This window comes from Streptomyces sp. NPDC087300, assembly GCF_044744425.1.
Taxonomy (GTDB): Bacteria; Actinomycetota; Actinomycetes; order Streptomycetales; family Streptomycetaceae; genus Streptomyces.
Genome location: NZ_JBIUYI010000006.1, coordinates 33,521 through 91,191, shown reverse-complemented (window position 1 = coordinate 91,191; position 57,671 = coordinate 33,521). Strand labels below are relative to the sequence as shown.

The 57,671-nt window shown below is 70.8% G+C and carries 47 protein-coding genes and 1 tRNA gene (1 of these 48 cut by a window edge); 26 read left to right on the top strand and 22 right to left on the bottom strand.

All coding sequences use genetic code 11. The features are described from left to right. From tmk to ACIO9J_RS25325, 5 genes are all read left to right on the top strand, one after another. A protein-coding gene (gene tmk, locus ACIO9J_RS25345; protein ID WP_402003879.1) for a dTMP kinase crosses the window boundary here: on the top strand, nt 1-2,696 show its 3' portion. 577 nt of this gene lie to the left of the window's left edge; 2,696 of the gene's 3,273 nt are visible here — the last part of the coding sequence; its start codon lies off the left edge, out of view; the stop codon is at nt 2,694-2,696. A 195-nt stretch (nt 2,697-2,891) separates the two neighbouring features. Then, a complete protein-coding gene (locus ACIO9J_RS25340; RefSeq protein WP_402003876.1) occupies nt 2,892-4,097 on the top strand; it encodes a DNA polymerase III subunit delta' in 1,206 nt (401 codons plus the stop codon). 178 nt (nt 4,098-4,275) lie between these two features. Next, on the top strand, nt 4,276-5,847 hold the full coding sequence (locus tag ACIO9J_RS25335) for an alpha/beta hydrolase (RefSeq protein WP_402003873.1): 1,572 nt from the start codon (nt 4,276-4,278) through the stop codon (nt 5,845-5,847). A gap of 84 nt (nt 5,848-5,931) precedes the next feature. Continuing rightward, a tRNA-Thr gene (locus tag ACIO9J_RS25330) sits at nt 5,932-6,005 on the top strand. A 269-nt stretch (nt 6,006-6,274) separates the two neighbouring features. Then, a complete protein-coding gene (locus ACIO9J_RS25325; protein WP_402003870.1) occupies nt 6,275-7,630 on the top strand; it encodes a hypothetical protein in 1,356 nt (451 codons plus the stop codon). 79 nt (nt 7,631-7,709) lie between these two features. Here ACIO9J_RS25325 and ACIO9J_RS25320 read toward each other — a convergent pair whose 3' ends face one another. Next, nucleotides 7,710-9,014, bottom strand: a complete 1,305-nt coding sequence (locus ACIO9J_RS25320) for a tyrosine-type recombinase/integrase (protein WP_402003868.1) — start codon at nt 9,012-9,014, stop codon at nt 7,710-7,712. A gap of 277 nt (nt 9,015-9,291) precedes the next feature. Between ACIO9J_RS25320 and ACIO9J_RS25315 the strand changes: the two genes are divergently transcribed. Then, nucleotides 9,292-10,158 (top strand): hypothetical protein, encoded by an 867-nt coding sequence (locus ACIO9J_RS25315; RefSeq protein ID WP_402003865.1) that lies wholly within the window; start codon nt 9,292-9,294, stop codon nt 10,156-10,158. 234 nt (nt 10,159-10,392) lie between these two features. Here the strand turns inward: ACIO9J_RS25315 and ACIO9J_RS25310 are convergent, their stop codons facing one another. The 7 genes from ACIO9J_RS25310 to ACIO9J_RS25280 form a co-directional block, all read right to left on the bottom strand. Beyond that, nucleotides 10,393-11,256 carry a hypothetical protein gene (locus tag ACIO9J_RS25310; RefSeq protein ID WP_402003862.1) on the bottom strand — a complete coding sequence of 288 codons (864 nt, stop codon included), beginning with the start codon at nt 11,254-11,256 and terminating at the stop codon, nt 10,393-10,395. 173 nt (nt 11,257-11,429) lie between these two features. Next, nucleotides 11,430-12,452, bottom strand: a complete 1,023-nt coding sequence (locus tag ACIO9J_RS25305; protein WP_402003859.1) for a glycosyltransferase — start codon at nt 12,450-12,452, stop codon at nt 11,430-11,432. Further along, nucleotides 12,453-13,745 (bottom strand): serine--tRNA ligase, encoded by a 1,293-nt coding sequence (gene serS / locus ACIO9J_RS25300; protein WP_402003856.1) that lies wholly within the window; start codon nt 13,743-13,745, stop codon nt 12,453-12,455. It lies immediately after the preceding gene. Beyond that, nucleotides 13,738-14,454 (bottom strand): histidine phosphatase family protein, encoded by a 717-nt coding sequence (locus ACIO9J_RS25295; protein ID WP_402003854.1) that lies wholly within the window; start codon nt 14,452-14,454, stop codon nt 13,738-13,740. The genes serS and ACIO9J_RS25295 overlap by 8 nt, the downstream gene beginning before the upstream one ends. Further along, nucleotides 14,451-15,383, bottom strand: a complete 933-nt coding sequence (locus tag ACIO9J_RS25290) for an aminoglycoside phosphotransferase family protein (RefSeq protein WP_402003851.1) — start codon at nt 15,381-15,383, stop codon at nt 14,451-14,453. Before ACIO9J_RS25290 ends, ACIO9J_RS25295 begins: the two co-directional genes overlap by 4 nt. Then, nucleotides 15,383-16,633 (bottom strand): methionine adenosyltransferase, encoded by a 1,251-nt coding sequence (locus tag ACIO9J_RS25285; protein WP_402003848.1) that lies wholly within the window; start codon nt 16,631-16,633, stop codon nt 15,383-15,385. The genes ACIO9J_RS25290 and ACIO9J_RS25285 overlap by 1 nt, the downstream gene beginning before the upstream one ends. A 79-nt stretch (nt 16,634-16,712) precedes the next feature. Further along, nucleotides 16,713-17,603, bottom strand: a complete 891-nt coding sequence (locus ACIO9J_RS25280; RefSeq protein ID WP_402003845.1) for a phosphotransferase — start codon at nt 17,601-17,603, stop codon at nt 16,713-16,715. A 191-nt stretch (nt 17,604-17,794) separates the two neighbouring features. Here ACIO9J_RS25280 and ACIO9J_RS25275 point away from each other — a divergent pair, with 191 nt between their 5' ends. The 3 genes from ACIO9J_RS25275 (at nt 17,795) to ACIO9J_RS25265 (ending at nt 20,113) form a co-directional block, all read left to right on the top strand. Then, nucleotides 17,795-19,015, top strand: a complete 1,221-nt coding sequence (locus tag ACIO9J_RS25275) for a helix-turn-helix domain-containing protein (protein WP_402003844.1) — start codon at nt 17,795-17,797, stop codon at nt 19,013-19,015. Between the two features lie 10 nt (nt 19,016-19,025). After that, nucleotides 19,026-19,505 (top strand): NUDIX domain-containing protein, encoded by a 480-nt coding sequence (locus tag ACIO9J_RS25270; RefSeq protein ID WP_402003842.1) that lies wholly within the window; start codon nt 19,026-19,028, stop codon nt 19,503-19,505. A 71-nt stretch (nt 19,506-19,576) separates the two neighbouring features. After that, nucleotides 19,577-20,113, top strand: a complete 537-nt coding sequence (locus tag ACIO9J_RS25265) for a transposase (protein ID WP_402003840.1) — start codon at nt 19,577-19,579, stop codon at nt 20,111-20,113. Between the two features lie 75 nt (nt 20,114-20,188). Here the strand turns inward: ACIO9J_RS25265 and ACIO9J_RS25260 are convergent, their stop codons facing one another. Both ACIO9J_RS25260 and ACIO9J_RS25255 read right to left on the bottom strand, forming a co-directional pair. After that, nucleotides 20,189-20,569: a very short patch repair endonuclease gene (locus ACIO9J_RS25260; protein ID WP_402003838.1), complete on the bottom strand. Its 381-nt coding sequence runs from the start codon at nt 20,567-20,569 to the stop codon at nt 20,189-20,191. Between the two features lie 395 nt (nt 20,570-20,964). Then, nucleotides 20,965-22,260: a DNA cytosine methyltransferase gene (locus ACIO9J_RS25255; protein ID WP_402003835.1), complete on the bottom strand. Its 1,296-nt coding sequence runs from the start codon at nt 22,258-22,260 to the stop codon at nt 20,965-20,967. Between the two features lie 113 nt (nt 22,261-22,373). On the opposite strand from ACIO9J_RS25255, the gene ACIO9J_RS25250 reads away from it, so the two are divergent. From ACIO9J_RS25250 to ACIO9J_RS25230, 5 genes are all read left to right on the top strand, one after another. Continuing rightward, nucleotides 22,374-23,162: a GIY-YIG nuclease family protein gene (locus ACIO9J_RS25250; protein ID WP_402003832.1), complete on the top strand. Its 789-nt coding sequence runs from the start codon at nt 22,374-22,376 to the stop codon at nt 23,160-23,162. 321 nt (nt 23,163-23,483) lie between these two features. Then, nucleotides 23,484-25,892 (top strand): ATP-binding protein, encoded by a 2,409-nt coding sequence (locus ACIO9J_RS25245; protein WP_402003829.1) that lies wholly within the window; start codon nt 23,484-23,486, stop codon nt 25,890-25,892. 3 nt (nt 25,893-25,895) lie between these two features. Next, complete coding sequence (locus tag ACIO9J_RS25240) at nt 25,896-27,569, top strand: DEAD/DEAH box helicase family protein (RefSeq protein WP_402003826.1); 1,674 nt, start codon at nt 25,896-25,898, stop codon at nt 27,567-27,569. A 7-nt stretch (nt 27,570-27,576) separates the two neighbouring features. Continuing rightward, entirely contained in the window at nt 27,577-28,167 is a 591-nt protein-coding gene (locus tag ACIO9J_RS25235) for a hypothetical protein (protein ID WP_402003823.1), read from the top strand. A 664-nt stretch (nt 28,168-28,831) separates the two neighbouring features. Next, nucleotides 28,832-29,479, top strand: a complete 648-nt coding sequence (locus ACIO9J_RS25230) for an STAS domain-containing protein (RefSeq protein WP_402003820.1) — start codon at nt 28,832-28,834, stop codon at nt 29,477-29,479. A gap of 514 nt (nt 29,480-29,993) precedes the next feature. Here ACIO9J_RS25230 and ACIO9J_RS25225 read toward each other — a convergent pair. Beyond that, a complete protein-coding gene (locus ACIO9J_RS25225; protein WP_402003817.1) occupies nt 29,994-30,164 on the bottom strand; it encodes a hypothetical protein in 171 nt (56 codons plus the stop codon). Nucleotides 30,165-30,293: 129 nt separating this feature from the next. Between ACIO9J_RS25225 and ACIO9J_RS25220 the strand changes: the two genes are divergently transcribed. Continuing rightward, a complete protein-coding gene (locus tag ACIO9J_RS25220) occupies nt 30,294-31,052 on the top strand; it encodes a GAF and ANTAR domain-containing protein (protein ID WP_402003814.1) in 759 nt (252 codons plus the stop codon). Nucleotides 31,053-31,058: 6 nt separating this feature from the next. Beyond that, on the top strand, nt 31,059-31,808 hold the full coding sequence (locus tag ACIO9J_RS25215) for a GAF and ANTAR domain-containing protein (protein ID WP_402003811.1): 750 nt from the start codon (nt 31,059-31,061) through the stop codon (nt 31,806-31,808). Nucleotides 31,809-31,817: 9 nt separating this feature from the next. Here ACIO9J_RS25215 and ACIO9J_RS25210 read toward each other — a convergent pair whose 3' ends face one another. The 6 genes from ACIO9J_RS25210 to ACIO9J_RS25185 all read right to left on the bottom strand — a co-directional run bounded on the left by ACIO9J_RS25210 (nt 31,818) and on the right by ACIO9J_RS25185 (nt 38,503). Then, nucleotides 31,818-32,474 carry a fasciclin domain-containing protein gene (locus ACIO9J_RS25210; RefSeq protein ID WP_402003808.1) on the bottom strand — a complete coding sequence of 219 codons (657 nt, stop codon included), beginning with the start codon at nt 32,472-32,474 and terminating at the stop codon, nt 31,818-31,820. A gap of 74 nt (nt 32,475-32,548) precedes the next feature. Beyond that, nucleotides 32,549-34,285 carry a molybdopterin-dependent oxidoreductase gene (locus ACIO9J_RS25205; protein ID WP_402005383.1) on the bottom strand — a complete coding sequence of 579 codons (1,737 nt, stop codon included), beginning with the start codon at nt 34,283-34,285 and terminating at the stop codon, nt 32,549-32,551. 82 nt (nt 34,286-34,367) lie between these two features. Further along, nucleotides 34,368-35,732, bottom strand: coding sequence for a cryptochrome/photolyase family protein (locus ACIO9J_RS25200; protein WP_402003806.1), 1,365 nt, complete (start codon nt 35,730-35,732; stop codon nt 34,368-34,370). Between the two features lie 93 nt (nt 35,733-35,825). Further along, nucleotides 35,826-36,569: an anti-sigma factor domain-containing protein gene (locus ACIO9J_RS25195; RefSeq protein ID WP_402003803.1), complete on the bottom strand. Its 744-nt coding sequence runs from the start codon at nt 36,567-36,569 to the stop codon at nt 35,826-35,828. After that, nucleotides 36,566-37,087, bottom strand: coding sequence for a sigma-70 family RNA polymerase sigma factor (locus ACIO9J_RS25190; protein WP_402005380.1), 522 nt, complete (start codon nt 37,085-37,087; stop codon nt 36,566-36,568). The genes ACIO9J_RS25195 and ACIO9J_RS25190 overlap by 4 nt, the downstream gene beginning before the upstream one ends. Before the next feature lie 159 nt (nt 37,088-37,246). Beyond that, entirely contained in the window at nt 37,247-38,503 is a 1,257-nt protein-coding gene (locus ACIO9J_RS25185; RefSeq protein WP_402003800.1) for a sensor histidine kinase, read from the bottom strand. Between the two features lie 170 nt (nt 38,504-38,673). Here ACIO9J_RS25185 and ACIO9J_RS25180 point away from each other — a divergent pair, with 170 nt between their 5' ends. Next, nucleotides 38,674-39,405, top strand: a complete 732-nt coding sequence (locus ACIO9J_RS25180; protein ID WP_402003797.1) for a response regulator — start codon at nt 38,674-38,676, stop codon at nt 39,403-39,405. A gap of 127 nt (nt 39,406-39,532) precedes the next feature. Further along, nucleotides 39,533-40,243 carry an RNA polymerase sigma factor gene (locus ACIO9J_RS25175; protein ID WP_402003794.1) on the top strand — a complete coding sequence of 237 codons (711 nt, stop codon included), beginning with the start codon at nt 39,533-39,535 and terminating at the stop codon, nt 40,241-40,243. Nucleotides 40,244-40,403: 160 nt separating this feature from the next. On the opposite strand, the gene ACIO9J_RS25170 is transcribed toward ACIO9J_RS25175, so the two are convergent. Continuing rightward, the gene (locus ACIO9J_RS25170; protein ID WP_402003791.1) at nt 40,404-41,660 is read right to left on the bottom strand and encodes a peptidoglycan-binding protein; all 1,257 of its coding nucleotides are present in this window, start codon (nt 41,658-41,660) and stop codon (nt 40,404-40,406) included. A 117-nt stretch (nt 41,661-41,777) separates the two neighbouring features. On the opposite strand from ACIO9J_RS25170, the gene ACIO9J_RS25165 reads away from it, so the two are divergent. Beyond that, nucleotides 41,778-42,320, top strand: coding sequence for a cupin domain-containing protein (locus ACIO9J_RS25165; protein ID WP_402003788.1), 543 nt, complete (start codon nt 41,778-41,780; stop codon nt 42,318-42,320). Next, entirely contained in the window at nt 42,313-43,293 is a 981-nt protein-coding gene (locus tag ACIO9J_RS25160) for an SDR family NAD(P)-dependent oxidoreductase (protein WP_402003785.1), read from the top strand. Before ACIO9J_RS25165 ends, ACIO9J_RS25160 begins: the two co-directional genes overlap by 8 nt. An 87-nt stretch (nt 43,294-43,380) precedes the next feature. Here ACIO9J_RS25160 and ACIO9J_RS25155 read toward each other — a convergent pair whose 3' ends face one another. Next, entirely contained in the window at nt 43,381-44,190 is an 810-nt protein-coding gene (locus ACIO9J_RS25155) for an alpha/beta fold hydrolase (RefSeq protein ID WP_402003782.1), read from the bottom strand. Nucleotides 44,191-44,280: 90 nt separating this feature from the next. On the opposite strand from ACIO9J_RS25155, the gene ACIO9J_RS25150 reads away from it, so the two are divergent. Beyond that, a complete protein-coding gene (locus ACIO9J_RS25150) occupies nt 44,281-45,696 on the top strand; it encodes a PLP-dependent aminotransferase family protein (protein WP_402003779.1) in 1,416 nt (471 codons plus the stop codon). Here the strand turns inward: ACIO9J_RS25150 and ACIO9J_RS25145 are convergent. Further along, nucleotides 45,693-46,604, bottom strand: a complete 912-nt coding sequence (locus ACIO9J_RS25145) for an alpha/beta fold hydrolase (protein WP_402003776.1) — start codon at nt 46,602-46,604, stop codon at nt 45,693-45,695. The genes ACIO9J_RS25150 and ACIO9J_RS25145 overlap by 4 nt on opposite strands. Before the next feature lie 80 nt (nt 46,605-46,684). On the opposite strand from ACIO9J_RS25145, the gene ACIO9J_RS25140 reads away from it, so the two are divergent. Beyond that, the gene (locus ACIO9J_RS25140; RefSeq protein WP_402003773.1) at nt 46,685-50,089 is read left to right on the top strand and encodes a BTAD domain-containing putative transcriptional regulator; all 3,405 of its coding nucleotides are present in this window, start codon (nt 46,685-46,687) and stop codon (nt 50,087-50,089) included. Nucleotides 50,090-50,159: 70 nt separating this feature from the next. Here the strand turns inward: ACIO9J_RS25140 and ACIO9J_RS25135 are convergent, their stop codons facing one another. Beyond that, nucleotides 50,160-50,891 carry a response regulator gene (locus tag ACIO9J_RS25135; protein ID WP_402003770.1) on the bottom strand — a complete coding sequence of 244 codons (732 nt, stop codon included), beginning with the start codon at nt 50,889-50,891 and terminating at the stop codon, nt 50,160-50,162. Between the two features lie 8 nt (nt 50,892-50,899). Beyond that, entirely contained in the window at nt 50,900-52,564 is a 1,665-nt protein-coding gene (locus ACIO9J_RS25130; RefSeq protein ID WP_402003767.1) for a sensor histidine kinase, read from the bottom strand. A 142-nt stretch (nt 52,565-52,706) separates the two neighbouring features. Here ACIO9J_RS25130 and ACIO9J_RS25125 point away from each other — a divergent pair, with 142 nt between their 5' ends. The 4 genes from ACIO9J_RS25125 to ACIO9J_RS25110 form a co-directional block, all read left to right on the top strand. After that, nucleotides 52,707-53,207 carry a hypothetical protein gene (locus ACIO9J_RS25125; protein WP_402003765.1) on the top strand — a complete coding sequence of 167 codons (501 nt, stop codon included), beginning with the start codon at nt 52,707-52,709 and terminating at the stop codon, nt 53,205-53,207. Nucleotides 53,208-53,352: 145 nt separating this feature from the next. Continuing rightward, complete coding sequence (locus ACIO9J_RS25120) at nt 53,353-54,126, top strand: response regulator transcription factor (protein WP_402003762.1); 774 nt, start codon at nt 53,353-53,355, stop codon at nt 54,124-54,126. Next, entirely contained in the window at nt 54,116-56,266 is a 2,151-nt protein-coding gene (locus ACIO9J_RS25115) for an ATP-binding protein (RefSeq protein ID WP_402003759.1), read from the top strand. The genes ACIO9J_RS25120 and ACIO9J_RS25115 overlap by 11 nt, the downstream gene beginning before the upstream one ends. A gap of 258 nt (nt 56,267-56,524) precedes the next feature. Continuing rightward, a partial coding sequence (locus ACIO9J_RS25110) for a BTAD domain-containing putative transcriptional regulator (protein ID WP_402003756.1) occupies nt 56,525-57,671 on the top strand: 1,147 nt, incomplete at its 3' end.

Sequence of the window (57,671 nt, the reverse complement as noted above, 5' to 3'; positions counted from 1 at the left end):
ACGCGCTGCGGCGCCTCTCGCTGCGTACGGGATTCGTGGCGCTGCCCCTCGCGGCCGCCGCGCTCGTCGCCATCACGCTCGTCGGCAACCTCCTCGGTGCCGGACTCGACTGGTTCGAGCTGCACCAGGCGGGCCTCGCCTCGTTCGTCGCGGCCGGCCTCTTCGCCGCGTCCCTGTCGATCGTCTACTTCCTCGAACTTCCCGGTACGCACACGCCACGCGCGCGTAGCCCGCTCGAAGGACTGCGCAGGCCGCGCACCGGAAGCGGCACCGACAAGGGGCGCACGGGCGCGATCCCGCTGTTCGTCGCCGCCTGCGCCGCGGTCGCCACGGCCGTCGCCGCCGCCGTAGCCGTCGCCGTACTGCACGCCAAGGACCTCGGCGGCGGGCCCGTCACGTACGGCCTGATCGTGCTCGCCCTCACCGGCGGCACCGTCATCGGCATCCGCACCGCGCCCGCCCTGCTGCCCTCGCTCTCGCGCCGCAGGCTGCTCGCGCTCGCCATCGCCCTCACCGGCATCGCGCTGCTCGCCGCGGGCCTGGTGCCCGACGTGACGACCGTGCTGCTGCTCCTCGGCCTCGCCGGGATCTGCGCGGGCGTGGCCGCGAACACCGGGCACGCGCTCCTCGACCAGGAGGTCGAGGACTACCGCAGGGCCCGTACGACCGAGCACCTCCAGGCGGTCGTACGCCTCTGTGTCGCGCTCGGCGCGCTGGTGGCCCCGGTGGTCGCCGCGGGCATCGGGCCGCACCGGATGGTCAACGGAAAGTTCGTCTTCGACCACGGCGGCGCCTCCTTCACGCTGATGCTGGTCGGCGCGCTGCTGCTGCCGGTCGCCGCGCTCGTCCTCGCCAAGGCCGACGACCGCCAGGGCGTGCCGCTCAGGCACGACCTGCGGGACGCGCTGCGCGGCGGCGACGACCCGGTGCAGCTGCCCGCGGCCACCGGCTTCTTCATCGCCCTGGAGGGCGGCGACGGAGCGGGCAAGTCCACGCAGGCCGAGGCGCTCGCCGAGTGGATCCGCGCCAAGGGGCACGAGGTCGTCGTCACGCGCGAGCCGGGTGCCACCCCGGTCGGCAAGCGGCTGCGGTCGATCCTGCTCGACGTGTCGTCGGCCGGGCTCTCGCACCGCGCGGAGGCCCTGCTGTACGCGGCGGACCGCGCCGAGCACGTGGACACCGTCGTACGGCCCGCCCTGGAGCGCGGTGCCGTCGTCATCTCCGACCGGTACATCGACTCGTCCGTCGCCTACCAGGGCGCCGGCCGTGACCTGTCGCCCACCGAGGTCGCCCGCATCAACCGCTGGGCCACCGGCGGTCTCGTACCGCACCTGACGTGCCTGCTCGACGTGGCGCCCGAGGCGGCCCGCGAGCGGTTCACGGAGGCACCGGACCGTCTCGAGTCCGAGCCCGCCGAGTTCCACGCGCGTGTGCGGTCCGGTTTCCTCACCCTCGCCGCCGCCGACCCCGGCCGCTATCTGGTCGTCGACGCCGCCCAGGAGCCGGAGGCGGTCACCACCGTGATCCGGCACCGGCTCGACCTGGTCCTGCCCCTCTCCGAAGCCGAGATCAAGGCACAGGAAGAGGCCCGCAAGGCCGCCGAGGAGGAGGCGCGGCGCAAGGCCGAGGAAGAGGCCGCGCGCAAGGCCGAGGAGGAGCGCCTGGAGCGTGAGCGCCAGGAGCAGCTCGCCAAGCTCCGTGCCGAGGAGGAGGAGCGCAAGCGGCGCGAGCTGGAGGAGGCCCAGCGCCGCGAGGCCGAGCGGCAGGCCGAGGAGGCCAGGAAGCGCGCCGAGGAAGCGCGCCGCAAGGCCGAGGAGGAGAAGGCCAGGCTCCTCGCCGAGGAGAAGGTCAGGGCGGCCGAGGAGGAGCGACGCCGCCTGGAGGCCGAGGAGGAGGCCCGGCTGCGGGCCGAGGCCGAGGAGCGCAGGCTGGAGAAGCAGCGCAAGGCGGAGGAGGCGCTGCTGCGGGCCGAGGAGGCGCGCAGGCTGGCCGCGGCGCAGGCCGCGGCGGCTGCTCAGGCCGCTCAGGCCGCGGCTTCGGCGGCGGCGCAGGCGTCCGGTGGCGGTTCTGGTTCTGGTGGCTCTGGCTCCGGTGGTTCCGGTTCTCGGGATTCCGGTTCCGGTACGGGGTCGGTCTCGCGCTCGGACTCGGGAAGCGGGTCGCGGACGGATTCCGGCTCGCGTACGGATTCCGGCTCGCGTACGGGTTCCGGCTCGCTGTCGAAGAAGGCCGAGGCGCCCGCCGCGCGCGAGACGCCCGCCGCGCCCGCTTCCGCTCCCGACAACGAGACCACCGTGGCCACGCCGATCGTGACGCCGCCCTCCGGGGCCGCCGACGAGACCGCCGTGCTGCCGCAGGTCCGGGCCGACGGGCCCGGCGCCGAGGAGACCGCGGTGCTGCCGCAGCCGCCCGTGCCGGGGGCCGCGGACGAGACCGCGGTGCTGCCGCAGGTCCAGGAGGACAAGGTGCCGCCCGGCTACTTCCGGGACGAGCGCCCCTCGCCGGACGGGTCGGACGACCGTACGCGCGAGCTGCCGCAGGTCGACGAGCAGGGCGAGCCCCGGCAGCGGCCCCGGTCGGACTGGGCGGAGCAGACCCCGCTGGACGACCTGCCGTCGCTCGCGGACGAACTGCTCGGTTCGCACGAGGAAGAGGACGAGGGGCGCGGCGGACGCCGGCGCGGCCGTCGCGGCTGACCTCACGCAGGACCGTGCCCCGCGGCGCCGACGGCGTCGCGGGGCACCGTGCTGTCGCGGGGCACCGTGCTTTCGTCGTTGTCGGCGATGTCAGTGCCATGTCCCACAATGAACTCGACGGATTCGGATGCGGTGGACTCGACGGCGTGGCCGTGACGCGGCACGTGTGGAACGCAAGGCGGAGGCGGTGACCCCATGAGCGTGTGGGACGACCTGGTGGGTCAGGAGCGGGTGAGCGAGCAGCTCGGGGCCGCGGCCCGGGATGCCGACGCGCTCGTGACCGCGGTCGCCGCGGCCGCTCCGCAGCCCGAGTCGTCGAAGATGACGCACGCCTGGCTGTTCACGGGCCCGCCCGGCTCGGGACGGGCCACGGCCGCGCGCGCGTTCGCCGCCGCGTTGCAGTGCACGAGCCCGGACCGTGCGCTGGGCGGCGCCCCCGGCTGCGGCTTCTGCGACGGCTGCCACACGAGCCTGGTCGGCACGCACGCGGACGTGGAGGTCGTCCGCACCGATCTGCTGTCCATCGGCGTCAAGGAGACCCGCGACCTGGTCAGGCGCGCCCAGCTCTCGCCCGCGGGCGGCCGCTGGCAGGTCATCGTCCTCGAAGACGCCGACCGGCTCACCGAGGGTGCGGGGAACGTGCTCCTGAAGGCCGTCGAGGAGCCCGCTCCCCGCACCGTGTGGCTCCTGTGCGCGCCTTCGCTGGAGGACGTGCTGCCGACCATCCGCTCCCGCTGCCGCCATCTGACGCTGCGTACGCCTCCGGTGGCGGCCGTCGCCGACGTGCTCATCCGCAGGGACGGCATCGAGCCGGAGGTCGCGGCGGCCGCCGCGCGGGCCACGCAGGGGCACATCGGCAGGGCCCGGCGCCTGGCCACCGACCCGCGGGCGCGCGAGCGCAGGGCCGCCGTGCTCAAGCTGCCGCAGCGCGTCCAGGACATCGGCGGCTGTCTCAAGGCGGCGCAGGAGCTGATCGACACGGCGTCCGACGACGCCAAGCAGGTCGCCGAGGAGGTCGACACCAAGGAGACCGAGGAGCTGAAGGCGGCGCTCGGCGCGGCGCAGGGCGGTCGGATGCCGCGCGGCACCGCGGGCGTCATGAAGGACCTGGAGGACAAGCAGAAGCGCCGCAGGACCCGTACGCAGCGCGACAGCCTCGACCTCGCGCTCATCGACCTGACCGGGCTCTACCGCGACGTCCTCGCCCTCCAGCTGGGCTCCGCCGTGGCCATCGCCAACACCGAGGTGCAGGACATGCTGCAACGGATGGCGCTGGCCACCTCGCCCGAGTCGACGCTGCGCCGCATCGATGCCATCGGCGCCTGCCGTACGGCGCTCGACCGCAATGTGGCCCCGCTGCTCGCGGTCGAGGCGATGACGGTGGCGCTGCGGGCGGGGTGAGGCGGATGGGGTGAGGCGGGCGGGGTGAAGCGGCGCGGCTCCTGGGCCGGCCGGGGCGCGTGCCGCGCGGGGCGCTTGCGGGCCCGGGGCGCGTGCCGCGCACGGTCCGAGGCGTGACGAGGTCACCCGTACGAGTACGGCGAGTGATCGAGCGGCTTCGGAGAGTTAGTCTCGCGTGATGGACATCAGCCGTCGCGGCCGACACAGCCGTCCCCTCTCCTTCCGTACGTGCGGCACCCTGCTCATGACCGCAGGGCTGCTCATCTCCGGCTGTTCGTCGGGGAGTTCGACGGCGGACGCGTCCATGGCGGCGCTGCCGCGCTCGACACCGGCGGCGCTCGCGCCGTACTACGCGCAGCAGCTGAGCTGGCGCGAGTGCGGTGTCCCCGGGTTCGAGTGCGCCTCCATGAAGGCCCCGCTCGACTACGCGAAGCCGGGCAAGGGCGACATCAAGCTGGCGGTGGCCCGCAAGAAGGCCACGGGCAAGAGCGGGCGGCTCGGCTCGCTCCTGGTCAATCCGGGCGGCCCCGGCGGCTCGGCGATCGGCTACCTCCAGTCGTACGCGGCGCTCGGCTACCCCGAGAAGGTCAGGGCGAGCTACGACATGGTGGCCGTCGACCCGCGCGGCGTGGCCCGCAGCGAGCCCGTCACCTGCCTGAACGGCAAGGACATGGACGCGTACACGCAGACGGACGTCACCCCCGACGACCAGCGCGAGACCGGTGAACTCCGCACCGCCTTCAAGACGTTCGCGGACGGCTGCGAGAAGCGTTCGGCGACGGTCCTGCCGCACGTCTCCACGGTCGAGGCGGCCCGTGACATGGACGTCCTGCGCGCGGCGCTCGGCGACGAGAAGCTGTCGTACGTCGGCGCCTCGTACGGCACCTTCCTCGGCGCGACGTACGCGGGCCTCTACCCGGAGCGGGTGGGCCGCCTGGTCCTGGACGGCGCGATGGACCCCGCGCTGCCCGCGCGGCGGATGAACCGCGATCAGACGGCCGGCTTCGAGACGGCGTTCCAGTCCTTCGCGAAGGACTGCGTGGCGCGCGCCGCCGAGTGCCCGCTCGGCTCGGGCACCCCCGCGGCGGCGGGCACGCGCCTGAAGTCCTTCTTCGACCAGCTCGACCGGGCACCGCTGCCCGCGGGCGACGGCGACGGCCGCAAGCTCGGCGAGGCGCTCGCCACGACGGGCGTGATCGCGGCGATGTACGACGAGGGGGCCTGGCCCCAGCTGCGTGACGCGCTCACCTCGGCGATCAAGCAGAAGGACGGCGCGGGCCTGCTCGCCCTCTCCGACAGCTACTACGAGCGGGACGGCGACGGCTCGTACGCGAACCTGATGTTCGCCAACGCCGCCGTGAACTGCCTGGACCTGCCGCCGGCCTTCGCCAATCCGGAGGAGGTCCGCGCCTCCCTGCCCGACTTCGAGAAGGCGTCCCCGGTCTTCGGCGAGGGCCTCGCCTGGGCCTCGCTGAACTGCGCGTCCTGGCCGGTCGCGGCCACCGGCGGGCCGCACCGCATCGAGGCGAAGGGCGCGGCCCCGATCGTGGTGGTCGGCACGACCCGCGACCCGGCCACCCCCTACCGCTGGGCCCGCTCCCTCGCCGCACAGCTCGACTCGGGCCGCCTCCTCACCTACGAGGGCGACGGCCACACGGCGTACGGCCGGGGCAGCGAGTGCATCGACTCCACGATCAACGCCTACCTCCTGAAGGGCACCGCCCCGACGGACGGAAAGCGCTGCTCATAGCCGTGGACCGGGGGTGTGCGGAGCACCCCCGGAAACTGTGTAGACTTGGGCGCGTTGCTGATCGCACCATGGTGTGGACGGCGCGCCGCCTTAGCTCAGATGGCCAGAGCAACGCACTCGTAATGCGTAGGTCTCGGGTTCGAATCCCGAAGGCGGCTCGGATTAACCCCAGGACTCACTCGCCGTGACCTGGGGTTTTTTCATGTCTGGGGCGTGCCGAGCCGTACGGCGGGGATGTCGTGGAAGTGCTTGCGTGAGCGGAGCGGTCCGGTGTCGCGGGACGACCACACATCCTTGAGTGACCGGACCAGCAAGTTGCGAGGTGGCAGCAGCTCGGTGAGGAGCACGCCGACGGACAGGTCGCTGGCGGCTACTGGTGCTCAAATTTCCCTCGCCGCTTCGACGCTCATGTCTCTAGCGTGGGTCCATGAGCGAGCGCGAAACGGTACTGGGTGTCCTCAAAGCGTGGCTGGATGATCTCCATCAGCGGCCACCCCAGGAGTGGTCCGCCGTAGATCTGAGCAGACGTCCGGCTTGGGGTCAGGTCCGGGCCGTGGTGGCCGGCCTCGCACCGTACTCCCGGCGTCCGGACTTGTACGGCAAGGACGGTTCGGCGCTTGACGATCGGGTCCTGATCACCCTGAGTGGCCTGGGGCAAGTGGCCGAGGCGGCAGCGACAGGGACGCCGGTGAGCCTTGAGGACCTAGCGGCGGACTTCACGGCCTTCTGTAGGGCGGCGGCACCCGAGGCGCAATCCTGGATCCTGCTGGACATCGACCTCCCATCGGGGACAGACCTGACGCTGGGGGAATACCGACTGCAGGCGGCCAGTGCCACGAGTCTGGCCGAGCTGATGCCCCTACCGTCCATGCGCCGCTTCATTCGCAGCCCGGACCTCGACCCTGACACCCTGGGCGGATCGACCTTCTTGCAGCAGCGTCTTCCGGGCCAAGCTCTCGCGCGTGGCCGCTCCTGGCTACCAAATCTTGATCAAAGACCCGAGCGTCGGCATCTTGATCCTTTGCTGGTCCTGCAGTTGTGGAACGTCGAAGAGAGCGTGCATCCCGAGGCGTACTTCCACGTCGAGCCCGGACGCCACAGCGAGATCCGCTCTGGCTCACCGCACATCGAGCCGTCCTTCGACCACGCAGGCGAAGAAGTAGGTGAGATGCATCGCGCGTTTGGATACCGCGTCCCACCGTCCGAGCTGCCCACCTTTGCTGCATTTCTGCAGGAAGTCCAAGACATGATCAGCAGTGTGCGGTCCCGTACCACCAAGAACGGTCGGCCTGCTACGACCGCCAGAGCCCTGGCTAGCGCAGCCAACCGTCTGGTGCGGGCCGCGCAGCGCACCATGGGAGGCACCTACGTCGACGAATCTGAAGCAGATGACGTGTTGCTGGACTACGTGATCGCCATGGAGGCCGTCATGGCCGCCGACGGCCGAGGCGATAGTCGCCGCCGGACAGCCCAGCGCTCGGCTGCGATGTGGACTCAGGACGAGGACCGCCTAGCCGTGTACCAAACGGTCAAGAACGCCTACACGCGACGTTCTCAATACGCCCACGGAGAAGACCAGCAGCCCATCAGCGACGATGAGCTGTTCATCGTTAGACGCACGGCCTTCGGGGTGTTTCTTCGCTGGCTCGTTCTCACATCTGATCTGAACGAGGCAGTACTGCAACGCCTCGACGAGTCGCTGGTCTCGCACCGAGAGCGCTGCCGCATCACGCAAACATTGGACACCTTCTTCACAGCAACCCCGGCAGCACCAGAGGTATGACTGAGGGGCCGTCTCCGATGGCAGGCGGGCGAAGTCGGCAGTGGGATCGGAGGCATCCACTGTGCGGGGCGCGTTCTGCCTACTCTTTGGGCTTCCGATGCTTAGCGTCCTTTTCGGCCTTGGCTTGCGCTTTCGTGTTGCCTTTCGGCTTGGCGCCTCCCTTGCCAGACTTCTTGGGCCTTACTTTCTTCGCCGCCTTGCGGGCATCCTTCTCCGCCGCGGCCTTGCGCTGGAGCGGGACCAGCTTCGCGGTCGCCTCGGCGGCGCTCTTGCCGACCTGGGGCAGGACGCTCTGGTAGATGTCCCGCGTGATCCGGGTGTCACTGTGCCCAAGCGTGTCCGACACGATCTTGATGTCGATGTCGGCAGCCAGCATGAGAGTGGCCGCTCCATGACGCAGGTCGTGCAGCCGGATCGGCGGGAGACCGGAGGCTGCGACGAGGCGTTCGAAGAGATCGGTCACCCTGCCGGGGTGGAGCCAGGAGCCGTCCTCCTGGACGAAGACGTGGCCAGTCTCGACCCAGGCCGAGCCCCATTCCTTGCGGTCCGCTTCCTGCCGTTCCCGGTGCCGCTTCAGGACGTTGACCGTGTCGTCGTCGAGCGCGACCACGCGGTAGCCGCTGTCCGTCTTGGGATCGGACGCCTCGACCTCCCAGCCGTCCTGCACGAGCTGGGCGGAGACGGTGAGGGAGTGGGTGTCGAGGTTCGTCTCCGACCACGGCTGCCCGCACGCCTCGCCACGGCGCAGGCCGCGGAAGGCGATGAGGTGCCACATCGCGTACAGCCGGTCCTCGGCGACGAAGTCGAGGAAGGCGCCGGTCTGTTGGGGCGTCCAGACCATCACGGGCGACGGCTTCTCGCCTGTCTGCTCCCACTTGGCGACCCGCTCGTCCGTCCACACCAGCGCCTTCGGCTTGCGCACGGGGTCGATCTCGACATGGGCAGCAGGGTTGAACGTGATGATCTGCTGCCCGATGGCGTCGTTCAGGGCCGCGCGGAGGGTGGCCTTCACGTGTTGGCGCGTGGCGGGGCCGGTGACCCGGCGGAACGGCGGCATCTCGTCGATCGCGGCTTTCATGGCCTTGCGGCGGGCGCGGTTGTCGACGCCTTTCCATGGCACGGTGGCCAACTCATCGATCGCCGCTCGCCGTTGAGCGTTCTGTTCCAAGATCTGGGCGTTGGCGTCCCGGATGTCCGTGAACATCTCGCTGAGGTGGCTGACGCGAAGCCGGTCTAGGCGCCGCTGGCCGATGCGCGGCTTGAGGTGCACGCGGATGTCGGTCTCGTAGCGGCTCAGGCCGGACTTGCGTATGCGCTTGCCCGCCAGCCACCGATCGAGCCATTCGCTCACGGTCAGGCTGCCGATCAGGTGATGCGAGACCAACTTCCAGCAGGGTGTTGAACGTTGACATGCTGTGACTCGGTGATCCAGTCATTCCGAGCTCTTTCCCGTCTGCCATAGGCAAACTGTCCTTTGCCATTCAAACGAGACGTTTGACAACGAATCCAGTCGCTTCGGATTCCTTGCCAGCGAGCCTGGCCGTACAGGCAGCGGGTTGCAGTTGCTGATCGTCGGCTCAGATGCTCGGGACCAGTAAGCCATCCGGCCGGTTCGGCGGATCGCGACAAGCTCGATGAGACGGGTCCGTTACCGTTCAACGGTGGCCAGGTATGCCGAGTTGACAATCAAGCTGCTGTTCGGGAGCGCATCAACGTGCGCATACCCCGGCTGCGCCGCAGAGCTGTTGTTCCGAGACCGGGGCAAGCTGACAGTGGTCGTGCAGATCGCGCATATCCGATCGGAGAAGAAGAAGGGTCCTCGGCACGACCCGTCCTACCCCAAGGAGTCGCTGCACAGCTTTGAAAACCTGCTCCTGCTCTGCGGTCAGCATCACCCTCCAGTTGACCAGCATGAATCGGTCTACACCGTCGAGGAGCTAGAGGAGTGGAAGGCGTTGCAGGTCGCTCAGACCGGCACCCAACTGTCCAGCTTCGAATCTCGGCAGGTCATCGACCAGATCCTTCAGAGGTTGGTCGAGTTGACGGAGGTTAAGGTCGCGGTCGAGTTGCGTGGCGGGCGTGGGGTGCCGAGCGGCGTGATCACCGGGCCGCTCGACTCGCTGATGGAGATGCGGTCCGATGATTTCAACGGACAGACATACATCGTCGTCCAGGTGAGCAACGTCGGCTACGTTCCGGTGACAGTGTCTACCGCCGGAGTCGAATACTCCTACCAGGCCGGAGAGAGCATCGGGCTGGAGCATCGTTTCGACATGCGTCTTGACACGGCGGGGAGCCTCGCGGCAGGGGCCTCCGGTCGGCTGCCCAATCACTCGGAATCAAACTGGTGCTGCCGTTCTGAGGCAGTGTTCAACGGGCTTCGGGAGGCGTACGGGACGTACGGCACCCTTCCCAGCTACGTCCGCCCCTTTGCTGAGCTCGGCCCTCTCGGTCGAATTCCGCCGACTAAGTGGCTGCCACTGACCGCTCTGCAGCCATACCTGCTCCCTCGCGAGAACTCTGCCTAATAGCGGTGGCTGAGGGGCAATTTGCTGCTGCCCAGGGTCCATACGTTCGTGCACGTCCTCCAGCGGCCTGCCTCCTGGTAGCCATTGATCGCGGTGGCGAGCACCATGACAGTCAAACTAGACGCCGCAGGTCAGAGGCGCGCCTGCGACTGGCTTCGTTGTCAATGGACACGAACTGGGAAATCGGCGGAGGGGCCGCCCTGGTAGACGAGGCACGGTGGTTCGCGACCCAGGTCAGAGATGTTGCGCAGAGCCAGCTTCCCTCGGCGTCGGCTGCCCTGATTGCCGCTCCATCTCCGTCTCGACAGCGCGAGCGACCTCTGGCCATGGGGCGCTCAGAGGGCTGAACAGGGACCAGTAGTCGTGCGCATCTCGAACGATGGCACTGACACCGAGGCGCACAGCATCCGGGGCGATCGTGCCCACGACGCGCCGGGTGACCCCGCCGGCGCCCCGGGATGCAGGGCTGATTCCGGAGCCCAGGAGAAGCGTGGCGGTGCGGATGGCGTCCAGCGTCGCCGGTGGTGCCGCGTGGGCGAAGCGACCGTAGATCAGGTCACCCCAGCGAGCCTGAGTGCGGGCCCAGGCCAGACGCTCCAGGCCCGTTCCGAGATCCACCGCCAAGCGATCCGGGTGGTCGGTGTGCCACAGGAGGACGATGTCCCCGAGGGTGAGGTTCAGGTGGTCGAAACGGAGCGTGATGCCTTCGACCTGTCGCCGACGCCACGGTCGCAACGCCCCGTATATCCGCAAGTGGCGTGCGTGAAAGCCGAGTTGGGAGAGCGTGGTGAGCCATCCGTCCAGGACGTCACCGCACTCGTCCAGGTTGTTCACGGGCTGGACGCGGGAGATGTTGACGAAGGAGGTGAGAAACCCGTCCTTCAGGAAGCCCGAGACATCGCGCTGGCCTGTGAAGCGGATGACCGGCTGGGCGAGTAAGCCGCGTCGGTAGGTGTGGGGCCTGCCGTCCTTGAGGAGCGGATCGAGGGCTTGTACCGCGGAGATGGTCAGCTCCGTCTCCCTGCCCCAGCGGAGGGGGAGACAGGTGTCGCGAGCGGCTCCGTCACTCGCGAAGGAGGTCTCCAGGCTGTCGAGCAACTCCCTCCATGAAGGGCTTCTACGTGGTGGTCTGTAGGGAGTGCCTCGGCGTGGGTGCTGAATCTCGATGCGGTCGGCGGCGGTCGTGAACTCCCAGTGCGGACCTAACTTCGCGCGGAGCACGGCCGGTATCTGTCGGGCCAGCGTGTCCCCGGCCGAGCTGGGCGATCGGGTCAGCACTGCTGCGCCGCCATCGCGGTGAAGTGCCGTGCCGGGTCGAAGCGTTGGAGGCCGACCTCCTGCACCTGCCGGTGATCCAGGCTCTCCGCCTGCTCGATGGCGTGTGCCAGTCGGTGGGCTGCCGTCTCGTCGTCCACCTCGGGGTCGGCCCCGGCGATCGTGCCAGTCGCATGGCACAGGGCGGCTTCGGCGCAGGTGCCCGTGCGCCAGGTGAGTGCGGCCATGGGGGTGCCGGCGCGGACGGATTCTCCGAAGACAGCGGCGCCGGCCTCCACGTAGGTGCGGGCGTACGTGTAGACGAAGACGGAGGCGTCGCGGATGGCGGCGGTCTTGGCGGGGCCGCCGAGTTCGCCGACCCACTCGACGTGGTCCGCGTTGAGGAGTCGGGCGTGGCGGCGTACGTACTGCTCGTCGAAGACGGGGCCGACGATCCGTATTCGGCGGCCGAGTAACTGGGCGGCGCGGGCTGCCAGATGGGGCGCCTTCTCCGCGTCGACGCGGCCGAGCCATACGAGGTCGCGTCCGGCGACGGCGGGTGGTTCGTTTTCGTCGAGGCCGAGGTGTACGGCCAGTTCCGGGATGGGCTCGCAGCTGGCGTACCGCTCGATCATCTCGGGCGAGTAGCAGTAGAGGCGGGACCGCTTGCCGTCGAAGGCGGCGTCGGTGTGCTGGAAGACCGGGGAGTGCTGGAACGTGGCGACGTCGCAGTCCAGCTCGCTCCACGTGCGGGTCCACGCAGGCAGCGAGGGGTATTCGTGGCCGACGACCAGGAGGTCGTAGTCGTTGGCGCGGAGCTCGCGCTCGGCGAGCGATCCGGTAGTGAGGTCCTCCAGTCGGACCGGCTTACGGACCCAGTCGTGCTCCAGGTCCGTGAGCCAGCTCGGCCCGAGGAGGTGTACGTCGGCGCCTGCGGTTCGGGCGCCTACGGCGACCGCCCACAGCCATCGTTCGATCCCGCCGTAACCGGCGGGTGGAAAGGCGTAGCTACCGGGGAAGTCGCAGACGCCGACGAGCACTTATGCCTCCGGTGTTCCGTCCGCCGAGATCCGGCGGAAGCCGAGGTGCGGGAAGAGAGATTCGGGAAGGACGAGCGATCCATCCTGCTGCTGGCACTGTTCGAGAAGCGCGGCCAGGGTGCGGCCGACGGGCAGGCCGGAGCCGTTGAGCGTGGCGACGAGCTTGGGCTTGCCGTCCTCACCGCGGGTGCGGATGTTGGCGCGGCGGGCCTGGAAGGTGCCGAAGTTGGAGATCGAGGAGATCTCCCGGTAGGTGTTCTGGCTCGGGATCCAGACCTCGATGTCGTACGTGAGCTGGGCGGAGAAGCCGGTGTCGCCGGCTGCCAGCTTGACCACGCGGTAGGCGAGGCCGAGCTCCTTCAGGCATGCCTCGGCGTGGCCGACCATCGTCTCCAGCTCGGCGTCCGCGGTCTCCGGGTCGACGATCTTGACCATCTCGACCTTGGAGAACTGGTGCTGGCGGATCAGGCCGCGGGTGTCGCGCCCGTATGAGCCCGCCTCGGAGCGGAAGCACGGGGTGTGCGCCGTGAGGGCCAGGGGCAGCTCGGCGGGCGGGATGATCTCGTCGGAGTAGAGATTGGTCAGCGGGACCTCGGCCGTCGGGATGAGGAACAGGTCGCGATCGGCGGCGCCGGTCTTGAACAGGTCCTCCTCGAACTTGGGCAGCTGACCGGTGCCGGTCATCGTCTTGCGGGTCACCAGGTACGGGACACCGTGCTCGACGTAGCCGTGGCGGCGCGTGTGGATGTCGAGGAAGAGCGTGGCCAGCGCGCGCTCCAGGGCGGCGCCGGCGCCGCGGGAGACCGCGAAGCGCGAGCCGGACAGCTTCGTGGCGCGGGCGAAGTCGAGGATGCCGGTGGCCTCGCCCAGGTCGACGTGGTCCTTCGGCTCGAACGAGAACGCCGGTGGGTTGCCGACGCGCCGGATCTCGACCGCGAACTCCTCGGAGTCGCCGTCCGGGGCCTCGTCGTCCGGGAGGTTCGGGATGGTCAGCAGGAGCTCAGTGAGCTCTTCCTGGACCTTCTCCTGCGCGGCCTCGATGTCGCGGATCTGGTCCTTCAGCTCGCGGGCGCGCTCCTTCAGCTTTGAGATGTCCCCACCCTGCTTGGCCGTCTGCTGGACCTCGCTCGCCACTCGCTTGGACTCCGCCCGCAGCTCGTCGGCCGAGCGGATGCTCTGGTTGCGCCGGGACTGGAGGTCTTCCAGCCGGGACAGATCCAGGGAGTAACCGCGACGAGCGAGCCGACGTACCGCTTCGGCACCCATTTCAATCAGGGCGCGGGCATCATGCATGAGGAAGATCCTTCTTATCCGGCGAGTGGGATGGGGATACCGCATCGACGGTAGCAACCGCCGACCCCTCACCGATCCGCAATATCGACGCGTCACCATCGGCGGTGATCTCGCGCAGAGTGGCCGATTCAAGATCATCCAAGAGCTCCGTGACCAAGAGGGAAAGATCGTCGTCGCCGATGGCGAGCGGCTCGATGTAGGGAGCCTCGGGGAAGAACAGCGGCATGGCCTCGCCGGCCGCGCGATCTCCATGCCAGTGGAGGACGGAAACCAGCAGGCCGTGCCCGACCAGGACGCGGGGCGCTGGGTGCTCCAGAGCAGCGAGGACGCCGGTGAGCAGCCTGCGTATGCCCTCATGCTGCGACTCCGCGGCGCCCGGTGGGCGCTGACAAGGACCGTGCTCGTCGAGCCAGGCCGCGTAGTCGAGGAAGGGCTTGCCCTCGAACTCCCCGTAGTCGAGTTCGTTCAGCCGGGCGTCTACAACCAGCTCGGGCGAGGGGACGCCCATGAGTAGCGAGGCGGTCTGCCGAGCCCGTGGAAATTCGCTGGTCAGCCAGGTGGCCATGGAATGGAGTGGGAGTACGTTCCACGCACGGCCGAGCGACTGTCGGCCCTCGTCGGTCAGAAGAATCTGCTGGGTCGGGTCGCCGTTGACGAGGTACCGCTTGCTGTAGTCGGTCTGGCCGTAGCGAAGGATGTACGTCGTCACGATCCGCTCCGAGGGGTCGTCGCTGTCGCCAGAAGGTCGCTGAGCACGGTGGCCATGTGCGTCGCGCGTGGATCGCCGGACTCCACGTAGAAGAGGAGGCCGTGGACCGCCAAGAGGCGGCACCAGGGTGCGAGCACGGGGATGGGGATCCGAGACGCACGTGAGGCGACGGCCAGCCGTACGGACGTTCCGCGACCGAGCTCGTAGTAGACGGACCAGAACGCCCAGTCGAACGCGGGGTCGCCCACCATGGGGAGCGGATCGATCAGCCGGGGGTGTCCCCGCCAGTCGAACAAGACGTTCTCCCGGTACAGGTCGGCGTGCAGCACCGTCGCTCGGCGGGAGCCCTCCTCCAGATCGGCGACGGCAGTGAACCCTGCTTCGACGAGGGGCTGCCAGCCGCCAAGGTCGAGTTCGCGCATCCGTCGCTCGATCTGCGGACGGACGTCGTGGGCGAGGTGGTCGGTGAGGAGTGGAAGCTGCTCCGACCGGAGTCTGTGGCGCCCCAAGGTGTGGAGCCCGTGGACGGCCGCCGCCACCATTTGCAGCTCCCGTCGCGGCCGATCCGCGCCGCCGGGTTGCCCGCCGATGAGTTCGAGCGCGGCCACGGCCAGGTCGTCCGCGGCCTCCATGACCTCCGCCGTCGGGCCACGGGCCCAGAGCCGTAAAGCTTCCACCTCGTGGCGAAAACGAGATGGATCAACCCATGCTTTGAGGAGCAGCGGACGCCCGTCGGGACGGGCCGCGGTCGCGATCACCGAGGCGTGGCCGGCGTCGTGGTACGCCACGAGCGTCAGCTTCCACCTCCCTGCCGCACGTGCCAGCAGCCCCGGGACGGCGTCGAGCCACGGCTTGACCGCGGGCCCGTAGTGCGCGAGCAGCCGTTGCCTGCACCCCGCGGGGAACTCTCCGAGCGTCCGCTTCGTCATCAGCTCAGCTCGATCCCGTCCGAGACGAGCTCATCGGTCAGGGCGGGGAACTCGCCCAGGACCTCGGCGACGAGGGCCTGCACTTTGTCGATCTCGGCGTCCGGGGCGGAGAGGCGGACGAGGATGCGCCAGGGTTCGTCCAGACGCTGGCCGGTGGTACTGACCAGATGCACTTCCGCGTGCCCGTCGGTGGTCTCGTGCAGGCGGTGGGCCAGGCGCTGCGCGGCGATGTTGTAGAGCTTGCCGACGTGGTAGACAGGGTTCTTGCCGTTGGCGCCCTCCAAGTTCATCGGACGTAGCGGCGTGATCAGACCGTTGACTCGGTTGCCGCGCCCGACGACGCCCTCGTCCCCCGACTCGATCGAGCTACCGGTGTAGGTCAGGTACAGCTCGTCCTTCTCCGGGACGTCGCGGGCGTTGAGCCGGAAGCGCGCCTGGGCGCCCGGCAGCCGGAGGCCGGCCAGCCGGTGGCACTCGGCGAGGACGGTGTCCTTGTTGCGGATGTACTCGGCCCGGCTGGCCACGTGCCGCGACTTCTGCGGCACGCACAGGACGATGTCAGCCTCGTCGCCGTTCCAGAAGCCCATGACCTTGACGTCGGACCCGCACCACGCGTGGGAGAGGGTGAACTCGCTCTCGCCGGAGAAGTGGTTCACCAGGTCGCGGACGAACGACTCGAAGGCGTTCTCGGGGGCCCAGCCGGTCCCCAGCGACGTGTCGTTCGAGAGCCGCAGCCGGCGCTCACGGAGGTCGTCGACGGAGCGGGGATTGAACCAGCGCGTGCGGTCGGGGGTCCCGTCGCCGGTGAGGACCGCACCTGGGCTGGAGTTGCTGGTGATGTTGAAGACGATGTCGAGGTGGTCAGACACTTCGGGTAGCCGCTCGGCGAAGAACGCGCGCACCTCGGCCTCGACGATCTCCTCGACCGGGATCGTCTCGCCCCCGCACATCGGTGCCGCGCGCCCGTTGACCAGGACACGGACAGGGGCGGTCATCTCGCCTGCCCCGTACCGGACTTCGCTGGCGCCGCCGAGGAGAGCGAGCTTGTCGAAGTTGTGGTGCAGCACGGCGCCGAAGCGCGCGACGGTGTGGTGGCTGTAGGCGCGGGACAGCCGCTCGGCGAGGTGATCGGCGAGGGTGTCCGGGTGGCCGAGGCCCTTCCGCTCGACGATGGTCGTCGCGTCTGGTCTGGCCATGGCGGTGTCGATGACGAGGTGGCTGTTGCCGATGACCGTGCTCGTACGAGGCATCACGAACTCCCGTTCAGGGGTGGGAAGAAGGGGATGAGCGCAGGCGTCAGCACGCCTGGACGAGCGGTGCGGTCGAGATTCAGCGAGGCACTCCGGCAGCGCGGAGATGCGCCAAGATCTCTGCGAGCGACCTGTACGCGGAAACGGCTTGTTCTTCAGCAGTGAGTCGGACGATGTCGTGGGTCGTGACGAGGTCGATGTCCTGAGTCCGGCGGCGATCGAGCCAGAGGAGCAGACGCCAGGCGAGCACCGGCCCGCAGAACGGCAAGCGGTCCGCGAGATCGACTGGAATGTGAGCCGGTGCTTCCTCGTACAGCAGGTCCCGTACGAGGTGGAAGACGACGTCGGTGTAGTCGAGAACGGCCGGGCCACAGGCGCTCGCCTCCGAGTCGACGACGTGCAGGTGCTCTCCGTCGACGAGGAGGTGCTCGGGCTTGAGGTCGCCATGTAGGTAAACGGTTGGGTGGGCGTCGATCGTTGAGAGGGCCTCCCGCAACGCAGCCCACCAGGGCATCCACCGGCAGCGGGCCGAGAACTGATCCAGTAGGAACTGGCTCGCGGAAACAGGGCTGCCAGCCCGTGCCGCCCAGCCGGGGCCAGGCGTAGCGCCGGCAGTGGGCCGGTGAAGCATGCCGCTCACCGCCATGACGTGACCGATGTAGTCCTCCGTCGCCTTGCGGGTGGCCACCGAGCACGGCGTCCCGTGCACCGCCCGGAACACTGTCCAGGACCCGGCCTCGCCACATCCCGTCGCCAGGACGGTCGGAACCGAGATGCCACGCAGGGCAGCACGCTGGACCGTGGTGGCCTCCCGGCGGCGACGGCCCTCGGGGTCGATGCCGACGTAGACCTTCATCACGGCACTGCCGTCTGTGGCGAACCGCGTTCTGGAGTACGGCTTGAAGACTGCCACGCCGAACGGCCCCAGCCCTTGCCCGACCCACGGCTCCGCCGACTTCGTGTTGCGCATCCTCCACACACCTCCGTCCCGTTCGAGAAGCAGAACCGATCACCAAGACCCGCTGGAGTGGCGGGAGTTACCTCCATCGCCCTGCGGCTTTCTCGGTCTGCTGCGACAGTAGGCGCGGCGCCCCGCAGCACCCCGGAAAAACCTTCCGGGGTCGATTCCGGCCACGAGGTGATGCTCAGGACATGCGAGGGATGACAGAGAACCTGACCATCGGCGAACGCGTTGCCTGGTACCGGCGCCGACGCGGACTCTCCCAAGAGGTCCTGGCCGGCCTCGTCGGCCGTACCACGGACTGGCTGAGCAAAGCGGAGAACAACCGGATCGAGCTCGACCGCCTCTCGGTGATCACCTCACTTGCCGAGGCTCTCGACGTCTCGCTCGGGGATCTCCTCGCCGAGCCGACGCTCCTGGAGTGGTCGAGTGACAGCGGCCGCCGCACGGTGCCCGCTCTGCGCGACGCGCTCATGGACTACAAGCAGCTCACGCCCTTGCTGGGGCACCCACCCGACGACGAACCGCCAACCCTGACGGGCTTGCGGGACGCAGTGAAGGAAGTCCTCGACGCCTACCAGGTGTCTCAGTACGGCTTCGCGACCCGACGGCTTCCCCTCGTCCTAGCCGACGCCCTCGCGGCCTCCCGCTCGTATTCAGGGCGGGAAGGGGAGGAGGCCCATGCCGAACTCGCCTTGGCCTATCACGGTGCGGCCATGGTGCTGGGCAAGGTCGGGGAGTCGGAACTGGCATGGATCGCCGCCGACCGCGGCTTGGCGGCAGCGCAACGGAGCGGCCAGAGCACGGTGACGGGCTCGCTCTTCCGCGCGGTCACGCACTGCCTGATGGCCACTGGCCGCTTCACCGCGGCGATCCAGCTGGTGAACGACGCGGCGGCCGTCATGCAGCCCGGCCTGGGCACCGCGAATGACGAATACCTCTCGGTCTACGGCACGCTCTTCCTCGCCGGCGCCATGGCGGCCTCCCGAGCGGAGGACCGTGGGACCACCCAGACCTTCCTCCGCGAAGCGGATGAGGTCGCACAACGACTGGGTGCCGACGCGAACCACCTCTGGACGGCCTTCGGTCCGACCAACGTAGCCATCCACTGCGTCGCCACCGCCGGAGAACTCGGCGACATCCAGATCGCCGCCGATCTCGGGCAGCGCATCGACACCAGCGGCTTGCCTGTAGAACGGCGCGTGAGGCACAGCCTGGAAGTCGCCCGAGCCCTCAGCGCCTGGAACCGGACCGACGAGGCCCTGGCCACACTGCTGGACGCCGAGCGAGCCGCACCCGAGCAGGTGCGCCACCACTACCTGAGCCGCGAACTGGTCATCGGCTGGATCCGCGGCACCCGAGGCCGCCCGTCCCAGCCGGTGGCCGACCTGGCCCGCAGGCTCGGCGTGGTCGGCGGTTAGAGTCCGTCCTGTGACCGAGAACGAGCACGAAGCGAAGATGGCCCACCCGCGCATGGCAGCCGGCGCGCTCTTCTTCGATGATGCTGACCGGGTCCTGCTCGTCGATCCCTCGTATAAGGACTATCGGGATGTCCCCGGCGGGTACGTCGAGAACGGAGAGTCTCCCCTGCAAGCCTGCGTGCGAGAGGTACAGGAGGAGCTCGGCATCAAGCCCGCGATCGGCCGCCTGCTCGTCGTGGACTGGGCGCCGAACCCGGGGGAGGGCGACAAGGTGCTCTACCTCTTTGACGGGGGGCGCCTCAACGCGGATGAGTGTCGGCACATCGAGCTTCAGGCCGACGAGCTCCGCGGTTACGCCTTCTATGACGTCGGTGAGCTGTCGGAACACACCATCCCCCGCCTCGTACGCCGTATCACCGCTGGCATCGAGGCCCGTTCCTATGATTCGACTGCCTATTTGGAGCATGGGGTGGCGCCGAGAGAACGTTAGGCCAGAGATGGCGGTGCACTTTTCCGATCCTGGGTGGCGTGTCTCAGCTACGGGATTACCGTTAGCCCGGTATGGCTGAGGAAAGTCAACCTTGGGTGATGCCGGCCGGGCTGTGGTGTCTGGCTCGCCCACTACTACCGCCCCCGAGACTTCGCTTCCAGAACGGTGTCCGGCAGAACCTTGAGCACGCGGACGTTTTCGCAGCTGTCGTTTACGTACGCGGATACGGGCGCACATGGCGCGACCTCTCACCCGCTTTCGGGGTGTCCAGATCTACGGCGCAACATCGGTTTCGCGTCTGGTCGCGATTCGGAGTGTGGGACCTGTTGCATCAAGCTGTACTGGCGAGCCCTCATACCCAGGAGTTCCAGGGCCTGACGCAGAGGCTCCTCGACGCCTCCCCCGGACACTCTGGCGTCAGCCGCGGGCAACTCGTACACGTTCCGGAACAGTGTGGCCCCTTTCAGGAAGCCTCTATCTCCCAGAGCATCAACACGGACTGCGGAGAAGTGGCACGAACAGTCGCCGAGCTGTCCGGGACAGCAAAGGACCGGCGAGGGATAACTGTGCTACACGCTCCGACCGATCCGCGTTCCTCGCAGGCATGAGGGCCAGAGAGTCCGACGACTGTCGATCATCCGATACGAAGTGCCCTGAGCCAACAGAAAATCGGTCAGGGCGTTCTACGTTGCGAGCCGGGATCTCACGATCTCGCGCACGCGTGCCGCAGCCTCCTCGGGGTCTTCATGCTCCCAGACGCGGACAACCTCCCAGCCCTCGGCGCTAAGGGCCGCGTTTGTCTCGGCGTCGCGCTTTTGATTGCCCTCGATCTTCGCGTGCCAGAACTCTTCGCGTCGTTTGGCTGGTCGGTGGTGCTCCGGGCAGCCGTGCCAGTAACAACCGTCCACGAAAACCGCGACCTTGGTCTTGGTGAAGACGACATCGGCGGTCCGCCGGAGGCCGGGCAGCGGCCGCGTGTCTACGCGGTACCGAAGCCCCATGCTGTGAAGGAGAGATCGCAGGGCGAGTTCCGGTTTGGTGTCACGCCCCTTGTTGGCCGTCATGACAGCACGGACCGAGACTGACGAGGCCGTCGACGTGGGCGGCAGGGGCTCATCGGACACAAAGCCGGCGGTGCGTGCCCTCTCCCAAGCCAGAGCCAGGTTCGCGGCGCGTGTGGCAGCAGCGACGTCGCTGACATACTTCTCGTTTGTCTGCCCAGAGTCGGACCAACGCAGGTAAGCCCGGATACGTCGGGTTTTGCGATAGAGCCGCAAGGCGATGGAGCCTCGTGCGAACCGCCCGCCGTCGAGCAGGACCGCGCGCCGGTGCAGTCCGCCAGCGGCCCGGTCTTGCTCCGCAGATCGAGCCGCCCTCGCCATACCGGCTCGGGCCTTGTAGGCCCGAGCGGGCGGCATCTCTCCGTTCCACCCCCGCTGCCGCTCGGAAGCGGCGTCGCTCACCGCTTCTTCCCAAGGTCCTTGGGAGTGTCGACGGAGCGGAGCGCGGCCCCCACCGCGTTAGCGAAGACCTCGGCGAGCCTGACAGGTACGGCGTTTCCGAGCTGGCGCATTTTCTCGCCTCGCGGCCCTGCGAGCTGCCACCTGTCGGGGAAGGTCATCACTCTCGCCGTCTCGCGAACGGTCATGTAGCGAACGCCGGTTCCGTTAAAGGTGACGTCGTCGAGCTGCATCACGGACTCGCCACCTGGCACTCCATGAACACCTGCCTTGACAGTCTTGGCTGGGCGGTCGAGGACATTAGGGGTGTGACCGGTATAAATCCGGGCTCTGGGCCATCCGAAGTGGTCGGAGATGTCGCCGACTTGCTTCTTGTGTTCCACCGCGTCGAGCGACACGTAGGGGAGGGGCACGCCCTCGTTCTCATCGATGCCAGCGATCGCGTCACGCAGTGTGCGCCACGGGGGGAGCTTGAGCTTCTTCTTGGTCTTGGGATTGTCCAGGTCGAGAGCCGGAAGGTTCGCGATGGTGCGCTTCTTCGCCTCCTCATCCACGGTCTCGTGCCGGTTCCAGTACTCCCCGCCTTCTCGCATGGAGTGGATCAAGGACTCATCGGAGAACTGTTGCTTGGGCTCGAAGTCCTCCCACTTGACGCCGAGGTCGGCACGGAAGGCAACGATGATCACACGGTGACGTACCTGAGGGACGCCGTAGTCGGCGGCGTTGACCGGATGGTGCTTCACCTCGTAGCGCTCGGAGGCGGGCACTGAGTCGTTGGCGAGCAGCTTCTCCAGGAGCTCATTGTGCTCCTCCCACGTGGCACCCGGCTCGCGCTCGACGAACGGCAACCGCATCTCGTTGAGGATGTACTGGAAGTACGGCTCGAAGGACTGGCGCAGTAGGCCCCGGACGTTCTCGCAGATGACTGCCTTCGGCCTCATCTCCTGGATGGCCCGGAACATCTGCGGGAACATGTTCCGCTCGTCCTCTGTGCCCTTGGCGACGCCGCCCAAGCTGAACGGTTGGCACGGTGGCCCGCCCGCCAGGATGTCGACCTGACCCTCCAGGGCTTTGAAGTCCTCGACGAGGTCGCGGACGTCCCCCGGCTTGAGCGGCCACTTGTCGCCGTCGGGGGTCGGGTTCGTCTGGAGCGTCTCGATCGCCCGTGTGGAGTACTCGTTTACCAGCAGCGGGCGGAAGCCCGCGTTGTGGACACCCATGGCGAGGCCACCGCCGCCGGCGAACAGCTCTACACAGGTTCCCACCTCGGGATGCTTCTTCTGCAGCTCAGACATGAGAAAAGCGTACCGCGGAGTTGTCGATCATCAAGACACTTCAAGGAAACTGAGCACCGTGTCCACGACCTTCACCAGATAGGGTGATGATGATCACTCCATGAAGGGGAGCTGTGGCTGTGTCACTGGGGAACCACGCCGAGTTCAAGCTGAGCATCACCAAGGCCCTTGGTGATCAGTTGGCCGAAGCACTGGAGAAGCTCACGCCCGCTCCCCTCACCGAGGCGAACCTTCGCCTGCTGCCGCCCCACAAGGGCGTGTACCAGCTTCGGCGCGACGAGGACTTGCTCTATGTCGGCAAGGCTGAGGTCACACTCCCCCAGCGCCTCGCGAAGCACCTGCGCAAGCTCAGCGGTCGCGAGGGGATCCATCTGGAGCAGATCACCTTCACCGCGCTTTCGGTGGACGAGGACTTCTCTGCCGTCGCACCCGAGAAGCTTCTGATCGCCAGGTACCAGGACGCTGGAGAGGCCCCTTGGAACGAAAACGGGTTCGGAATCAACGACCCCGGTGACAAGCGGGACACTACCGTCTTCTCAGATGATCACTTCGACCAGCTATACCCTGCGCGGCTTGATTGGGTCATACGCGACCTTCCTGTAGGAGCCCAGACCCTGCGCAGTGTGCTGAAGGTCGCGAAGCTCGCGCTCCCATACACCTTCCGGTACGCCTACTACAGGACGGCTAGGGAGAAGTTCTACGAACAGTTCGAGGTGACCGTCCCTCAGTCGGAAATGACGGCGGACGAGTTCTTCCTGTTCGTGAGCGTGGTCTTGCCGGACCCGTGGCAAATCATGGTCCTCCCGGGCTACGCGGTCATGTACCCGAAGGAACTGCGCAACGAGAGCGCGCGCCAGTACTACCTGGGAGGCGAGATGATCCCCGCCGACAGCATGGCCTGAGACGCGACGCCGTAACCGCGCCCGCAACGCCGACGCGAAAGCGGTGCTGAACGCCCAGCGATGGATCGGTGTGAGGCTCTGTGGGCGCCAGGTCCTCTGGATGGCGGCTGAGCGGATCGATCAAGGTGTGAGGACGCGGACGGAACGCGCCTGAACTGGTGCTTTGGTTTGGTCCAAAGGCTAAGAGTGCTGGAGGCGTTACCCGCTGCGCTCCCTTGCTTGCTGACGCGACTTCGCTCTGATGTCAGTGGCATGCGATATCTCTTGGCGCAGGCGGACGAACCGCTGTCCTCTAGCAGCCCTTCAGACGGGAGCAGTGCTTTGACAAATGATGACGCAGGAATCCCCTTCGAGGAGATCGACCTCACACCGTCGCCGCAGCTCCTGGAGGCGTTGGGAGACATCCCCTACAAGCCGTGGCAATGCTTGGCGGAGCTGATCGACAACTCCTTCGACGACTTCCTCACGGACCCGGACCGCAGTGAGGCGCAGGAGGTCTGGATCACTCTGCCGAAGCCCACTGACAATGATCCGATCGTCAGCCTCCTCGATAACGGGCGGGGCATGAGCCTCGAGACGCTGCAGAGTGCGCTGAAAGCCGGTTACAGCGGCAAACGCCGGTACGGCAGTCTCGGGCTGTTCGGCATGGGCTTCAACATCGCCACGGCCCGTCTTGGCCATCACACAGAGGTACGGACCACGCGGGCTGGCGACTCCGACTGGCTGATCGTGGAGATTGATCTGCGCCGCCTATCGCAGAACGACAGTTTCAGGACGCCTCTCCGGCGGGAGGCCAAGCAAGACGTCTCCGATCATGGCACCGAAGTGATCGTCCGTCGTCTGCGTACTGAGATTGCTGAGGACCTGAGGAAGGCCAATCGACACGCCTCTATCCGCGCTGACCTTGGTCGGGTCTACTCGTATCTGTTGCGCGGAGAGAATCCGATTCCCGGAGTTCCGGACGGCCCCATGGCGGGGCGCGGCTTCCGGCTGAAAGTGAACGGGAAGACCGTCTCGCCCAGACTGCCTTGCGTCTGGTCGGCGTCGCGCACGGTAACCAAGGAAGGACGAGAGATCGCCGCCGTCCGGTCCGTCGACATTCCGCTGGCGTCGGCGTTGGCGTGCATGAAGTGCGGCCACTGGCAGAGCCCGGACCTTGCCCTAGACCGATGTGCTGAGTGCGACGGCGAGGACATGCAGCTGCGTGAGCGCCGCATCCACGGCTGGTTCGGGGTTCAGCGCTACCTGGACGAGAGCGACTACGGGATCGACTTCCTGCGCAACGGCAGGAAGATTCGGATCGGGGACCGAACCCTGTTTTCCTGGGAGAACCCGAACGACGGGACCCAGGTCCCGGAGTACCCGGTCGACATCCCGGCCACCCAGGGGCGCATCGTGGGCGAGATACACCTCGATCACGTCCCGGTGGGTTACCAGAAGACCGACTTCAACCGGGAGAGCCGGGACTGGCGGCACGCTGTCGTTGCGCTGCGCGGCGAGGGGCCGATGCGCCCGAAGAAGGCCAAGGCGCTGGGCTATCCGCTGAACACCTCGCACCTCGGAGAGATTTTCAAGGGCTATCAGGAAAACCGTCCGGGTGCTGCTTGCCTAATCCCCGGCAACGGCAGCACAGCTATCCACGAGACAGCCCGGGAGTGGGGTGCGAAGTTCCATTCTGGCCGGCACCCGGAGTTCCTCTCAGACGAGATCTGGTATCAGGCGGTACTGGCCCATGATGAGAACCGAGGCAATGGAGGGGCACCCACAAGGCCGACCAGCAATGGTGGGGCCAGCGGGTCCTCGCTAACAGGCCGCACCGGACTGGCACCTCTGGGCGGCGCGCCAGCCGACGGCCACGACTTGGGAGGCGTGGCGCCCGCACTGGAGCCCGCCCCAGCGGCTGAGCCCGAGCCTGTTGAAACCGAGGAGCAGCGCTTCGAGCGCTATCGCGCTGACGCCCGTCAGATCTTTGATCTAACGGGCGAAGTGACTCTGCCGCGACTTGGCCGCAAAGCTGTGACGGTCTTTGAGACGCGCACGCCCTTGCTGGACGATCGCGAGCGGTCGGTGCCCACGCTGGCCCGTCTGGGAAAGGGCGTGAATCTGGAGGTGTTCGTCCATGGCGACCACCCCGTATTCCGCGAGTACGGACGTGATCCTCGCGACTACGCGTTGATGGAGGTCGCACAGACCCTGCACGCTTTCGAACCGGACGGGCAGAAGGTGACAGCGGTCGCGGCTGAGGTCACGCGACAGTTTCCCGACCAACGAGTCACTGAGTCAGCGCTACGAGACCGGGCCGACTCGCTGCTGGACCGAGTGCGCGAGCTGATGACGCCTATCGTCGTGTCGATGGCCAACGAGCTCTGGGAGGCGGTGCCAGAGGAGGTCAGGCTGCGTGCCGAGCGTGACGCCGGGCGAGCCGACGCCTCTCTGGACTGGCCCACCGTCGTAAAGGCCGGTGCTTTCGTGGCTCATTTGGACGCTGCCGGGATCGCGGCCGTCGTCCGGGTCCGTCCAGCGGCCTTCTTGGACGGGGCGGTGTTCAAGACATCTTGGAGTGGCTGGTCGGACACTACGGTCAAGGACAGGCAGGTGGCTCAGACTGTGCGCCCTCTAGAGGTTGTCAGTGAATTCCTGACTGACCCGGGTACGAAGACTCGACTGGAACTCTCCTTGGCACGGATCACCTTCGACATGCTCGACCAGAGCGTTGCCGGACCGGTGTGAGTCATGGCTACCTCGTTCATGGCGCCGGACTTCCTACGTTGGGTTGGACCGTTCGGTTTCACTCGCCAGCTGGAGCGGCTAGCGCTTCACCTGGGCTTCACCGACGTCGTCAATATTGATGGTGCGAACGACCAAGGAGGTGACATTCTCGCCACCCGTGAGGGTCGCTTGTGGGTATTCCAGGCTAAATGGAAGGCGGGAGCGGCAGTGCCGCCCAGTGCCATTGACGAGGTCTTGGAGGCTAAAGCCCACTATGGCGCCGACCATGCCGTAGTGGTCACTAACAGCCGGTTCGGGCCGCTCACGCATAAGCGCCGTGACAGTCTCGCGGCTGTCGGCATGCGAGTGGAGCTATGGGCAGGCCAGGAACTGGCTGACCTGTACTCGGACGACCGATTCACAGCTGACCGGTTGCCGTCTCGCAAGCTGCGCCCCTACCAAGGCGAGGCTTTGCGGGCGGTCATCGGCGACCTGAAGAGTGCTGACCGTGCCCTGCTGGTCCTTGCAACCGGCCTGGGTAAAACAGTGGTTGGTGGTGAGGTAATCGATCGCCATCTGCACGAGAGGCCCCAGGACAAAGTCCTGATCGTCGCCCCGGCAAAGGATCTGGTGGAGCAGCTTGAGCGAGCGTTGTGGCACCACCTGCCCAAAAGCGTGCGCACTCAGCTCCTGACGGGCGACCACCGCCCTGACGACCTGCGAGGCGTTACCTGCGCGACGACAGCGAGTGCTCTTAGCTACGCCCGTGCCGGCTACCGGCCTGGGCTGATCATGGTTGACGAAGCCCATCACGTTGCCGAGGATGGGCAACTGGCCGAGCTGCTGGACGTCCTCCACGCGAGTCAGATTTTTGGCGTCACGGCGACACCTTGGCGTGGTGATCGATTCGATATTCGCACGCGATTCGGCGAACCCAGCTACACGCTTGGTATCGAGGACGGCATGCGGCTGGGCTACCTGTCCGAAGTGCGCTACCGGCTCTACGCGGACAACATCGATTGGGATTTCGTCCGGGGCATCAGCGACCACAGCTACTCGATCAAGGATCTCAACGCACGCCTTTTCCTCCCCGAACGAGACGAAGGAGTGCGCGAGAAGCTGGTGGAGGTATGGGCGCGTACCCAGCACCCCCGCGCGGTCGTCTTCTGCCGCACCATCGAACATGCCGAACGACTGGCGGCGCTGCTGGCAGAAGTGCCCCAGTGGCGCGGAGCACTCGCTGTTCACGCGGGTCTCAGCAAGCGGGAACGCCAATCCCGACTGATGAGCTTCCGGAGCGGCGAGGTCCCGATCCTGACGGCTGTCGACATCCTCAACGAAGGTGTGGACATTCCGGACGTGAACATCCTCTGCTTCGCCCGAGTTACGCACAGCCGTCGGATCTTCGTTCAGCAGCTCGGCCGCGGCCTGCGTCTGCGTCCGGGGAAGTCGCACGTGGAGGTCCTGGACTTCGTCAGCGACATCCGCCGCATCGCGGCTATCTTGAACATCCGCCAACAGATCGCCGAAGACGAAGTCGAGACCTTGCGTCTACGAGAGCGCGGCACCAGCTTCGACTTCGCGGACAAGCGCGCGGAGAGTTTGATGCGTGAATGGATTGAGGACGCGGCCAGTCTGGAGACCTCGTTGGACAAGAGTCGCCTTCAGTTTCCCGACCCGGCTGCCTTTGGGGGGTGAATGATCGATGAGTGACATCGATGAGGAGATCCGACGCGAGGTGATCGCCGAGGTCTACCGGCAGGTCGACGAACTCGACTGGGACGGTATGGCCCCGCGTGAGCGCTCCCAGTGGTACGTGCGTTGGATTGACGACCCACTCATTGGGGGTAAGCTCACACGTTTCATCGAACGCGATCGCGTCCGCGTGTGGATCAAGGATGGGCCGATCAAAGAACTGCCCAGGGCACGCTTCGGCATCGGCTCTTACGCGCAGTTTGCGGTCAGTCGCTACCCCGGGATGGAGCAGATCGCGCACCAGGCGATTGGGCCGGATTGGCATGCCGACCCAGAGTCTGTTGACGTCAAGCCCAACCGTTGCCTGGTCCGAGGGCCTGAAACGGACGTCCTAATGATTTGGGGGCCGGCGGCCAAGCTTGCCGACCTTGTGTGGGCCGGCATCAACGCTCGTGTGGATGGCGGTGCCGAACCGCTCATCGTCGTTGCCTCCCCTCAGGGCACGCGACTTAGTGGCGGCGAGATGCATCGGCATCGGCTCCTCGCCAAGCAGGCAAGCATCGAGCTGTGCCACATCACCCTGCGGCTCACCCGCGTCTGACAGCTACACCGACTGAGGTACCGCCACGATCTCCGGGACGTGCACGACAGCGGTCGAAGCCCGGCCAACGTGCGTGAGCGATGCGTGAGCGGACGGAATAGCACCCACTGGATTTAGCGTCACGCTGTGGAGCCCGGAAAGTCTCTGACCAGGTAAAACCGGATGTCCCATGATCACGAGTCACCACCCATCATGATCGTCCAGGCCCTCGTAATGCGTAGGTCTCGGGTTCGAATCCCGAAGGCGGCTCCAAGGAAGTCCAGGTCGTGTGGTCCACGGCCTGGACTTTTTGCATGCCGGGATCCGGCGGGGGCGGAGGCGGTCGCCTCGGTGGCTGTGCGCGCGGCCCGGGGCGTGGCCGACTGGTAGGTGTCCCGAGCGATCCGGGTCTCGCTGTGCCCGAGGGGCTCGGACGCGATCTTGATGTCGACCCCGGCGAGCATGAGCGCGGCGGCGACGTGCGGCAGATCGTGCAGCCGGGTCGCGGCGGCTGCCGTCCGGCTTTCGCATATCGCGGTGGATTGCTCGCTTCGGCGGTGATGCGAACCCCTGCAAGCACTCTTTCACCACAGCCACCAAAGCCCCGATCCCTATACCCAAAGGGCGGGATGTTCGGGACCATTGCTCAAGGTCGAACCAGTCAATCGGGGGATTTGTTGACGTCATGAGCTTTTTCTCTGGTGCGCCGGTGTGGGTGTTGAGTTGCGTGATGGGCGTGTTGCTTTGCACGTACGCAACCCTATTCTTGATGGCTGCATTTCATCGCGACCCGGAACGCAGGAAGGAAGCTTACAGCTTGCTTTCTTTGCACCGGTTCTCCCGATCCGTCGCTGAAAGTGCGGCGCCGGTCAATGGAGGGGAGCGATGGGTTGACGATGCTGCGCAGTCTGGTGCGCCACCCATTGCCAGAACGGGGTGGCTGCCGGGGATCGGGCAGGGTCTCACCATGGAAGACGGGACAGTGATCAGGGCGAGTGGGAATGTTTACATTTCCCGCCGGGATGGTTGGGTCATACTCGAAGTGGCTCGTGACGTCGACCCTGAATACTTGAAGTTGCGCGATGCCGCCCTGATCACCATAGAGCGGGAGGAGCCGGAAAGGTTGATAGTTGACCTGTTGTCGGCTCCTGGCCTCAACTCGATAGTTCTGGGCGTTCTGGTGGGAATCCTTAAACGTAGTCGATCCAAAGGTATAGATTTTCGCCTGGTTGTGAGTGGCGAAGATTTCATGAAGGTGTTCCGCATCACTGGGCTCGATCGCGTATTCGCTCTGTTTGAGACCGTTGAGGAAGCAATGGCTCATACGGGATAACGGGATAACGGGATAACGGGATTCCAGGTAGTTCGTCCTCGCGGGCAATTAGGGCTTGGGCCGGCCTGGAGTCAGGGGCCCTGGCCTCGTCCAGGCCGTACTGCCGTTCGTCGAGGGCGGGCTCGCTGTGCTCGGTGGACATACGGGGTCCGTTCCGCGAACGGGGTCCGGTCCGCCCGCTGGGCAGGGGAGGGGGCGCAAGACGTGCCGAGGTGGTGGGGCGCCGCGCGCGCTGAGCCCGGCGCAAGTGCGGTCGCGCACCCCCGCGATGGCGTCGGGCCACAATGCTGTGCCGTGTCCCGTCGGCGTGGAAGGCTTCGGTGTGCTGCCGGGGTGCGGAGTGCGTGAGGGGCGGTGAGGGGGGGGCAGGCCTCGACGAACCAGGGCGTTCAGGCCCCGACGTACCAGGATCAGGGGCAGGGTCAGGATCAGGCCCGGACCGAGTGGCCCGTCCCGGGGGAACGCGGTCGTGGCTCGGGGGTGGTTCCCCGGCTCGAAGCTCGATACTGGGAGATCATGTCGTGTGTGCGGCAGCCGCCGGGTGGAGGTGACAGCGATGCGAGCCGAGCGCCAGGGCGGTGACGACCAGGAGGCTGACCCGCTGGCTGGTCGCCGGGGTGGTGAGGGCCGGGACGTGGGCCCGCTGGCTGGTCGCCAGGGTGGTGAGGGCCGGGATGTGGACCACCCGCTGGCCGGTCGCCGGGAGGGTGGTGGCGAACCGGAGGCGGGCCCGGTGGACCGTCGACGGCGGGGTGGGGATGGTCGGGAGGCGGACCCGCTTGCGGGGGACGCGGAGCGGCGACGGGTCACCGGTGTGCTCGCTCTCGCCGCGGCCGCCGTCGACGTGTGGCAGGTGCCCGCCGCGCTGTGTCGCACCTGCGTGGAGTTGCTGCCGATCGGTGGCGCGTCCGTGTCGATCACCGCGAGCAGTTCCGTACGCACCCTCTGGTACGCCAGCGACGACACCTCGGCGCGGCTCGCCGAGACCCAGTACACGTTGGGGGACGGGCCCTGTCAGAGCGCGCTCGATCTGGGGGCGCCGGTGCTCGCCGGGGATCTCACGCAGGGGCCCGACGCCCGGAAGTGGCCGGTCTTCGCCGTGCAGGCGGTCGGGCTCGGGGTACTCGCGACCTTCTCGCTGCCGCTGGGGTCCGGCGCGCTCGCCATCGGCACGCTCGACCTGTACCGGACGACCACGGGGGCGCTCTCGCCGCGCGAGCTCGGCATCGCCATGATGATCAAGGACGCGGTCACCTTCGCCGTCCTCAACCTCAGCAACGGCCACCCGGAATCCGCTGATGCCGACGGTGGCGGAGTAGCGTCGTGGGTAGAAGCCGCGGAGGCCGACCGTACCGAGGTCCATCAGGCCGTGGGTATGGTCATGATCCAGCTGGGCACCGACCCGGAGAAGGCCCTTGACTACTTGCGGGCGCGCGCGTTCGCCCAGGGGCAGACGGTCTCCGAGGTGGCTCAGGACGTCATCGACCGGAGCTTCTCATTCCAGCGGCAGGCGTCCATCGACGGCGAAGATCCGGACGGTCGGTCACGCGGCACATTCGAAGAGGAACGGTGAACGGAGATGAACCGTGAACAACAGCTCGCCGAGGCATTCGTCGGGCTGACCGACACCCTCGCCGACGACTTCGACCCGGTCGTCCTGCTCGACCGGCTCGCCGGACACGTCGTCGACATCGTCGGGGCCGACGACGTCGGCATCATGATGGCCACCGCCCGCGGCGGCCTGCGCACCATGTCCGCGTCCGACGGCGGGGCCGCCCTCGTCGAACTGCTCCAGTTGCGGACCGGCGAGGGGCCCTGCCTGGACTGCTTCCGCACCGGCCGGTCCGTCGACGCCGTCCGGCTCGCAGACGCCGCCGCCGTGGAGCGCTGGCCGCGCCTCGCGCCGCTCGCCGCGCAGGCCGGGTACCTGGCGGTCCATGCGCTGCCGCTGCGCGTGAACCACCAGGTCATCGGGGCCCTCACCGTCCTCGTCGCGGACCCGGACGGGCTGTCGGACGACGAGCTGCGGCTCGCCCAGGCGCTCGCCGACGTCGCCGCCGTGGCACTGATCCACTACCGGCCCGACCCGGCCAGGCCCTCCGACGTACTGACCCGCGTCCAGGCCGCCGTCTCCGCGCGGGCCACCGTCGACATGGCCACCGGCATGCTCGCCGAGGGCGGCCTGCTCGAACTCGCCGACGCGGGACGGGTGTTGCGCATCTACGCACGACGGCACGGCGGCCGCCTCACCGAGGTGGCCCAGGCGCTCGTACGACGCGAACTGGAGCTGGGGACCGTGCTGGCGGACGCCACGGGTGCCACGGGCTGACGCCGGGGGTCACATCTTCGGCATCAGGACCGTGTCGACGATGTAGACCGTGGCGTTGGCGGTCGGCACGTTGCCGCAGACGACCTTCGAGGCGTTGTTGACCTGGTACGACTCGCCGGAGCCCGCCGTCGTCAGCTTGCTCTTCTCCAGCGTCTCGTAGGAGCCCTTCTCCAGCTGCTTCGGCGTCAGCTTCTGGCCCACCACGTGGTACGTCAGGATCTTGGTGAGCTGCTTCTTGTCGGCGAGCACCTTGTCCAGGTCGGCCTTGGGGATCTTGGCGAAGGCGTCGTTGGTCGGCGCGAACACCGTGATGTTCTCCGCGCTGTTCAGGGTGTCGACGAGGCCCGCCTTCTTCACCGCGGTGACCAGGGTGGACAGCGCCGGGTTGTGCGAGGCGGCGGTGGCCACCGGGTCCTTGGCCATGCCGTCGAAGCTGCCCGCGCCGTCCTTGGGAACGGACGAACAGGCCGGGCCGAACGGCTGGTCGGCCGTCGACGCGTCGGCCGACGGGGTGTCCTTCTCCTTCGGCGACGACGCTGCCGCGTTGTCCTTCTTGCCGCTGTCGCTGTCCTTGTCGCTGTCGGAGCAGGCGGCCAGGGCGAGCGGCAGGACGAGCGCCGCGGTCGCCGCGACGGTGACTCGGCGCAGGCGGAGGGTGGGGTTCATGGTGAATCTCCTTGAGTGGGGAGGGAGTTGAGGGGTGGGTGGGTTCGGGTGGGTAGGGGCGTTGTTCTTGGGCTTCAGGTCACGGTGACCACCACCGAGTGCCTGCCGGAGGCGCCGTCGGGGATCGTGCGGGTGCGTTCCGCGGTCTGGGTGGTGCCGGTGCGGTCGGTGGCGCGGACGTGGAGGGTGTGCGGGCCCGAGGTGGCGGGCCACTCCCAGCTCCACTGGCGCCAGGTGTCCACGGGGCCCTCGGTGGCCAGACGGGCCTTCTGCCAGGGGCCGTCGTCGACGCGCACCTCGACGCGTGCGATGCCCTTGTGCTGCGCCCAGGCGACTCCGGCGACGGTGACGCGGCCGGCGGCGGGGCGGGCGAAGGGCTTGGGGGTGTCGATACGGGACTGCGTCTTGATCGGCGCCTCGCGGGCCCAGTCGCGCTTGACCCAGTAGGGGTCGTAGGCGTCGAACGTGGTCAGCTCGATGTCCTGGATCCACTTGCAGGCGGAGACGTAGCCGTACAGGCCGGGGACGAGCATGCGGACGGGGAAGCCGTGCTCGAAGGGCAGCGGTTCGCCGTTCATGCCGACGGCGAGCAGGGCGTCGCGGCCGTCCATGACGGTCTCCACCGGGGTGCCGATCGTCATGCCGTCGACCGAACGGGCCACGAGCTGGTCGGCGGGTCCGCCGGCGGACGGCGGGCGTACCCCGGCCTCTTCGAGGAGCTCCGCGAGGCGTACGCCGAGCCAGCGCGCGGAGCCGACGTAGGGGCCGCCGACCTCGTTCGACACGCAGGTCATGGTGATGTCCCGCTCGACGAGCCGCCTGCGGAGCAAGTCGCCGAAGTCCAGGTTCAGTTCACGTCCGACGCCCTTGCCGTGGATGCGCAGGCGCCAGCGGTCCGCGTCCAGGCGGGGCACGTGGAGGGCGGTGTCGACGCGGTAGAAGCGGTCGTTGGGCGTGGTGAAGGACGTGAGGCCCGGCAGCTTGAGATCGACGCCGCGCGGCAGGCGCGGCGCGGGCGACGCGGGCGCGGGCAGCCGGAGCGCGGCCCGGGACGCCTCGGCCTCGGCGGCCGTGGTGGCGTTGAGGCGCCGTCCGAGCAGCCAGGAACCGGTGGCGAGGGCGGCGGCGCCCGCGGTGGCGAGGAGGAAGGTGCGGCGGGCCGGGGGCGAGGACGGGGACGGGGCGGGGGACGGGGGCCCGTCCGGGGGTTCGGGGGTGGCCTCGGGGTCCTGCGGGCGGGAGGCGGTGTCGGCAGGGGGAGTGACGCGTGCGGGTGCGGGGGCGTCGGCGGGTGCGGAGGCGTCCGCAGGGGGTGGAGCTGGGACCGGGGCCGGAACCGGGGCCCCGGCCCGGTGCGGCAGGCGCCCGCCGAGGAGGTACAGCGTGGCCGCCCCCGCCACCGCCCCGCACAGGGAAGGCACCGCGTCCAGGAGCGACGTGGAGTCCGGGCGGGCCGTGGCCGCCGCCGCGCCCGCCGCGCCGAAGAGCAGGACGACCAGGGCCGCGACGCGGCGGTGGCGCAGGGCGAGCAGGCCCGCCGCCACGGCGAACAATGCGAGCGCGGCGAGGATGCCCAGTTGGAGGACCAGCTTGTCGTCCTCGCCGAAGCGGCGGATCGCCCAGTCCTTCACGGCGGGCGGCGTGCGGTCGATGACCGCGCCGCCGACCGCGGTGACGGGGCCCGCCTCCGGCCGGACCGCCACCGAGACCAGCTCCGCGACCGCGAGGGCCGCGTAGCCGGAGACCAGGCCGCCCAGTGCGGCGAGTCCGGCCCGGATCGCGGTGTCTCCTCGTGTGCTCACACCCCTGATTCGAAGCGGTGCGCCGTCCGGCTTGGTCGTTCACCCGATCGGATCAACCGCTCCTCGGGGCAGGCAGGTCACACGGGGTCCGTCAGTCCAGTTCGCGGGCCTGCTTGAACCGGGCGAGGCCGTCGGCGAGTTCCACCAGCGGGTCCGGGTAGTCGAAGCCGGCCCGCTCCAGGCCCTGGAGCTTCCACGGTTCGTGGATCGCGGGTGCGTCCAGGCCGGCGAGCTCGGGAACCCAGCGGCGTACGTAGTCGCCGTCCGGGTCGTGGCGCTTGGCCTGGAGGACGGGGTTGAGCACCCGGTTGGGCCGGGTGTCCGTGCCGGTGCCCGCCACCCACTGCCAGTTGAGCTGGTTGTTGGCGACGTCGCCGTCCACGAGCAGGTCGAGGAAGTGCCGGGCGCCGTCCCGCCAGTCCAGATAGAGGGTCTTGGTGAAGAAGCTCGCCACCAGCATCCGGGCCCGTCCTGGCAGCCAGCCCTCGTGCCGCAGCTGCCGCATCGCCGCGTCGATCACCGGATAGCCGGTGCGGCCCTCGCGCCACGCCTCGGCCTCCTTCTCGTCGTGGCGCCAACGGTCGTGCCGCGTCCGGTAGTCGGCGTGCGCGGCCTCCGGACGGGCCGCGAGCAGCTGGTGGTTGAAGTCCCGCCAGGCCAACTGCCGTACGAAGGCGTCACATCCCTCGCCCGGCGACCTGGCCGCGCGCTGGATCAGCTCGGTGGCCGACACCGTGCCGAAGTGGAGGTGCGAGGAGAGGTGCGAGGTGGCGTCGGCCGCGAGGTCCGACTGCTGATCGGCGTACGTCGCGAGGGAACCGCGCAGCCACGACGTCGTACGGCGGCGGGCCTCCTGCTCGCCGCCCGCCGCGAGCCCCGGCGACACCCCGGTCACGGACGCCCGCGAGGGGAGCTTGCGCCCGCCCGCGCCCTCGGGGACGGAGATCGCGCGGGGCGCGGCGACGACCGGGCGCATGGCGGTGTTCTGCCAGCGCCGGTAGTAGGGCGTGAAGACCGCGAAGTGGTCGCGGTCCTGCGGGACTTCGGCGCCCGGCGGGACCGCGGTGAACACCGCGTCGTGGACGCGCAGTTCGGCGCCGAGCGCGCCGAGCTCCGTCCGCAGCCGCTCCTCGCGCCGCCGGGCGTACGCGCTGGTCCCCGCGGCCACGTGCACGGTACGGGCCCCGGTGCGGGAGACCACCGCGGCGACCTCCGCCACGACGGCGCCGGACCGCAGCACCAGCCGGCCGCCGCGCTCGCGGAGGCCGTCGTCGAGGTCGGCGAGGCAGTCGGCGAGGAAGGCGCGCCGGTTGGGCGCGTCGAACCCGGCGGCCGCGATGCCCTCGTCCAGGACGAACAGCGGGACCACCTGGTCGGCGTCCCGTAGCGCGGCGTGCAGCACGGGGTTGTCGTGCAGGCGCAGGTCGGCGGTGAACAGGCAGACGGATACGGACAATTCCGTGCTCCTAGGTGCTGGTGCTGGTGCTGGTGCGGATGCCGGTGAGGGCGCGGACACGGGTACGGATACGGGTACGGGTACGGGTACGGGTCACGCGGGGAACTTCATCAGGCCGATCGGGTCCGTCGTCGGTTCGGGCGAGCCGCCGGACGGTTCGACGGTGACGCCCATGCCGGACGCGGTGCCCACCGAGCCCTCCAGGAGCGTGGCGTTCGTACCGCCGGAGTCGTTCAGGAGACCCGCGGAGCGCATCTTCCCCTCGTCGTCGAACCACAGTTGGTACACCTTGCCCGCCGGTGGGTCCGGCAGCGCGGAGGTGAGGAACGCGGCGCGGTCGCGCGCCTTGGAGACCACCACCGTGCCGCGCGCGCCGCCGGGGAGCTTGGCGCTGACGGTCCGCGCGTCGGGCGCGGCGAGCACGGCGGCCAGCTCGGCGGCCTGCCGCTCGGCCTGGCGCGCCTCGGTCCGTGCCTCCTCGGCCGACCGGTGCTGCCAGACCGCGATGCCGCCGAACGCCGCGGCCGCGGCGAGACAGGCGGCGAGCACGAGCCGGGAGGCGCGCCGGGACCAGGCGCGGACCTTGCGCGGCGCGGGGACCCTGGGCGGCTCCTGGCGGACCGTGGTGATCTGCCGCAGCACCTGTTCGCGCAGGTGGGCCGGGGGCGTCACGGAGACGGCGAGGCCGAGCCGCTCCGCGGTGGCGGCCAGCTCGCGCACCTCCTGGGCGCAGGCGGGGCAGACGGCGAGATGGCGCTCGAAGGCGGTGCGTTCGGCGGGGGCCAGCGCGTGCAGGACGTACGCGCCGGTCGCCGTGTGCAGGTCGGCGGTGCTCACGCGCTCACCCCCAGGCAGTCGCGCAGCCGGATGAGTCCGTCGCGCAGGCGGGTCTTGACGGTACCGAGGGGCAGGGTGAGGAGCTGGGCGACCTCGCTGTAGGTGAGGCCGCGGTAGTAGGCGAGGGTGACGGCCTCGCGCTGGAGCTTGGTGAGCGCGCTCAGACAGCGCCGCACCCGCTGCTGTTCGAGGCGCGTCTCGACCTGCTCGGTCACCTCGTCGTACGCGGGCATCTCCGCGAGCAGCGCGGCCTTGTGCTCGCGCTCGGCGCTGGCCTGGGCCGAGCGCACGCGGTCCACCGCGCGGCGGTGCGCCAGGGTCATCACCCAGGTCATGGCGCTGCCCTTGTCGGGCCGGAAGCGGGCCGCGGTACGCCAGACCTCGACCAGCACCTCCTGGGTGACCTCCTCGGACTGGGCCGGGTCCCGCAGCACGCTGCGGACCAGGCCGAGCACCGGGCCGCTCACCGCGTCGTACACCCGGGTGAAGGCCTCCTGGTCGCCGCGCGCCACGTCCATCAGGTGCCCGTCGAGGCCGGACCGCGAGGGTGGGGGCGGGGCGGCGTGCGCGCGCTCCGCCGGTCTCATCGGGGCCGCCCGTCGACCGTGCCGACTGTGCCGAGCATGTGTGCGGCCTTCCTCGTCGTGTGGCGGGCGCGCGGGCGCGCGGCCGTCAGTTCACCGTTCTTCCCCTTGATTCGGAGCCGACGCTCCCGCGGATTGGTCCGCGGGACGGTCTTGACCGTCGCGGGGAACAGGTACGTCGAGTCGTACCGCGAAGCCGCCCTCCGGGAGCGGACCCGTGGCGAGTGTCGCGCCGCAGGCCCCCGCGCGCTCGCGCATGCCGCGCAGGCCGAGGCCGCTGGACGGCGCGCCCCAGCGGGGGTGGCGGGCCGGACCGTTGGCCACGCGCAGGGTCAGCGTGCCGCCGGGCGCGTCCTCGTCCAGGGTCACGTCGACGCGGGCGCCCGGCGCGTGCTTGAGGGCGTTGGTCAGCGCCTCCTGGGCGATGCGGAAGACGGTCAGCGCCGTCTCCTGGGGCAGCAGGACCGGGGAGGCCTGCGCCTTCGGGAAGCGCACGTCGACGCCGGCCGCGCGCAGCGACTGCACCAGCTCGGCGATGGAGCCGCGCGGGTCGGTGCGCTCGGCCGTGCCGCCCTGGCCGCGCAGCACGCCGAGCACCCCGGAGAGCTGCCGCGCCGCGCCCGCGCAGGCGTCCTGCACGGTGCGCGCGGGGGCGGTCAGGCGCGTGTCGTCACCGGCCCGCTGTTCGAGCACGCCCGCGTAGAGGGCGGCGATGCTGAGCTGGTGGCCGATGCCGTCGTGCAGGTCCCTGGCGAGCCGGGCGCGTTCGCGTTCGACGGCGAGGTCGGCGGTGCCCTCGATGAGCCCGTCGACGATGCGGTTGCCGCGCCGCACGGCCCGTCCGTAGCTGCGCTGCCTGCGCACGGCGAGGCCGGTCAGGGCGGGCAGCAGAACGTCCGCGGCGAAGGCGACGAGCCCGTCCAGGTCGAGCCGGTCGTCGGGCGGTACGTCCAGGGAGTACAGGATGCCGAGGAGTACGGGCAGGAGCAGGACGCCCGCGCGGAAGCGGCGCTGGTAGACGGCGACCGAGTACGACGCGGCCATCATCGTGAGCCGCGAGGAGTAGTCGAGCAGCGTGGCCACCGAGGCGGCGAGCAGCGCGAGCCAGGGCAGGCGGCGGCGCGCCACCAGCAGGACCCCGGCGAGCAGCAGCGTCGCGAACCGCAGCCCGAGCAGGTGCGGGCCGCCCACCGGCAGGGCGATGAGGGACGGTACGAGGACGGCGGCCGCGATGGAGACGTCGGTGATCGCGGCGCGCCTGGCGGGTGTCCGTGCGGCCCAGGCGCGGGCCGCCGTGCGGGTAGCCCGACGGGTCGCCCTCCTCAAGAGTGCGGCCTGTCTGCCTGTCACGTCGTTCACCCGGCTCGTCGCGCTGTACACCGATCCCGGTAGAGGACTTTACGTTCTCCCGGCCGCCATTCGTAATGGCCGAAAGTCCTGAGCCGCAAGCCGGAGTTGAGAGGCTTCCCCGTTATTATCGACCGCATGAAACGAGCGTCGGCGCTGCAATTAAGGCAAGAATGAACGTGGTTCGCGTACTCGTCGCCGATGACCAGCCGGTGATCCGCGCGGGTCTGCGCGCCCTGCTCGGCGCCGCCGACGACCTGGTGGTCGTGGGAGAGGCGAGCGACGGCGCGGAGGCGGTCAGCATGGCCCGTGAACTCGCCCCCGACGTGGTGCTTCTCGATCTGCGCATGCCCGGTGTCGGCGGTATCGACGCGACGATCCAACTGACCCGCGCCACGCCTCGTGCGCGGGTTCTCGTGCTGACCAATCACGATACGGACGAAGCGGTGGTCGCCGCATTCGAGGCGGGTGCGTCGGGACTTCTCCTGAAGACGTCGTCGCCGCGTGAACTCATCTCGTCGGTGCGTTCCGTGGCGGCGGGCGCGAGTGTTCTCTCGTACTCCGTGATGAAACGGATGATTTCCCGGCCCGCGCCGCGTGCGCGGCGCGCACGGCCGCCGGAGGTCGTGGAACTCGCCGGGAAAGTGGCGTCGTTCGGCGCGGGCGAGGTGAAGGTGCTTGCCCTGGTCGGCGCCGGAATGAGCAACAAGGAGATAGCCGAGGCGCTGCACCTCTCGCTGACCAGCGTGAAGACGTATGTGTCGCGGATCCTGCGCCGTCTTGGCCTGGACAACCGGACGCAGGCGGCGATCCTGGCGTACGAGCTGGGGCTTTCGGCCGACGAGGGCGAGGGCCTGGTCGCGGGCGAGGGCGAGAGCGCCGAAAGTTGTCTCCCTTTGGTGTGAAGTGTCCACTTTGGTGGCGCAACCTTTCCCGTGGTGCGCGGAACGCTGAATCACAGCGCATTCCGCACCACCGAAAGGCAAGTTCGTGCACGTCGAGAGTTTCGGGGCGGGCGGTCACGCCGAGGGCGTGGCGGACGCGGAGTTGTGCGAGCGGGTCCGCGCCGGAGATCCACGGGCTTTCCACGTGCTGTGGGAACGGCATGTGGCGATGGCGCGGCAGTGTGCCGTCGGCTGTACGCGCGGTAGTGCGGCCGATGCGGAGGACGCCGTTTCCGACGCGATGCTCGGGCTTTTACAGGCGCTGCGCGGTGGGCGGGGGCCCGTCGGCAATGTCCCCGCATATCTGCGGGTTTCCGTGCGCAGGGCGGCGGCCCGGAGCGCGGCGCGCCGGCGCCGGGAACTCCCCGTCGCCGAATTGCCCGACCTTCCGTCGTCCGACAGCGGCTGCCGGGCCACCGCGCACTTCGACGCGGCGTGCGCGCGTGAGGCTTTTCTCGGGCTTTCCGAACAACGCCGGATCGCCGTACGGCTCTTCGCCATCGAGGAAAAGGGCGCGGGCCAGATCGGCGAACGCCTCGGCATTGCGTCGCCGGCCGCTTCCTCGCTCGTGTACCGCGCGAAAGAGGCGTTGCGGGCCGGATATCTGCGCCACCACGTGAATCCCGCGAACGCGGAATGCGCGGACGTCATGGACCGTGTGGTGGCCTCCCTGCGGGGGCGCTCCGTGCGCCGCCACACGGACTCCGTTTCCTCCCACCTCCGGCGCTGTGCGACGTGCCGCGAGGCGGGTGGGCAGCTGCGGGAGGTGAATGCGGGGTTGCCGGGGCGGGTGGGGTAGCGCGTCGGGCTGCGTCTCGGGGAGCGTCTCGGGGAGTGCCTTCGGCCGGTGGGGGCAGGGCCGGGCGTGAGGGCCGGGCGGCCGGGCGGGGGTGCGGGTGGTTGAGGGGTGGGGGCGCCCGCGGGGAGGGTGCGGGCGCCTGGTGGGTGGGGTTTTCGTGTCAGCGGAACAGGCGGCGCCACGTCTCCGGGCCCGGGTAGCCGTCCGCCTCCGTGCCGCGCCAGCCCTGGGCCCGCTGGAACGCCTCCACGTTGCGTCGGTCGGCCTCGGACCAGCGCGGTCCCGGGCCCTGCGTGTAGTGCTTGCCGTAGCCCTTCTTCACCAACTGCTTGCCCAGCTTGGTGATGTGCGCGTTCGACTGGCCCGGCCGGAAGTGCTGTTTGCCGGGGAAGGTGGTGGTCGCGCTTCCGCCCCCGGAGCCCCCCGTGCCGCCGCCGATGTTCTTTCCCTTGCCCTGCACCAGGTAGCGCCAGGTCGCGGGCCCCGGGATGCCGTCCGCCTCGGCGCCGCGCCACCCCTGCGCCTCCTGGAACGCCCGCGTCGCCCTGCGGTCCGCCTCCGACCAGCGCGGGCCCGGCCCCTCCTGGTAGAACCTGCCGCCGCCCCGCTTCGCCAGCATCCTGCCGAGCTCGGTGACGTGGCCGTTGACCGCCCCGGGGCCGAAGGAGGCCGCGCCGGGGAAGGCCGTGCCGGAGGAGCCGCCGGTGCCGCCGCCGGAACCGCCGCCCTCCACGACGTACTTGTAGCGGTAGGGCACATAGCCGCCGGAGTGGTTCCAGTACGCGTACGGCGTGGTCCGCTTCAGCGTGTGCGGCCGCGTCTGCTCGTACGCCACGTACCGCGTCTTCGACGCGTCCGCCCAGCCGCCGAAGATCGTCACGTGTGAACCCGCGCCCGGGTTCGACGGGTTGTGGAACAGCAGCATGTCGCCGGGCTTGAGCTGGCTCTTGGTGATCCGTACGCCGTACGCGGCGAGGCTGCCCGTCCACTGGTTGCTGCCGAGGCCCCAGGCCATCGACACGAAGCCCGAGCAGTCCTTGCGGTAGCCCTGGTAGAACGCGCCCATGCTGTACGGGACCCGGGCGTCCACCCAGGTCTGGGCCCGCGCCAGGATCTGGCTCCGCGTCAGGCGCAGCGGCGTCGACGCGGTGCGCGCGGCGGCGGTCTGGGCGAAGAGCGGGCCCGGTGCGCCCTGCCCCGGGTGCGTCGTGTCCTGCGTCGCGAAGGCGGGCTGCGCAAGGGCGTGCGCGGCGCCCGCGCCCGTCCCCGTCAGGACCGCGCCGAGCGCCACGACGGCCGCGGCGCGGGTGCTGGTCCGCGACCCGCCCGCCGTACGGAGTTCGAGCCGTTCGTGCGCGCAGCCCGGACAGGGGCAGTCGCGCGCCACGGATATGTCCTCGAAGACCGGAGTACTCACATCACCCTCCATGGGTGGGAAACCGAAAGAACGGATGAAGGGGCGAAAACGCCCCTTCATGGACAGGAGCGGCGAGGAGGGTGGTTATGACGGTCTTCGGGCGGGGAGCGATCGACCATGGTCGAAACCGAGCACTCCGGGTACTCCAGGTACTCCGCTGAGGATGTGATCGCGCGGCACGGGCTCGCTCCGCTGCCCGTGGAGGGCGGCATGTTCCGGAGCGTCTGGGCCGGACCACCCGATGCCGACGGGCGCCCCGCGGGCACGGCGATCATCGTGCTGCTGACCCGGGACCCCGACGACTTCTCCGCGCTGCACCGGCTGCCGACCGACGAGGTCTGGCACTTCTACGAGGGCGACGCGCTGGAACTGCTCCTGCTCGCGCCCGACGGGACGGACCGGCTCGTGCTGCTCGGCGCGGGCGGGCAGGTGCAGTTCGTGGTCCCGGCCGGGACGTGGATGGGCGCGCGGGTCGCGGCGGCCGGACGCCACGGGTGGGCGCTCTTCGGTACGACGATGGCACCCGGTTTCGTACCCGAGGACTACGAGGGCGGCGACCCGGAGACGCTGTCCGCACGCCACCCGGAGCGGGCGGACCTCATCAGGGCGCTGTGCCGTGCGGACGGGCCGCGTCGGATGACGGGGGCCGACGGTGAGTGACACGGCGTGGGGCCCGGACCCGTCGCTGCCCCGGCTCACCGGACGCGTCGTCCTGGTGACGGGCGCGAGCGGCACGATCGGCGCGGGCATCGCCCGCCGGTTCGCCCAGGCGGGCGCGGCGGTGGTGGTCCACTACCGGAGCGGCGAGACGGCCGCGCGGGAGGTGGTCCACCGCATCGAGGCGGGAGGCGGCACGGCGGTCGCGGTCCGGGCGGACCTGACGGGCGGCGATGCTTCGGGTGGGTCGGCCGGTGGCAGGGCCGTGCCGGGCGGGGGCGTGCCGGGAGAAGGAGGCGGGGGCGCGGGGTTCGGTGGTTCCGGGGGTGTCGGGGGTGACGCGTCGGCGGCCCGTGGTGGGGGCGTGCCGGGCGAGGGCGGTGGTGTGGTGGATGGCCGTCCCGGTGATGCCGGTGAGGCCGCGTGCCGACGGCTCGTTCAGGTCGCGGCCGGGTGGCGGGGGCGCCTCGACGCGTTGGTCAACTGTGCCGGGGTGCAGCCGGTGCAGGCCCTCGACGGGATGACGGTCGCCGACTGGCGGGCGGTGACCGAGGCGAACACGGCGAGCGCGTTCAGCTGTACGCAGGCCGCCGCAGAGGTCATGTCCCGCCAGGACGGCGGCGGTTCGATCACGCACATCGCGTCCATCGAGGGATCCCAGCCCGCCCCCGGCCACGCCCACTACAGCGCGTCCAAGGCCGCCCTCATCATGTTCGCCCGCTCCGCCGCCCTGGAGTACGGCCCCCTCGGCATCCGCGTCAACAGCGTCTCGCCGGGGCTGATCGACCGGCCGGGCCTCGCCGACGACTGGCCGGACGGCGTGGCACGTTGGGGCCGGGCCGCGCCGCTCGGCAGGCTGGGGCGGCCCGAGGACATCGGCGACGCCTGCGTGTTCCTCGCCTCGGACGCCGCGTCCTGGATCTCCGGGACGGACCTCGTCGTGGACGGCGGGGTGGGGGCGCGGCCCACCTGGTAGCGGCCGGGCCGGTGGTGGCAGCTCCGGTGCTGGACGGGCCGGTGCTGGACGGGCCGGTGGTGGACGGGCCGTTGGCGGACGGGCCGGTCAGGACCGTCGTGCGCGGACCCGGTCCAGCCACCCCGCGACCGCCGCGTCGAACGCCTCCGGGCGTTCCAGGTTCGGCAGATGCGCGGCCGACTCGACGACGTGCAGCGCGGAGTCGGGGAGCGCGGCGTGCATCGCCTCGGCGTCGGCGACCGGCGTGTACGTGTCGTCGCGCCCCACGACGACCAGGGCCGGGACCGTGACCCGGGTCAACAGGTCGCGGTAGTCCGGGCGTTCGGCCCGCCCGCGCAGCGCCGCCGCCGCTCCCTCGGGCGGCGCGGTCAGCATCATGCGGTGCACGTGGGCCGCGGCCGCCACGTTGTACGGGGCGGCCATCTTGTCCAGGACCTCGTCCGCGTACCCCCGCATGCCCTCGGCGAGCAGCCGGTCCGCCATGGCGTTGCGGTGCGCCCTGCCCTCCGGCGTCTCCGCCGCGGGGAACGTGTCGGCGAGGAGCAGCCCGGTGATCCGGCCGGGGAAGCGGCGATAGCACTCCATGACGATCTGGCCGCCCATGGAGAGCCCGCCGAGCGCGAACTCCCGTACGCCCAGGTGGTCGAGGAGCGCCGCGAGGTCCTCGGCGAACGTGCCGAGCGGGGTGGTGCCGGGGACGACGGTCGACTCGCCGTAGCCGCGCAGGTCGGGCGTGATGACGCGGTGCGTGGCGGCGAACGCGCGGAGCTGCGGGGTCCACATGGAGCGGTCGAAGGGGTGGCCGTGGACGAGGACGAGGACGGGCGCGTCGGGGGTGCCCGCCGGGCCCTCGTCGTCGTAGCCGAGGGTGACGCCGTTGACGTGTGCGGTTGCCATGAAGGGAGGCTAGGCCGCGGGACGTTGGCGGTGCAATAGGATCTTTGCTCTCGGTGCAATGCGGGCTGACCAGGGAAAACGGGGTGGAGCATGCGACGGGACGAGTTCCGGCGGGTCGCCGACGAGGTGGCGGCGGAGATCGGCCGCGGGGCGCTGCGGCCGGGCGAGCGGCTGCCCACGCAGCGGGCCTTCGCGCGGGCGCGGGGCATCGCCAACTCCACGGCCATCCGCGTGTACGGCGAGCTGACCCGGCGCGGCCTCGTCGTCGGTGAGGTGGGCCGCGGCACGTTCGTACGGGCGGCGGCCCCGGGCACCGGCGCCGCCGCCCTCACCGAGCGCGTGGCGCCCGACGCGGCGGTGCCGGGCGGCGGCACGGCCGGGCCGCCGCCCGGGGTGAACCTCGAACTCAACTACCCGGTGACAGCAGGGCAGTCGGAGCTGATGAGCAAGGGGCTCGCCCCGCTGCTCAGGCCCGACGTGCTGCTCGACGCCACCCGGACCGCCGCGCCCGCCGGCACCCCGCAGGCGCGCGAGGCGGCCGCCCGGGTGCTGGCCCGCGCCGGGTGGCGGCCCGATCCTGAGCGGGTGCTCTTCGCGGGCAACGGGCGGCAGGCCATCGCCGCCGCGCTCGCCTCGCTCTGCGGGCCCGGCGGCCGTGCGGGCGTCGAGGACCTGACGTATCCGCTGGTGAGGTCCATCGCCGAACGGATCGGCGTACGGCTCGTGCCGGTCGCCACGGACGGCGAGGGCTTGATCCCGGCGGCGCTCGCCGAGGCCCACCGGAGCGCTCCGCTCGCCGCCGTCTACGTACAGCCGACCCTCCAGAACCCGCTGTCCGTGACGGCGGGGGACCGCCGCAGGGCCCAACTGGCCGCCGCCGTAAGGGAGTACGGGATCGTCGCGGTCGAGGACACCACCTGGGCCTTCCTCGCGCCCGAGGCGCCCGCGCCGCTCGCCGCGTACGCGCCCGAGCGGACCGTGCTCGTCGACAGCCTCTCCAAGCGGCTCGCGCCCGGCCTCACCGTCGGCATGCTGGCCGCCCCGCCTGAACTCCTCGGCACCCTCGCCGACGGCCTGCGGTCCGGCGCCTGGACGGCGCCCGCCTTCCACCTGGAGGCGGCCGTGCGGTGGACCGCCGACGGGACCGTCGCCGCGGTCGTCGACGCCAAGCGCGCCGACGCTGCCGCGCGCCAGCGGATCCTGCACGAGCGGCTCGGTGCCGACGCGGCGGGCCGGGTCCGCGCGGGCGGCCGGATCCGTACCGATCCGCGCGCCTACTACTGCTGGTGGGACCTGCCGTCGCGGTGGCGGGCGGAGACGTTCGTCGCGGCGGCGGCCGCGCGCGGCGTCGCGGTCACCCCGGGCCCGGCGTTCGCGGCGGGCGGGCAGCGCGTGCCGGACGCCGTACGGATCGGGCTCGCGTCACCGCCGCCGGAGGTCCTCGGGGCGGCGCTCGGCGTCCTCGCGGAGGTGGTGTCGGGGGCGGTGGGGGCTGGCGGACGTTAGCCGGTCGCGAGCAGGGCGCGCAGCGCCGCCGTGACCTCCGCCGGGTCCTCCTCCGCCATGAAGTGGCCGCACGACACGGTGCGGTGGGTCAGGCGCGGCGCCCACGCCCGCCAGCGCGCGGCGGCGTCGAAGCCGAGCGCGGCGCCCCAGTCCTGCTGGAGCACGGTGACCGGCATGGCGAGGGTGCGGCCCGCCTGCCGGTCGGCGGCGTCGTGTTCGAGGTCGACCGTGGCCGATGCGCGGTAGTCCGCGACGATCGAGGGCACGGCCTCGCGCGACGCCTTGAGGTAGGCGGCCCTGATGTCGTCGGGGACGGCCCCGGGGTCCCGCGTCCAGATGTCCAGGAAGTGGCCGAAGAACGCGTCCGCGGACGCCTCGATCATCTGTTCGGGGAGGCCGGGCGGCTGTGCCATCAGATACAGGTGGAAGCCGACCGCCGCGGACGTGCCGTGCAGGACGTCCCACATGTCGGGCGTCGGCAGCACGTCGAGCGAGGCGAGGTGGGTGACCACGTCCGGGTGGTCGAGGCCCGCCCTGATCGCGACCAGCGCGCCGCGGTCGTGCCCGGCGAGCGCGAACCGCTCGTGGCCGAGGGCGCGGGCGAGCGCGACGACGTCGGCGGCCATCGTCCGCTTCGCGTACGTCGCGGCCGAGACCGCGGCGGGCTTGTCGCTCGCGCCGTAACCGCGCAGGTCGGGACAGATGACGCGGTGCTCGACGGCCAGCTCGGCGGCGACGTGGCGCCACATCAGGTGGGTCTGCGGGAAACCGTGCAGCAGGACGACGGGCGTGCCGGTGGGAGGTCCGCCGACGGCGGCGTTCAGGGTGACGCCGTCGGCGACGGTGACGCGGTGGCAGGTGAATCCGTCGATGCGGGGGCCGGGGGTCCCGGTGTTCTCTCGGTGCATGGGCAGAGCGTGCGCGGCGCGGATCAGCAGCCGATCAGTGACGGCTCAGCACGCCCCGTCCGAGCGGGTACGTTGACGGAGTGCCGCAGCAAGCAGGGGGCCACGCCCGGCCGCCGCAGGAGCCCGCGGTGGCGTTCGCCGTGCTCGGACCCGTGGGCGCGAGCGGCGGGGACGGGCGGCCGCTGGACCTCAAGGGGCCGATGCACCGGGCCGTCCTGGCCAGGCTGCTGATCGCGCGCGGCAGGGTCGTCCCCCTGGAGTGGCTGGTCGACGACCTGTGGGAGGACCCGCCGCCGAGGGCCGTCGGCACGATCAGGACGTTCGTCTCCACCCTGCGCCGCGCCCTCGAACCCGACAGGCCGCCGCGCGCCCCCGCCCGGCTGCTCGTCACCGCGGGCCCCGGCTACGCGCTGCGGGCCGCGTCCGGCGCGGTCGACTCCTGGCGGTTCGAGTCGGCGGTACGGGACGCGGGCGACCTCCTCGACGCGGGACGCCCCGGCCCCGCCGTGTCCTGCCTCGACGCGGCGCTCGCCCTCTGGCGCGGACCGGCCTACGCGGAGTGGGCCGGTGCGGACTGGGCGCGGGCGGAGGCCGCCCGCCTGGACGGCCTGCGGCTGCTCGCGGTGGAGCGCCGCGCGACGGGGGCGCTGGCGCTGGGCCTGACCGGTGAGGTGGTCCCCGACCTGGAGACGCAGGTCGAGGAACACCCGTGGCGCGAGGAGTCCTGGCGCCTGCTGGCCCTGGCCCTCTACCGCTCGGGCCGCCAGGGCGACGCCCTGGCGGCCCTCCGCCGCGCCCGCCGCATCCTGGTCACCCAACTGGGCGTGGACCCCGGGCCGGGGCTGCGGGAGCTGGAGGCGGGGGTGTTGGGGCAGGATCCGGGGTTGTTGGTGGGGGCGGTGGCCGGGGCCGGTGGGTCCTTCGGCCCCGGCGGGGCGGAGGGCTCGGTGCCCGGTGCCGCCGTGGGGCGCTCGGCGACGGGACAGGACTCAGCGCCCGGTTCCGCTCCGGCGGCGGGAGCGGCGGCCGACGGATTCGTCGGGCGGGAGCGGGAGTTGGCGACCCTGGACGAGGCCGCCCGTTCCGTCGCGGCGGGGGGCCAGGCGCTCGTCCTGCTCTCCGGCGACGCGGGCGCGGGCAAGACGACCCTGGCCGAACACCTGACGGCACGCCTGTCGGCCCTCGGCTGGACCACGGCGTGGGGCCGCTGCCCGGAACATGAGGGCGTACCGGCGGCGTGGCCGTGGAGCACGGTGCTTGCGGAGTTGGGGGCGGAGGTGAGTTGGGGGTCAGTGGCGCCCCACGCCGGGGACCCCGCACCCGACGCCCGCTTCCGGCGGCGCCGCGCCCTCAGGGAAGCCCTGCGGCGCGTCGCCGCGCGGGGGCGGCAGCCCGTGTTGATCGTCGTCGACGACTTGCAGTGGGCCGATGACGAGACCTTGGAGTGTCTGGAGGGGGTCGGGGCGGCGGTGGCGGGGGTGATGGTCGTCGGGGTGTATCGGGAGGGGGACGTGTCCGCGCGGTTGCGCGTGTCTCTCGGGCGCGTGGCGCGGAGCGAACCCGTGCGGGTCGTGCTCGGCGGGCTCGGCGCGGACGACGTGGCCGCGCTCGTCCGCACCGTCGCGGGCCCCGGCGTGCCCGCCGACGCCGTCCGTGCCGTGCACGCCCGCAGCGGCGGCAACCCCTTCTTCGTACGCGAACTGGCCCGCCTCTGCGCCACGGACGGCCGCGCCGCGCTCTCCGGCGTCCCCGTCGGCGTACGCGACGTCATCCGGCACCGGCTCGGCGCGCTCGACGACGGGGCGCGGACCGTGCTGCGGCAGGCCGCCGTCATCGGGCCCGAGGTGGACCTCGACCTCCTTGTCCCGCTCGCGGGCGGGGACGAGGAGACCGTCCTCGGCGCCGTCGAGGCGGCACTGCGGCACGGATTCCTGGCCGAACAGGGCCCGGACCGCGTGCGGTTCGCCCACGCGCTGGTCCAGGAGACGCTGTACGAGGACATCTCACGGGCCCGCCGCGCCCGCTGGCACACCACCGTCGCGGAGACCATCGCCTCGCTGCGCCCGCACGACGCCGACGCCCTCGCGGAGCACTACCTCCGCGCGGGCACCCGGGCGACCGCCGCCCGCGCCGTCAAGTACGCCCGCCGCGCCGCCCGCCGCGCCGAGCGGGACGCAGCGCCGCACCGGGCGGCCCGGCTGTGGCAGGCCGCGGTCGACGCCCACGGCCTGCTGGCGGCGGGGGCCGACGGCGGTACGGACGACGGGGCCGTGCGCGAGCGGCTCGGGCTCGTGACGGGACTCGTCCGCGCCCTCGCCGTCACCGGCGGCCTCGCGGCGGCCAGACGGCACCGCTCCGACGCCCTCGCCGACGCCGAACGGCTCGGCGACCCCGAGCTGACGGCCCAGGTCATCGGCGCCTTCGACGTCCCGGGCAACTGGACCCGCAACGACGACGAAGCGCTCTCCCACCGCGTCGTCGACGCCGCCGAGCGCACCCTCTCCGCACTCTCCGCACTCTCCGCGCTCCCGGGGGACCACGCGGCGGCGCGCTGCCGACTGCTCGCCACGGTCGCCATGGAGTCGCGCGGCACGGCGGGGCCGCGCGGCCGTGAGGCGGCCGCCGAGGCGGAGGCGCTCGCCCGCGGGCTCGGCGAGGGAGGGGACCCCGGGCTGCTCGCCTTCGCCCTCAACGCCCGTTTCATGCACAGCTTCGAACGGGCCGGACTCGCCCCCGAACGGCTGCGGATCGGGGCGGAGTTGGTGGGCATCGCGGGGGAGGTGTCCACTGGTGGTGGCGGTCTCGTCGCGTTTCGCGTCCTCGGGCATCTGATGCGCCTTCAGGCGCTCTGTGCCCGCGCGGAGTTCGCCGAGGCGGACGCGCACGCCGAGGCCGCCGACCGGCTCGCCGAGCGCTACGACCTGCCCCTCGTCGGGGTGTTCACCGAGTGGTACGCCGCGCTGAAGCAGGCCGTGTCGGGACGTACGGAGGAGGCGCGCGCCGCGTACACCGCCGCGGCGGCCCGTCTCCCGGACACGGGCATGAGCGGTCTGGCGGACGGGCTGCTGCCGCTCGCCCTGCTGAGCCTGCGGGTCCAGGACGGCGCGGTCGGCGGGGGTGAACCGGACGTCGCGGAAGGCCACTTCGGGCCGTACGAACCCTGGTGCCGACCCGTCGGCCCCGCCGCCCTCACCGCCCCCGGCGACATCCCGCCCTCCCCGCCCGACCTCCTCCTGGAGGCCCGCCTCTGTCTGCACGCGCGGGCCGCCGTCGCCGCCGGTGACGATCCGGCCCTCATGGAGCGGCTGTACCGCGAACTGCTCCCCGCCTGCGGGGATATGGCGGGCGCGGGCAGCGGTCTCGTCAGCTTCGGTCCGGTGGACCGGTACGCGGGTGACCTCGCCGCCGCCCTCGGCAGGGCCCCGGACGCGGCACGCCACCACGAGCGGGCCCGCGCCCTGGAGTCCCGCCTGCGCGACCGCTGACCGTCAAGGGCCGGTGACCGTCACCGGCCGGCGACCGTCGACGACCGTTGACCGTCACCGGCCCCGCTCCTCAGGACGCCAGACCCGCCCGGTGCGCGAGCAGCGCCGCCTGCACCCTGCTGTCGCTGTCCGTCTTGTCCAGGACCGCGGCCACGTGCGTCTTGACCGTGCCCACGCCGATGCCGAGCCGCAGACCGATCTCCAGGTTCGGCAGGCCCGCCCCGAGCATGGCGAGGACCTGGCGTTCGCGGTCGGTGAGGGCGGCCAGGCGGTCCTGCGCGGCGGCCGGGCCCGTGGCGCTCGCGGGCGCGGCCGAGGTGCCGCCCTGGAGCATCCGCTTGATGACCGTCCCGGTCACGCCGGGCGAGAGCACGGCGTCACCGACGGCCGCCGCCCGCACCGCGCGGATCAGTTCGTCGGGGCCCTCGTCCTTGAGCAGGAAGCCGCCCGCGCCCGACTCCAGGGCGCGCGTCACGTTCTCCTCGTCGCCGAACGTGGTGAGCATGACGACCTGCGGCTTCGGGTCGAGCGCGATCAGCGGGCCGATCGCCGCGAGGCCGTCGAGCACGGGCATGCGGATGTCGACGAGCGCGACGTCGGGGCGCAGTTCGGCGGCGAGCGTGACCGCTTCGGCGCCGTTCACCGCCTCGCCGACCACCTCGATGCCCTCGGCGTGCTGGAGGATCATGCGGACGCCGTGCCGGATCATCTCCTCGTCGTCGGCGAGCAGGACGCGGATGGTCGTCGGGGTCCCGGAAGGCGGGGACGTCGGAGGGGGCGGCGGAGTCGGCGGCGTCGTCATGGATGCTCCTACGGTCTGGCCAGCGGGACGGTGAAGTGGTCGATGGCGGTCAGGACATCATCGTGGAAACAGTAGCGAGTTACCGCAAAACGGTCAGTACTCTCGTCGTCCGCCGTTCCGTCGGCCGAGGTCCCGTTCACGTACGGATAGAGGCAGCTCGTGGTCCCCGCGGGCACCGCGGGACCGTGCCCGGCGGCGGCCGCCCGCACCGCCTCGCTGTCCGTCGGCACCGAGCGTTCGACCTCGTCCTTGCCCATCCCGATGTGCACCTCCTGCCGTTCGGGCAGGTCGGGACCGGGCTGCGCCTCGCTCACCAGGCCGAGTCCGAGGCCGAGCATCAGGGCCACCCCGCCCATCCCGAGCACCGTCGTGAGCACGCCCGCGATGCGTCCCTGGAGGCCGCCGACCGCGCCCTCCTCGGCCGTCGTGTCCGGCAGCGGCGGACCCGGCAGCGGCTCGGCGCGGCTCGCCGCGTCCGGTCCCGTGGGGATCGCCGCGGTCACGTCGAAGCCGCCGCCGGACGCCGCGCTCGCCTCGAAGGTGCCGCCGAGCAGCGTCACCCGCTCGCGCAGTCCGACGAGCCCGCGCCCGGTGCCCAGGCCCGTGGTGGCGGCCGGAGGACTCGGCGGGGCGCCGTTGCGCACGGAGATCCGCACCTCGTCGTCGGTGTGCGTGACCGTCACCTCGACCGGCGCGCCCGTCGCGTACCGGTGCACGTTCGTCAGGGACTCCCGTACGACGCGGTGCACCGCCCTGCGGACCGAAGGGCCCTCCGCGGCGCCCAGGTCGGGGCCATCCCAGGCGAGCGTCACCGGGATGCCGCCGCCGCGCGACTCGGCCACCAGGGCCTCGATGTCGGGGTGCGTGCCGGTCGCGTCGGTGAGCGCGTCGGTGCCGGTGTCGCGCCCCAACGGGCCCAGGACGCCGAGGACTTCGCGGAGTTCGTTCATCGCGTCCCGGGTGGCCTTGCGCAGTATCGTCGCCTCGTCGCGCAGCTCGGGGGCCTGCTTGCCGAGGGCCAGTTCCAGGCCGCCTGCGCGCAGCGAGATCAGGCTGAGCCGGTGGCCCACCAGGTCGTGCATCTCGGCGGCGATACGGGAGCGCTCGTGGATGCGGGACTCGCTGTCGGCGAGGCGGCGGGCCCGCTCGGCGGCCGCGGTGCGCTCCCGCAGCGCGCGCAGCAGCCGGTCCTGCTGGCCCGTCGCCGTGCCGACGAGCCCCGGCACGATCACCGTCGCGGCCGCGAGCATCACGCCGAGCGCGAGCCCGTACTGCCAGCTGCCCACCGCCATCGGCCGCGCGGTCCCCGCGGCCACCGCCATGGTGAGCGCGGCCGCGGTGAGCAGCACGGCGACCCTGCGGTGCGGCTCGGCCAGCTGCCGCGCCGCCGGATAGGCGGCCACCGCGACGAGCAGGCCCGCCTGCGGCATCACCCCCGCGAGCGCGGCGAGGACGAGCAGGCTGCCCACGGGGAAGCGGCGCCGGACGACGAGCGCGAGCAGCACGACGACGCCGTACGTGATCTTGCCGCCGCGCGAGAGGTCGGAGACGGCGGCGCCGAAGCCGGAGTACGTCAGGACGAGCAGCGCCCCGCCCGCCAGCGCCTCCAGGGCGGCGCGGACCAGGTGCCAGGTCGTGTACGGGCCGGGGGCGAAGGGGGAGCGGTGGCGCATGACGTCAAGTATTGGACAGGCGGGCCCGTCCTTTTCGTACATCTTGAGGTGGATGGCGCTCAGCTTCTCTGCCTATGGGCAGAGGCGGAGGTTCGTCCTGCGGCCGTACGGAAAGGGGCGCGCGGGCGCGAAGACTGGATCCATGCCCCTGAACAAGAAGAAGACCGGTGTCGTCGTCATCGTCGCCGCGGGCTGCGTGGCCGCGGCGGGTGCCGTCGCCGTCGCGGCGCCCGCGCTGCGGAACAGCTCGCTGGTGCCGGACGCGGTGAGCGAGCACGTCTTCAAGGAGAAGACCCGGGCCTTCGCGACGGCGGCGGACGCGCCCACCGAGGGCGACCTGGCGTTCGTGCTGCCCGAGTGGATTCCGCGCGAGGCGAGCAACGTCAAGGTGAAGGTGAAGACGACCGGCGCCGCCAAGCTGATCCGCTTCACGCTCCCCGCGGGCGAGCGGCTGACCCCCGAGGACCGCTGCGGGGCGGACCGGCGGTCCGCCGCCGCCCCCGAACTCGACGCGCCCTGGTGGCCGGACCGTACGCCGGGCGGGGCGCGGGCGGAGTGCGGGGACCACTACCAGTACCGGGTCGCGGTGCAGGGGGACACGGTGTACGCGTGGACGAACGGGGAAGTGTCGGCGGGCGGGTAGGCGTCGGCGGGTCGGGCGGCGTCGGCGGGCGGGTATGCGTCGGCGGGCGGGAGGTGAGCGGGGCCGGCCCGGCCAGTTATGAGGATCCTGTCAGCTCGTCGTCCGGATCCCGTTCCGCTTGTGGCGGCCGCCTATCCTCAACGCCATGTGCGCTTTTGTCCTGGTCGCGGAGGACGACGAGAAACAGGCCGAGCTGGTCCGCCGCTATCTGGAGCGCGAGGGTCACACGGTCGCCGTCGTCCACGACGGGCGTGCCGCCCTCGGCGAGGCCCGGGACAGGACGCCCGACCTGCTCATCCTCGACGTGATGATGCCGGGCGCCGACGGCCTGGAGGTCACCCGCGTCCTGCGGTCGTCGCAGGGACCGCCGGACCTGACGGGGCTGCCGATCCTGATGCTCACGGCCCGCTCCACGGAGGACGACCTCCTCGCGGGCCTCGATCTGGGCGCCGACGACTACCTGACCAAGCCGTACAGCCCGCGCGAGCTGATGGCCCGGGTACGGACGCTGCTCCGCCGCGTGGGCGGCATCCACCATCCCGTACCGGACGCCGCACAGCGCGTGCTGCGCGTGGACGGCCTCGTGGTCGACCCGCTGCGGCACGAGGTGACCGTCGACGGGCGCGGAGTGGACTGCACGCCCGGCGAGTTCGACCTGCTCACCGCGCTCGCGGGCGAACCGGACCGGGTGTTCACGCGCCCCCAGCTCCTCGACCGCATCCACGGCTCGTCGGGCTACATATCCGTCCGCACGGTCGACGTGCACGTCCTCAACCTCCGCAAGAAGATCGAATCCGACCCGCGCAATCCGGCCCGCCTCATCACGGTCTTCGGCATCGGCTACAAGCTGGTGGGCGCGGGCGGCAGGGAGGCGGACGCGGACGGGCCGCGCGGATCGGTGGCGTCGCGTGGCGCGTGACGTCCCGTTCCGCAAGAGCCTGCTGACGCGGCTCCTCGCCGTCTCCGTGCTGGTCTCCGTCGGCTCGATCGCCGCCACCGCGTGGCTCGCCGCGCAGACCACGTCCGGTGCCATCCGGCAGGAGCAGGGGCAGGTGCTCGCCGACGACGCGCGCATCTACGACCGGCTGCTCGGCATCGGCGCGGCCGCCCCCGACTGGCGCGGCGCCGACAAGGCCGTCCGCGAGCTGGCCAGGGAGACCGGCCGCCGCATCGCGCTCACCACCCAGGAGCGCAAGGTCATCACGGACTCGGCGGTGCCCGCGGGCGGACCGGCGGCGAAGGACGCCCGCAGACCCGCGGCCCTGCCGCCCCAGGCGTCCGCCGTCGTCGACCCGCTCTCCGTGGACACGACGCTCGCGGGCCGGCCCGACGACCGGTCCGCCGACCGCATCGACCCGCGCGCGGTCGGCCCCTACCGGCTCCCCGCATCGGAACGTACGCGCCTGAAGAACGAGGCCGACGGGTACGTGTCCTGTCTGCACGGGCTCGGGCTGCCCGCCGAACTCGTCGTCGGGCCCGGCGGCCGCCCCGTCGTGGAAACCGGCGAGGGACCCGGCACCAGGCCCGCCGAGATCCTCGGCGTCCAGTGCCCCGGCGCCCTGCTCGAACGGCCCACGCGGACCGAGCAGAAGGCCGTCGACAAGCTCAACTCCCTGGTCGAGGCGTGCATGAAGCGGCGCGGGCTCGGTCCCGTCGCGGTCAGCCTCGACCTGACGGGACGTGACGGCGCGCGGCCGGTCGGGGTCATACCGACGTATCCGCCCGTCGAGCCGGAGGCCGCGGACGGGTCAGGAACGGAGGGCGGGGTCGAGGACGGGGCCGGGGCAGGCCCGGGGGACGGGCCCGGAGGCGCGGCGGCCGTGCCGGGCGAGACTCCCGGCGGCCCTTCCGGCAACCCGTCCGGCAGCGCTGCCGACAGCCCGTCCGCCGACAGCCCGTCCGGCAGTACTCCCAGCGCTCGTCCGGGCGATCCTGCCAGCACCCCCTCCGACGCCGCCGCGACCCCCTCACGCGCCGCGCGATCCGCTGTCTCCGGGGCCAACTCCGCGGCCGTCACCTGCGTCGACACCGCTCGCCGCGAGCAGCTCGGGCCCTTCGTCTCCACCCCGGCCCTGCTCTTCATCACCAGTTCCGACGGCGCTCCCGTCGCCCGCGGCTTCAGCCTCTCGGTCGCCAACACGGCCCGCCTCGCCGGGCTCGCCGCGGCCGTCCTCGCCGTCACGGTCGCCGTCACCGCGCTCGCCGCGACTCGGCTGACCCGCCCGCTGCGCGCGCTGACCACCGCGACGCGGCGCATGAAGTCGGGCACCACGGAAGGACCGCCGGTCCCGGCGAGTGCCACCCGCTCGGCGGGCGAGATCAGCCAACTGGCCGCCGCCTTCAACGACATGGCGGCCCACCGCAAGGCCTTGGAGGAGCAGCGCAGGGCGATGGTCAGCGACGTCGCGCACGAGCTGCGCACCCCGCTGTCCAACATCAGGGGCTGGCTGGAGGCGGCCGAGGACGGCGTCGTCGAGACCGACCCCGAACTCGTCACCTCGCTGCTCGAAGAGGCCCTGCTGCTCCAGCACATCGTCGACGACCTCCAGGACCTGGCGGCCGCCGACGCGGGGACGCTGCGGCTGCACCGCGAACCGGTGCGGGCCGCCGAGATCGCCGAGCAGGTGGCCGCGGCGCACCAGGCGCGGGCGGACGCGGCGGGCGTACGGCTGCGGGCGACGACGCTCGGCGACCCCTGGCTGGACGCCGATCCGCTCCGCCTTCGCCAGGCGGTCGGCAACCTGGTCTCCAACGCGATCCGCCACACCCCCGACGGGGGCAGCGTCCGGATCACCTGCCGGACCACGCCCGACGCCGTACTCGTCGAGGTCGCCGACACCGGCACGGGCATCGAGCCCGACGACCTGCCGCACGTCTTCGACCGCTTCTGGCGCGCCGACAAGTCACGGACCCGCGCGACGGGCGGCAGTGGCCTCGGCCTGTCGATCGTCCGCAACCTGACGGAGGCGCACGGCGGGACGGTGACGGCGGAGAGTACGCCGGGGAAGGGGTCGCTGTTCACGGTGCGGTTGCCGCAGGGGCGGGCCGGGGCGGTCTGACCGCCGGGCTCCCGCCCGGTCCGGTCGTTCCCATCGCTCCGGTCGGTCCCATCGGACGGGGCGAAAGCCCCGGTCGCTCACCTCCGACGACCGGGGCTCTCTCTGCCCCCGGACCCAGCCGCGGCGGCGACACTCCCCCGAGTTACGCGCTGTGCGCGAGTACCGGCGGGCCAGGTCCGATGTCGTGATCACATCAGGGCTCACCAACAGATCGCTAACATGTGGCCAACGGTGTGCACGGGGGCACGGGGAGATGGCGTGAGTGAGCGGTGCGAGCTGCGGTCCGGACTGAGGTTCGGCCTGCTCGGGGCGCCCGCGGTGTACGACGCGGCGGGCGAGCCGCGTCCGGTGCGCAGCCCGAAGGGGCGCGCGCTGCTGGCCGCGCTGCTCCTGGAGCCGGACCGGGTGGTCTCCCTCGGCGCCCTCAAGGACGCGCTGTGGGGCGACTTCCCGCCCGCGTCCGCGCAGGCGTCCCTGCAGAACCACGTCACCCGGCTGCGGCGACTCCTCGACGATCCGGAGCGGCTGCGCTCGGTGCCGCCGGGGTACCGGCTGCGGGTCGCCGAGGGCGAGTTGGACGTACGCCTCTTCGAGACCGAGGTCGCCCGTACGCGGGCGGCGCACGCCGCGCGCGACTGGGCCGGGGCGTCGGCCCACGCAGCGGAGGCGCTCGCCCTGTGGCGCGGCACGCCGCTCAGCGGCCTCCCCGACACGGTGGCGGACCACCCGCTCGTACCGCGCCTCGAAGAGGCCCGGCTGCTCGCCCTCGAATGGCGGTACGACGCAGAGCTCGAACTCGGCGGCGGGGGCGCGGGTCTCGCCGCGCTCATCCCCGAACTCACGTCCCTGGTCGCCCGACACCCGCTCCGCGAGGTCTTCCACCGCCAACTGATGCTGACCCTGCACCGCACGGGCCGCCAGGCGGAGGCCCTGGCCGTCCACCGCGAACTGCGCCGCAGGCTGGTGGAGGAACTCGGTGTGGAGCCGGGGGCGGGGGTGCGGGAGGCGCATCGGGAGGTGCTGCGGGGGGAGTCGGGCAACGTTGGGGGCGGAGTGCCGGTCGGGGAAGGGCCGTTGGAGGGGCAGGGGCGGAGTGCTGGTGCTGGTGCCGGTGGCTCCGGTGGTGAGTGGGTCGCCAGGGCTCGTGCCGTGGGTGATGTGCGGGCGGGCGCCCCGGGTGCCGTCGCCGGTGCTCAGGAGGCCGGGGACGCCGGAGCTGCCGTGCGCGGTGGTGAGCGGGCCGCCGGGGCTCGTGCTGTCGGCGGTGCGCAGCGCGCTGGGGCCGGTGACGTTGAGGGTGTGCAGGGCGTCGGTGTCGATGGCGGCGACGGTGTGCAGGGTGCCGGGGCCGGTGGCGTCGAGGCTGCGCAGGGCACCGGTGGCGGTGGCGGTGGCGCCGAGCGTG

Coding starts and splice junctions, on each gene's coding strand:
- ACIO9J_RS25180 (WP_402003797.1), top strand. CDS start 38,674: ATGAACGTGGTTCGCGTACTCGTCGCCGATGACCAGCCGGTGATCCGC.
- ACIO9J_RS25130 (WP_402003767.1), bottom strand. CDS start 52,564: ATGCGCCACCGCTCCCCCTTCGCCCCCGGCCCGTACACGACCTGGCAC.
- ACIO9J_RS25325 (WP_402003870.1), top strand. CDS start 6,275: ATGAGCGAGCGCGAAACGGTACTGGGTGTCCTCAAAGCGTGGCTGGAT.
- ACIO9J_RS25335 (WP_402003873.1), top strand. CDS start 4,276: ATGGACATCAGCCGTCGCGGCCGACACAGCCGTCCCCTCTCCTTCCGT.
- ACIO9J_RS25340 (WP_402003876.1), top strand. CDS start 2,892: ATGAGCGTGTGGGACGACCTGGTGGGTCAGGAGCGGGTGAGCGAGCAG.
- ACIO9J_RS25260 (WP_402003838.1), bottom strand. CDS start 20,569: ATGACGGCCAACAAGGGGCGTGACACCAAACCGGAACTCGCCCTGCGA.
- ACIO9J_RS25290 (WP_402003851.1), bottom strand. CDS start 15,383: ATGACGAAGCGGACGCTCGGAGAGTTCCCCGCGGGGTGCAGGCAACGG.
- ACIO9J_RS25280 (WP_402003845.1), bottom strand. CDS start 17,603: ATGCGCAACACGAAGTCGGCGGAGCCGTGGGTCGGGCAAGGGCTGGGG.
- ACIO9J_RS25235 (WP_402003823.1), top strand. CDS start 27,577: ATGAGTGACATCGATGAGGAGATCCGACGCGAGGTGATCGCCGAGGTC.
- ACIO9J_RS25165 (WP_402003788.1), top strand. CDS start 41,778: ATGGTCGAAACCGAGCACTCCGGGTACTCCAGGTACTCCGCTGAGGAT.
- ACIO9J_RS25275 (WP_402003844.1), top strand. CDS start 17,795: ATGACAGAGAACCTGACCATCGGCGAACGCGTTGCCTGGTACCGGCGC.
- ACIO9J_RS25125 (WP_402003765.1), top strand. CDS start 52,707: ATGCCCCTGAACAAGAAGAAGACCGGTGTCGTCGTCATCGTCGCCGCG.
- ACIO9J_RS25240 (WP_402003826.1), top strand. CDS start 25,896: ATGGCTACCTCGTTCATGGCGCCGGACTTCCTACGTTGGGTTGGACCG.
- ACIO9J_RS25135 (WP_402003770.1), bottom strand. CDS start 50,891: ATGACGACGCCGCCGACTCCGCCGCCCCCTCCGACGTCCCCGCCTTCC.
- ACIO9J_RS25150 (WP_402003779.1), top strand. CDS start 44,281: ATGCGACGGGACGAGTTCCGGCGGGTCGCCGACGAGGTGGCGGCGGAG.
- ACIO9J_RS25255 (WP_402003835.1), bottom strand. CDS start 22,260: ATGTCTGAGCTGCAGAAGAAGCATCCCGAGGTGGGAACCTGTGTAGAG.
- ACIO9J_RS25285 (WP_402003848.1), bottom strand. CDS start 16,633: ATGCCTCGTACGAGCACGGTCATCGGCAACAGCCACCTCGTCATCGAC.
- ACIO9J_RS25155 (WP_402003782.1), bottom strand. CDS start 44,190: ATGGCAACCGCACACGTCAACGGCGTCACCCTCGGCTACGACGACGAG.
- ACIO9J_RS25265 (WP_402003840.1), top strand. CDS start 19,577: ATGGCTGAGGAAAGTCAACCTTGGGTGATGCCGGCCGGGCTGTGGTGT.
- ACIO9J_RS25215 (WP_402003811.1), top strand. CDS start 31,059: ATGAACCGTGAACAACAGCTCGCCGAGGCATTCGTCGGGCTGACCGAC.
- ACIO9J_RS25230 (WP_402003820.1), top strand. CDS start 28,832: ATGAGCTTTTTCTCTGGTGCGCCGGTGTGGGTGTTGAGTTGCGTGATG.
- ACIO9J_RS25145 (WP_402003776.1), bottom strand. CDS start 46,604: ATGCACCGAGAGAACACCGGGACCCCCGGCCCCCGCATCGACGGATTC.
- ACIO9J_RS25190 (WP_402005380.1), bottom strand. CDS start 37,087: ATGGACGTGGCGCGCGGCGACCAGGAGGCCTTCACCCGGGTGTACGAC.
- ACIO9J_RS25210 (WP_402003808.1), bottom strand. CDS start 32,474: ATGAACCCCACCCTCCGCCTGCGCCGAGTCACCGTCGCGGCGACCGCG.
- serS (WP_402003856.1), bottom strand. CDS start 13,745: ATGCATGATGCCCGCGCCCTGATTGAAATGGGTGCCGAAGCGGTACGT.
- ACIO9J_RS25120 (WP_402003762.1), top strand. CDS start 53,353: ATGTGCGCTTTTGTCCTGGTCGCGGAGGACGACGAGAAACAGGCCGAG.